The sequence below is a fragment of the Streptomyces sp. NPDC005648 genome (assembly GCF_040605395.1).
Lineage (GTDB): Bacteria > Actinomycetota > Actinomycetes > Streptomycetales > Streptomycetaceae > Streptomyces.
Genome location: NZ_JBEXCS010000002.1, coordinates 114,673 through 172,343, shown reverse-complemented (window position 1 = coordinate 172,343; position 57,671 = coordinate 114,673). Strand labels below are relative to the sequence as shown.

Genomic DNA, 57,671 nt, shown 5'->3' with positions numbered 1-57,671 from the left:
GCAGGCCTTCGCCTCGCCGGCGTCCTTGACGGCGACCATCGGTGTGTACGCGATGGTGTCGCCGGCCTGGGTGATGCTGTCGCCCTCCTTGGCCTTGCCCGCGGTGACCTGCACGCTGTCCCCCTGGGCGGCCGCGGTGATACGGCCCCACGCGGCGCCGCAGGTCTTGCTGTAGCGGACCTCGACGGTGACCGTGCCGACGACGGCGGTCTTGGCGGTGGTCACGGACGCGGTGTCCTTGGTGCAGCCCATGGCCTCCGCGTCCTTGCCGGTGCAGGAGGCACCCGCGCACTTCACACCGGCCGGGAGGTCGGCGGAGCTGACCGAGGGCGACGGCGAGGCCTTCACCTCCGCGTTCTTCTTGCCGCCGTTGCCGGTCAGGTAGAACACGGCGGCTATGACGACCAGGACGCCGACGACGCCCGCGAGGAACATGGTCAGCCGCCGCCTGCCGTTGCCGGAGGTGCCGGTGCCGCCCGGCCGGGGCGGCTGCGGGGGTTCGCCGTACGGGCCCGGTGTCTGCGGGCCCGGTGTCTGCGGGCTCCAGCCGGACCCCTCGGACCCGGGCTCCGACGGCTGGGCCGCGCCCGGTGCCGGCGTCCCGACCACGGGCGGGCGCCCGCCGCGCGAGGGCCCCTGATATCCGGCCAGCCCCCAGGAGTTGGCGTCGGACGAACTCCCCGCGGAGACGGACGACGACGAGTTCCCCGAGGAACCGGACGGCTTCGAGGAGCCCTCCGACTCACCGGCGCCCGGCGACTGCAGTATGTCCGGCGCCCGCCCGACGTCCGACGGAGTCGGCTGGGGCGGCACCGTCGGCGCCACTCCCGCCGGTCCCGCGATCCCCGGCGTCGCCGTCGCGCTGCCGGCCCTGCGGGCCGTGTTGCTCGCCTTGGCGTTGCTGTTCTTGGCGCCCGCGGGGGCCGGCCCGAACTCTCCGAGCGCGGCCCGCGCCTGGGAGATCCGGATGGCCTCCATGGTCATGTCGTGGCGCATCTCCGAACGGCTCCAGGCTCGTTCGGCCAGCTCCCACATGGTCGTCAGATGGATCGGGTTGGTACCGGTCACCTCGGCCAGCGCGACGATCGCGCCCTTGGGCGCGAGCAGCCGGCCGTTCAGATAACGCTCCCAGGACGTCTTGCTGTAGCCCGTGCGGTCGGCCACCGACGCGATGCTCAGACCGCTGCGGTCCACGAGCCGCCGCAGCTGGCTCGCGAACTCCCTGATCTGCGGATCGAGTTCGTCCGGCAAGGCCCTCCAACGAGGCATTGCTTCCCCCCTCTTCCCCCCGGTTGGTGCTGTTTGCGCTCCCGTGCGCAGAGCTTGGAGCCCCGAGCTGAGCCCCTTCTGGCTACCCAGTGGGATGCGCCTATTCAGGATCTCAGTTCCCGGGGTGGGGGCGCACGGTTGCATCCGGTGTCCCACCGGGAGCCCCCACCCCTCCGCCCCGGCCGGACCCGCTCACGCTATCCCCTAGATCGAACAACCCCGTGTCAAGTTCGCTAACTTGTCGATACATCACCACGAGAGACACACACGGACAACCCCACCGGTCACGGACGTATCCACCCCACGCAAGGGCATCTCACCCCACGAGGCGGCATCTCACGCCACGCAGGGGCATCTCACGCCAGAACGACGGCGCCGACGACCGTGATCAGAAGCATCAGCAGAAGCAGGAGTACGGCGTAGAGCAGCAGCCGTCCGCCTGGCCGGCGGTCACCGCGCTTCTCCTCGGGGGTGTCCCACCAGGGCAGGGTCGGATCGTCCTCGTACTCGCCGCCCCCTCCGCTCTCCTCCGCCGGTCTCGCCGGGCGGGGCCAGGCCTGGACGGCCAGCTCCCAGCGCACCGCGAAGCGTTCGGCCTCCGGGCCGTCGATGCCCGCTATCCGGCACAGGGCGGATACGGCCTGCCGGGGCGGGGGCTGGGTGGCGTTGAGATAGCGGTGCCAGGAGGACTTGCTGTACGCGGTGCGGGCGCCGAGCGCGACGAGGCTGAGCCCCGTACGGTCCTTGAGGAGCCGCAGCTGCTCCACGAAGTGCCGTACCTCCGACGGCAGATCGTCCGGCAGCGGCTGCCAGCCGCCCATCGCACACCTCCAGCGTTCACCCGGTCCGATCAGGGGACGATGCCGGCCGGCCGATGGTTCCCGCGTTGCGGAACGGTCACCTCCGTGCCACAGCGCTCTGACAGCCGTTGAACAGCCACTTCACCGTGCAGGAAGGTGGTTGCGGCGACGGCCCGTCCTTGCTCGGGGGAGAGGACGGGCCGTCGCCGCGCGAGGTTCCGTCACCGGCCTCAGCTGCTGCTCACCGTGTAGTGCAGCGTGTCCTTCAGGAACGGGATCTGCAGCCAGGGGTGGGGCTGCATCATCATCGCCAGCAATACGATCGCCAGGCCGAGGCCGCCGTAGGTGACGATGTCCGTGAAGCGGGAGCGCACGGCGAGCATGCCGACGTCGGGCAGCACCCAGCGGATGACCGCTCCGGCCACCAGGGCGAACCCGATCAGCAGGGTGCCGATCCGGACGACGTCCAACGCGGTCAGCAACAGGCCGAGGGCGACCAGGGCCAGCACGAGGAGGATCGGCCACTGCCGGGCGGGCGCCGGCGCGTCCCCGGGGGCGGCCCGTCCACCGCCCTCCGGACGCGCGGTGTCCCGGGTGAACAACGGAAACCGCCGGGTCGTACGCCGCGGAACGCCCTCGGCGTCCGGCGCGCTGATCGCATCCCGCACGGTCTGCTCAGCCTGCGCCTCGGGATCGGACACACCACCCCCAGAGCCCGCCACCTCCCGCCGAACACCGTTCCCCTCACGCCCGGAGACAGCCGCCTCCCGCCGGACGCCGTTCACCTCGTGGCCGGAGACGGGGGCCTCTCGCCGGAGGCCGTTCACCTCACCTCCGGGCACTGGCGCGTCCCGCCGAACACCGTTCACCTCGCGCTCCGGCTCCTTCCCCGCCTGCCCGGCCGTCTCCGTCTCGCGGCCGGAATCCCGCACCGCCGCACTCGCCGGGGCCCTGGTCCGGCGCCCCGGGTCCGGCGCGTCGCTCCCGGCCGCCCCGGTCGGATGTTGGGCGGCCTCGGTCGCGTGCCCGGCCACCCCGGTCGGGCGTTCGGGGTTCCGCGCATCGTTCCCGGTCGCCGCCGTGGGATGCCCGGTGGAGTCGGGGTCCCGGTGGGAGTCCCTGTGGGAGGGCGGTGCCGGGTGTTCGGGGTCCCTCGCCTCAGGCGACACTGCGCTCGGCCGCCTCGACCACGTTGACGAGCAACTGGGCGCGGGTCATCGGGCCCACGCCGCCGGGGTTCGGCGAGATCCAGCCGGCCACCTCGGCGACGCCGGGGTGGACGTCGCCGACGATCTTGCCCTCGGCGCTGCGGGAGACACCGACGTCGAGGACGGCGGCGCCCGGCTTCACGTCCTCGGGCCGGATCAGATGGGCGGAGCCGGCAGCGGCGACGATGATGTCCGCGCGCTTGAGGTGGGCCGAGAGGTCGCGCGTGCCGGTGTGGCACTGGGTCACGGTCGCGTTCTCGCTGCGGCGGGTGAGAAGCAGGGGCATCGGACGGCCGATGGTGACGCCCCGGCCGACGACCACGACCTCCGCGCCCCTGATCTCGACGCCGTAGCGGCGGAGGAGGGTGAGGACGCCGTTCGGGGTGCAGGGCAGCGGGGCCGGCTCGTTCAGGACGAGGCGCCCGAGGTTCATCGGGTGGAGGCCGTCCGCGTCCTTGTCCGGGTCCATCAGCTCCAGGATGCGGTTCTCGTCGATGCCCTTGGGCAGCGGCAGCTGGACGATGTAACCGGTGCACGCGGGGTCGTCGTTGAGCTCCCGGACGACCGCCTCGATCTCCTCCTGCGTCGCCGTCTCCGGCAGCTCGCGCTGGATGGAGGCGATACCGACCTCCGCGCAGTCCCGGTGCTTCCCGGCGACGTACTTCTGGCTGCCGGGGTCGGTCCCGACGAGGATCGTGCCGAGGCCGGGCGTGACGCCCTTCTCCTTCAGCGCCGCCACGCGGGCGGTCAGATCGGACTTGATCGCGGCTGCGGTGGCCTTGCCATCGAGAATCTGGGCGGTCATGACTCCATCCTCGCGGATGACCGCCCCCCGGTTCCAATCCGGGTGCCACCCGCCGTTCGGACCGCCGTGCCGACCGCCGTACCACCCGTCGCATACGGCCATGATCAGCCACATTGCACTTGCACAACACATGCGAATTGCCACTGGACAAGCCGCTTGGGGGTGAAGAACGATGAACGGCGCAGTATCGCGGTTCGTGTTCGGGGGGCAAACCGCTCACATCGTGTGATTCCTCCGCGCCATCCGCTTCGTCCCCGCATGTCGCAACGGAGGAATACCGGCCATGAGTTTCGGCTCGCCCAACAACCCCTACGGCCAGCAGCCGCCGCAGAATCCTCAGCAGCCGCCTCAGGGCTACGGCTACCCGCAGCAGCCCGGAGGCCAGCCCGGTCAGCCCGGTTACGGCTACCCGCAGCAGCCCCCGCAGGGCGTTCCGCCGCAGCAGGGTTACGGCTATCCCCAGCAGCCGGGCTACCCGCAGCAGCCCGGTCAGCCCGGTTACGGCTACCCGCCGGGCGGCGGCTACCCCGGCGGCCCGGTGCCGAACGTCGCCTCGATGGGCCGCCGCTTCGGCGCCCGGGTGATCGACGGCCTGATCCTCAGCGCGGTCTACTTCGTCCTCACCTTCGCCGGCATCGCGGGCGCCGCGAACTCGATCAACGACTGCGACCCGAACTCCGCCGACTACACGACCTGCGTCAACAACGCGGGCGCGGACTTCGCGACCAAGTTCGGCGCGGTGTTCGGCGCGCTCGCGCTGCTCAGCCTCCTCTACGAGTGGCTGATGGTCGGTCTGGTCGGCGCCACCCTCGGCAAGATGGCCGTCGGCATCCGCGTGGTGAAGGCCGACACCGGCCAGAAGCCCGGACTGGGCTCGGCGTTCATCCGCTGGATCATCCCCCAGGTCGGCGCCATCTTCTGCGGTATCGGCGCGCTGCTGGTCTACCTGTCCCCGTTCTGGGACAAGTCCGGTCGCCAGCAGGGCTGGCACGACAAGGCCGCCAGCACGATGGTCATCTCGAACTGACCTCGTCGCACCGTCGCACACCGGGGCCGGCACACACCGAGCCCCACACGCCAAGGGCCGTGTCCCCTCCTTCCGAGAGGGACACGGCCCTGGACGACGGCGACCGCGCGCACCCCTTTCCCGCTCCCCGAGTTCGGCCACGCGAGCTGAGGCCCCTGCTAACCTCGCGCCTGGAAAAGGCAGTTGAGGCACCGCACGATTCGGGGGAAGGCATGGCGGACCAGCGACCGGGACCGCCGGTACCCCCGGCGTCCGGTGAAGTCGCGTTGCGGCAGACCGGGGCGGCTCCGCTCAGGTCCACCGATCCGACGCTCATCGGCCCCTACATACCCCTCGGCCTGCTCGGCAGCGGCGGAATGGGCAAGGTGTACCTCGCCCGGCGCGCCGACGGGCAGCCCGGTCTCGCCGCGGTGAAGGTCATCAGGCCCGAGTACGCCGAGGACGCCGACTTCCGGCGGCGCTTCGACCGGGAGGCCACCGTGCACGCCCGGATCGGGGCGCCGTACACACCGGAATTGTGGGGCACCGGCTTCGAGCCGGAGAGCGACCTGCTGTGGATGGCCACGGAGTACCTGCCCGGCCTCAACCTGTCGGACGCCGTGAAGGAGTGTGGCGTACTGGCGCGGGAGGGGGCGTGGCGGCTGGTGGACGGCCTCGGCCGGGCGCTGACCGCGCTGGCCGACTCGGGGATCGTGCACCGGGACTTCAAGCCGTCCAACGTGATCCTGACCGCTCGGGGCGCGCACGTCATCGACTTCGGTATCGCGCAGGCCGCCGACGCGAGCGCGATCACCAGCACCGGACATCGCGTGGGCACCCCCGCCTTCATGTCGCCGGAGTACCTGAGAGAGGGGCGCTGCGACACCGCGTCGGACGTGTTCTCGTTCGCCAGCACCGTCGCCCACGCGGTCACGGGCCACGCCCCGTTCGGCGACGGCACCGGCATGGACGTACTGCACCGGGTCGCGTCCGAGGAGCCCAGCGCCGAGATCATCGGCGAGGTCGAGGCGGCCGACCCGGAGCTGGCCGCGCTGCTGAGGGCGTGTCTCGCCAAGGACCCGGCCGCGCGGCCGACCCCGCAGGACCTGGTCGACCGGGCGGCGGCGCAGCCCCGCGCGACCGCGTGGCAGGAGCCCCTGCACTCCCAGCTCCTGTCCCGGCGTCACGCCTACGACGCCCTGCTCCGCGTCTGCGCGCAGCAGCCGACGGCGCCCGCACGGGTCGCACCCACCCCCACGGTGCGGGTGACGTTCCCCTCCCCCGCCCCCGGCTTCGGCCCGCCGATACCGCTCCCGACGCAGCCGACGACTCCCGAACCGGCCAGGAGGGGCAGGAAGGGCAGGAAGTCGTACGTCGCCCTGGTCGCGGGGCTCGCCGTGGCCGCCGTGGCGCTGACGGCCTTTCTGCTCACCCGCCCGGACTCCACGACGTCCACCGCGGGCTCCGCCTCCCCCACCGCGACGGTCGCGAGCGAGGCGGGCAACGCCCCGTCTCCCCACGCCTCGGTATCCGACTCGTCGTCGCCCAGGGGCGGCACCACGGGTCTGGTCGGCACGGGTACGACGGCCGGCAAGGACCAGGGCGCCGGCAGCACGCCCACGCCCACGACGCGCCCCGCCACCACCCCCACCACCGGGGCCCCCGGCAGGAGCACGCCCACCCCCGCTCCGACGAAGACGGCGACCACACCGGCCCAACCCCCGTGGATCACCCAGTGCACCTACTACTCGGGCACCGAACAGACCGAACTCGGCGACAAGAACCAACGCGTGGTCCAGGTGCAGTGCATGCTCACCCAACGCGGCTACAGCGTCGGCAGTTCGGGCGTGGACGGCCAGTTCGGCAAGGACACGGACGCGGCGGTACGCAAGTTCCAGACCGACAAGGGCCTGGAGGTCGACGGCCAGGTGGGCCCCAACACCTGGGCGGCACTACGCAGTTCGACGTAGTGCCGCCCGAGGGTCGGTGTGGGGTGGGGCTCAGTGGAAGAAGTGCCGCGTCCCCGTGAAGTACATCGTCACGCCCGCCTTCTTCGCGGCCTCCACGACGAGTTCGTCGCGGACCGAACCGCCCGGCTGGACGACCGCCTTGACCCCGGCCTCCAGAAGGACCTCCAGGCCGTCCGGGAAGGGGAAGAAGGCGTCCGAGGCGGCGTACGAGCCCTGCGCGCGCTCGGCACCGGCCCGCTCGACGGCGAGCTTCGCGGAGTCGACGCGGTTGACCTGGCCCATGCCGACGCCGACCGAGGCGCCGTCCTTGGCGAGCAGGATGGCGTTGGACTTAACGGCGCGGCAGGCCTTCCAGGCGAAGGCCAGCTCGGCGAGTTCGGCGGGCGAGAGGGCCTCGCCGGTCGCCAGGGTCCAGTTGGCCGGGTCGTCGCCCTCGGCCTGCAGCCGGTCGGTGACCTGGAGGAGGGCACCGCCGTCGACCGGCTTCAGCTCGACGGGGTTCGAGGGAGCCCCCGCGGCCTTCAGGACCCGGATGTTCTTCTTCTTGGCGAGGGCCTCGACGGCCCCCTCCTCGTAGTCCGGAGCGACGATGACCTCGGTGAAGATCTCGGCGACCTGCTCCGCCATCTCCTTCGACACCGGGCGGTTGACGGCGATGACCCCGCCGAACGCCGACAGCGGGTCGCAGGCGTGCGCCTTGCGGTGTGCCTCGGCGACGTCCGAACCGACCGCGATGCCGCAGGGGTTGGCGTGCTTGATGATCGCGACGCAGGGCTCTTCGTGGTCGTACGCGGCCCGGCGCGCGGCGTCCGTGTCCGTGTAGTTGTTGTACGACATCTCCTTGCCGTGCAGCTGCTCGGCCTGCGCGAGCCCGCCCGTGCCGGAGACGTAGAGGGCCGCCGGCTGGTGCGGGTTCTCGCCGTAGCGCAGGGTGTGCGCGCGCTCCCAGGTGCCGCCGAGGAAGTCGGGGAACTGGGAGTCGTCCACGGGGGCGTACGAGGAAGCGAACCAGCTGGCCACCGCCACGTCGTACGCGGCCGTGTGCTGGAAGGCCTCCGCGGCCAGGCGCTTGCGGGTGGCGAGGTCGAAGCCGCCGTCACGGACGGCCGCGAGGACGTCGGGGTACCGGGCGGGGCTGGTGACGATCGCGACCGAGGGGTGGTTCTTGGCGGCGGCGCGCACCATGGACGGCCCGCCGATGTCGATCTGCTCGACGCATTCGTCGGGGCTCGCGCCGGAGGCGACGGTCTCGCGGAACGGGTAGAGGTTCACGACGACGAGGTCGAACGGCTCGACACCGAGCTCCGCGAGCTGCTCGCGGTGGCTGTCGAGCCGCAGGTCGGCGAGGATGCCGGCGTGCACACGCGGGTGCAGCGTCTTGACCCGGCCGTCCAGGCACTCGGGGAAGCCGGTGAGCTCCTCGACCTTGGTGACGGGGACGCCGGCGGCGGCGATACGGCCGGCGGTCGACCCGGTCGAGACGAGCTCCACGCCCGCCCCGTGCAGGCCGCGCGCGAGGTCTTCGAGGCCGGTCTTGTCGTAGACGCTGATGAGCGCCCGGCGAAGGGGCCGCTTGTTCTCGGCGGTCACTGGATAACTACCTTTCGTCCCTCAATGCGATGGCCGTTGCGGGCGATGCGCCCCACGACCTCGACGAGCAGCCTTCGCTCGACTTCCTTGATGCGCTCGTGCAGAGCGCTCTCGTCGTCCTCGTCCCGGACCTCCACCACGCCCTGAGCGATGATCGGTCCGGTGTCGACGCCGTCGTCGACGAAGTGGACGGTGCAGCCGGTGACCTTGGCGCCGTACGCGAGCGCGTCGCGCACACCGTGGGCTCCCGGGAAACTGGGCAGGAGTGCGGGGTGGGTGTTGACGAACCGCCCGCCGAAGCGCGCGAGGAACTCCTTCCCCACGATCTTCATGAACCCCGCGGAGACCACGAGGTCGGGCTCATGGGCGGCGACGGCCTCGGCGAGGGCCGCGTCCCACTCCTCGCGCGTGCCGTAGTCCTTCACCTTGCGTACGAAGGTGGGCAGTCCGGCGCGCTCGGCCCGCGCGAGCCCCTCGATGCCCTCCCGGTCCGCGCCGACGGCCACGATCTCCGCGCCGTAGGCCTCGGCGCCGATGCTCGCGATCTCGTCGAGAAGCGCCTGCAGATTGGTGCCGGATCCGGAGACCAGCACGACGAGGCGCTTGACCACGGGCTTGGCGGCCACGGTGGGGGCCCTTTCTCGGGGGAGCGTTCTTCGAGCGGCCGACGCCTCGTACGTCCTCTCGCACCCCACGTCCTTCGCACCTCCGCGCTTGTACATTCGTACGAATGCATCGCGCCCCGGGATACGGGGAAGTCTACGAAGCGGCCGACCGTCAGCAACGATACCGGCACACCGGGCGGCCCCCTCGGGACGGGGGCGTGGCCGGAAGGTAGCGTCTGGGAGGGGCTGGTTCGGGAACGTGCTTGTCGTGCGGTGCGTTCACCGGGTGACAGCCCATGCAGAACCGCCGTACCCACCGCCTTCGGGAGCTCCCGCAGCAGCCGAAGTCCCGAAACACGTTCCACGAAGCCAAGCCACGTTCACCAAGGGGAAGACGCTCTCTTGATGTCGGACCGCAGTCTGCGACTCCTTACGCTCCCCCCGCTCCCGGCCCAGGGAGGGGAGCGCGGCGCCGCGCTGCTGCGTGAGCGCCCGGCCTCACCGCCCGACGCGGACCACAAGGACGAGGGTGCGCGGGGCGGCTCCGCGCCCTCCCCCCAGGACGACAACCCGTTCGCCCCGCCGCCGGAGGGCACGCCCGACCGCCCCTGGCAGCCGCGCCGCCCCGCGAAGGGCGAAGACGGCTCGGACGGTTCCGGCTCCGAGGGCGGCTCCCCGTGGGGCAACCAGTGGAGCGACCGCCAGCCCGGCCGCTCCTCCGGTGGGTTCGGCGAGCGCCCCCGTGGCCCGGTGCCCGGTCAGGACGGCCCCGGCGGACCGCCCTCCGGCTCCGGCATGCGCTGGGACCCCACCGACCCCGTCCAGCGACGCGCCCGCTACTCCCTGCTCTGCGGCATGTGGGCCTTCTTCTTCGCCCTGTTCAGCTGGCCCTACGTCGCCCTCCTGCTCGGCGCCCTCGCGCTGTACTGGGGCGTGAGCGCCCTGCGGGCCAAGCCCCGCACCCCCGACCCGACGTCCGCCCCCACCCCGCCCCAGGACCAGTCCGGTCGCCCCCAGACCACCGCGGCGGTGAGCGGTCTGGTCACGGCCTCCCTCGCTCTCGCCCTGGTCGCCACGACCTTCGCGGCCCAGCTGGTCTACCGCGACTACTACACCTGCACGAACGACGCCCTCACCAACGAGGCGAAACAGTCCTGCGCGACCCTCCTGCCGAAGGAGCTGCGGGGTCTGCTGGGCCAGAACAACTGAGGGACTGGGTCCGGGAACTGGCAGGTTTTCAGCGAGCCCGTCCGGCGTTCACGGGCGGTCCGGCCGCTCCGGTGTGTCCGCCGACGCCTCCTCCGTGTCGGACGACGCCTCCTCCGTGTAGGACGATGCCTCCTTCAGCGCCGCCCAGCGAGCCTCGCGGGACGCGTCGTCACCCCACGCCGAAGGCACCGCCTCCGGAAAGGGCTCGGTCGGCAGGAAGTCGTACGGCTCGAACGTCCTGTCGTGCTGCTCCCGCAACGGCCCGTACACATCGTCGTCCTGGTCGTAGGGCACAGGAACGGCCGCCGCGCCGGCTGCCGGCTTCGCCTCCCCCACCTCCTCGGCCCCACCCCCTCGCCGCATCCCGAGCCGGGCCCCCACCGCCCTCACGGCCCGCAACGGCCCCCGCCCCCGACGCCCCCCGCTCCCCACCAGCTCCGCCCCGGACGCCTCTCCGCGTGACGCCTCTCCGCCGGGCACCTCTCCACCGGGCACCTCTCCGGTGGACACCCCCACCCCCGGCATCTCCCACTCCCGCGCCTTCTTCCCGGCCCCGCCCCGCTCCCGGCCCTGCCACTCCCGCACCCCCATCGCGACAGGCAACGCGGTCGCCGCGATCCACAGCACCGCCGCGCCCCCCACCTCCCACCACACCGGCCCGAACCGAGCCAGCGCCGCGACACCCAGCCGCCCACCCGCCAACGCGGCCGACACAGCGACCCCCGCCGCACAGAACACCCCCGCCAGCAAGGCGACCCCGGCGGTCGTCCCCCGAGACCACCCACCGCCCGCGGCCCCAGGCAGAGCACTCCCACCGCCCCCGCTGCGCCCCACGAACCACCCCACGGTCACCCCGGCCACCACCGGCACCACCCCGACGGCCCAGTTGGCCCATCCCCCGCTCCCGGCCTCCGGTACAGCCGCCAGCAGGGGAAACGGTGGCAGGAGGGGTGCCGGCGCCGAGGACAGGGGGGCCACCACATGCCCGGCGCCCAGCACGAACCCGGGCCCCAGCGCATACGACGCCCCCCACACCGCCGCGTTGGGCACCAGCGCCACACACAGCATCAGCACCGCGAACCGCCCCGACCACCCCTCCGTGAGCTGCAGAAAGGACCCGCGCGCGGCCCCGCCGTGCCACAGCAGAGACGCCCCGACCAATGACGCCCCGCCCCCGACGAGCACCGCGACCCCCGCCCCTGCGGCCCGCGCGGCAACCGCGATCCGGCTGCGTGACTCCCTCCCGAGGGCCACTCGTCGCGCACCCGCGGGCAGCAGCACCAGCACCCCGTCGAGGGCCTCGCGCGGACGCCCGTACGCCGTCCAGACCCCCATCCCCGCCGCGCCCATGACCAGCAACGGCAGACACACCCCGGTCCACCCCCAGTCGGGCCGCAGCTCACCCCCGGACGCGTACAGCGCCACCCCGGTACCGACACCGAGGTAGCCGAGGACGACACCCGTCCACGCGGTCCACCCGGACGCGCCGGCGCCCCCGCACTCTCCCTCACCCGCTACGTCGCCTTCCTCCCCCGCCGCGTCCCGCGCCGCCCGATGCACCAGCCACACCGGCACCATCAGCAGCAGCAACGGCGTCACCCCCACCGGCGCGGGACGGCCGGACAACGTGTCGGCGCGCACCAGCTCGGCCCCGTGCGCGAGCAGCCACAGCGCGGCCGCGACATGCAGCCCGCCGCCGGGCCCGCTGTCGGGGTACGGCGAACTGATCCACAGCACCATCACCAGCACGGCGAACGACCCGAGCCCCAGCCCGGCGGCCACCGCACCACCCAGAAGGCTGGCAGCCAGTCCGGGCGAACGGTCGCGCAGACGGATGAGCAGGGACGACAACGGCGGTCGACGAGCGGTCATCTGGATCACGACCGTCATGCTCCCAACGACACGCGCTTTCTCGTCGTAACAGGCGAACCCCCGTAGTGTCGCCCAATATACGGTTATGTACTTTTTCGTACGAAGGGGCGCCCAGTGACGCAGCCTCAGGAACGCGAGCTGTCGGCACCCCTGACGCCCGCTCAGGCCTTCGACGCGCTCTACGCGTTCTGCGCCCCCGCCCTCGTACGGCAGACCTATCTGCTCACCGGCCGCCGCGAACTCGCCCGCGAGTCGGTCGAGCGGGCGTTCCAACTCGCGTGGCAGCGCTGGCCCGAGGTGGCGGTCGACCGCGACCCGGCGGGCTGGGTGCGGGCGACGGCGTACGACTGCGCCCTCTCCCCCTGGCACCGCTTCCGCCCCCGCTACCGGCACCCCGAACCCCCGCCGGCCGACGCCCGCGACCGCGCCCTGCTCACCGCACTCCTCAGACTCCCGCCGCCGTACCGCCGCACGGTCGTCCTCTACGACGGTGTGGGCCTCGATCTGCCCGAGACGGCGGCGGAGACGGAGGCCAGCACCCCGGCGGCGGCGGGCCGTCTGCTGCACGCGCGCGAGGCGATTCTCGCGCGCGTCCCGGAGCTGGCCGACCCGGCCGAACTGCATCACCGGCTGGCGGCGCTCGCCTCGATGGAGCGTCTGCGCGCGGCGAGACCGCCGGCCGTGCGGGTGGGGGGCGAGCGCAGGACACGGTTCTGGACGCGGGCCGCCATCGCCTGCACCGTCGCACTCATCGGGACGACCGCCGTCGCCGTGCGGACGGCCCCGACGCACTATGAGCCGCCGGTGGCGCCCGGGATGGCGATCCAGGACATCCCGCCGCGGGCGGTGCAGGGGCCGCTGTCGGAGGAGGCGGCGGCGCTCAGGGCGAAGCTGCGGCAGGAGGCCCAGCAGGGACCGGAGCGGCTTGTGCCGCAGGTGCCGTAGCCGCCGTGACCGCCGTGGAAAAACGTTGGTGGCCCGCCCCCCTACTGGGGAGCGGGCCACCAACTACCAGCTATTCAGCCGCTGTTGCTATGGCTGTTGCTGTTGCTGTTCAGCCGGCCAGGATCTCGCGGGCCAGCTTCGCCGTCTCGGTCGGGGTCTTGCCGACCTTGACGCCGGCGGCCTCGAGGGCCTCCTTCTTGGCGGCGGCCGTACCGGAGGAGCCGGAGACGATGGCGCCGGCGTGGCCCATGGTCTTGCCCTCGGGCGCGGTGAAGCCCGCAACGTAGCCGACGACCGGCTTCTTCACGTTCTCCTTGATGAAGGCCGCGGCCCGCTCCTCGGCGTCGCCACCGATCTCACCGATCATGACGATGAGGTCGGTGTCGGGGTCCGCCTCGAAGGCGGCCAGCGCGTCGATGTGCGTCGTACCGATGACCGGGTCACCGCCGATGCCGACCGCCGACGAGAAGCCGATGTCACGGAGCTCGTACATCATCTGGTACGTCAGCGTGCCGGACTTCGAGACCAGGCCGATACGGCCCGGCTTGGTGATGTCGCCCGGGATGATGCCGGCGTTCGACTGGCCCGGGGTGATGAGACCGGGGCAGTTCGGGCCGATGATGCGGGTCTTGTTGCCCTTGGAGACCGCGTAGGCGTAGAAGGCGGCGGAGTCGTGCACCGCGATGCCCTCGGTGATGACGACGGCGAGGGGGATCTCGGCGTCGATCGCCTCGACCACGGCGGCCTTGGCGAAGGCCGGCGGTACGAAGAGGACGGATACGTTCGCGCCCGTCTTCTCGATCGCCTCGGCCACGGTCCCGAAGACCGGGATCTCGGTGCCGTCGACGTCGACGGTGGTGCCCGCCTTGCGCGGGTTGACGCCGCCGACGATGTTGGTGCCGTCGGCGAGCATGAGCTTGGTGTGCTTCATGCCCGTGGAGCCGGTCATGCCCTGGACGATGACCTTGGAGTCCTTGTTGAGGAAGATAGCCATGGCTGGTGTTCCCTCGTCCTTACTTCGCAGCCGCGAGCTCGGCGGCCTTGTCGGCCGCGCCGTCCATGGTGTCCACACGCTGGACCAGCGGGTGGTTGGCGTCGGTGAGGATCTGGCGACCCAGTTCGGCGTTGTTGCCGTCGAGACGGACGACGAGCGGCTTGGTGACGTCCTCGCCGCGGTCCTCCAGGAGCTTCAGCGCCTGCACGATGCCGTTGGCGACCTCGTCGCACGCGGTGATGCCGCCGAAGACGTTCACGAACACGGACTTGACGTCCGGGTCGCCGAGGATGATCTCCAGGCCGTTCGCCATGACCTGCGCGGAGGCGCCGCCGCCGATGTCGAGGAAGTTGGCGGGCTTGACGCCACCGTGCGCCTCACCGGCGTACGCGACGACGTCCAGGGTGCTCATGACGAGACCCGCGCCGTTGCCGATGATGCCGACCTCGCCGTCGAGCTTGACGTAGTTGAGGTTCTTGGCCTTGGCGGCGGCCTCGAGCGGGTTGGCCGACTCCTTGTCCTGGAGGGCCTCGTGCTCCGGCTGACGGAACTCGGCGTTCTCGTCCAGGGAGACCTTGCCGTCCAGGGCGATGACGTCACCGGAGGCGACCTTGGCCAGCGGGTTGACCTCGACCAGGAGGGCGTCCTCCTTGATGAAGGTGTCCCACAGCTTGACCAGGACGTTCACGACCTTGTCGGCGACCTCGGCCGGGAACTTCGCGGCCTCCACGATCTCGCGGGCCTTGGCCTCGGTGACACCCTCGTTGGCGTCGATCGGCGTCTTGGCGACGGCCTCGGGGCGGGTCTCCGCCACCTCCTCGATCTCCATGCCGCCCTCGACGGACGCGATGGAGAGGAAGGTGCGGTTGGCACGGTCGAGGAGGTAGGAGACGTAGTACTCCTCCACGATCTCCGGGGCGGTCTCGGCGATCATCACCTTGTGGACCGTGTGGCCCTTGATGTCCATGCCGAGGATGTCCGTCGCGCGGGCGACGGCCTCGTCCGGGGTGGCGGCGAGCTTCACGCCACCGGCCTTGCCACGGCCGCCGACCTTCACCTGGGCCTTGACGACAGACTTGCCACCGAGGCGCTCGGTGGCTGCGCGGGCCGCCTCAGGCGTGTCGATGACTTCACCGGCCAGCACCGGTACATCGTGCTTGGCGAAGAGGTCCCTCGCCTGGTACTCGAACAGGTCCACGCGCTTCCGTCCCTATCAGTGATCTCGCGGTTCGTTGGATGCGTGGGCGTGCCGCGAAGGGCAACGTGACGTCCGCCGGTCACTAGGGAGGCGCACACGGTGTCCGAGCGCGCGGCATGTCCGTCTCGCAGGTTATCGCTGCTTGCGTAGGGCCCCTAAATCGAGGGTCACACCTGAGCGGTGATACCTGTCACATGATGCCGCACTCACTGGCACGGGGTGCCGGGTGTGAGGGGTCCGCCGGATCGACGGCGGTTCGGCAGGCTGTCTGCGGGGGCCCGGGAGCCGGAATGGAGCCGGGGAGAAGGCGGGGTTGGAGGCGCGAAGAGGAGACGGCGCGAAGACGTGGCGGAGACGCGGAGGGGACAGGGGAAGGAGAGGGGGAGGAGGCGGGGAGACCCGGAAAGGAGTGCCCGAAGCGGCGGGGAATCGGCCAGGGTGGGCTGGAAGGCCGAGAAGCCGAGAAGCCGAGAGGCCGAGAGGGCCTCACCGGACTGGGGTTGGCCCGGTGAGGCCCCTTGCACGGCCCCGAAGCCCCTCGAAAGGGCCACGCCACGGGGCCTGGCCGGGTGGGTCCCCACCCCAATGGGGACCACCCGGCCCGTTCCGCGGGACATCAGCCGGACGGACCGACGGCTTTCGGCCGTCCGGGTCCTCCGTCCTCACGGAGCAGTCAGTGGGTCTGGTCGGTCAGCGGGTCTGATCGACCAGCGGGTGCCGTTGGCCCGTCGGCCGTCGCGTGGCCTGTCGGCTCCGGCGAGGGCGGTCTTACGGCACGTGTACGGCGCAGGAAGGGCAGGGAGCGCAGGGAACGCACGTGTCCGGACGGGCGGGCGGACAGACCTGATGCGCCCCGCCCGACAGGTCTACGGCGGGGGGGTGCCTGTCCTAGGCGGGAGAAACCGGAATGTCCCGGTGCCTCTCCCGGGTCGCGTCCGCGTCACCGGGTACGGCGGCACCGAGCAGCAGGCTCAGCGGCACTCGTCGGCCAAGGGTGACGGCGTGCGCGTCACCGTGCCGGGACGTGCCGTTGTCGACGGCCGAACGGTTGCTCAGCGCGCCGTTCGGGTCCCCGCCGGGCGCTTGCCGCGCCGGGGCGTACCCGGCGTCGGCGGCCCGCCGCCCGTCGATGTGTGCCGAGGCGTGACCGGCGGAGCGGGCCTCACCTGACTGCGGGCCGTAGGTCACACCGGCCGCCGCACTGTCGCTGGCCGTCCCGGAACGCTTCTCGGTGGAGGTGGAGCTCAACCCCGCTCCCACCGACCGCCCCGGCGCGTCCGGCGGCGTCACCGGCGCGGGCAAGGTCTGCACCGGCACCGTGGGCAGACCGGGCAAGGTCGGAACCGACGGCCCGCCCGGCAACTCCGGCAGGGTCGGCAACGACGACAGCGGCGGTATCTGCGCGACCGCCTCGGCCAGCTCGTCCGTCACCGTCTCCACCAGCCCCCCGACCGGCCGCAGAACCCCGTCGTCCACGGACTGGGCGACCTGCCCGACCAGCGGACCAAGAACGGGATCAACGGCGCCCGGGGAGGAGAGGACCCCGGTGACCGGGTGGAGCGCGCGGTGTCGCGTCGGGCCGGCGGGGGCACCGGGGACGGGGACGCCTGGGACGGGAGTACGGGAGGCCGGGGGTGCGGGCTTGGGCTCAGCCGGGGTCGCCGCCTCCGGCTTGGCGGGGGCGGCCGGCACCAGCTCGGCCGGGACGGCCGGCTCCAAATCGGCGGGCTTGGCCATGCGCGTCGGCTTGGCCCCGACCGGGGTACGCGGCCCACGATTGACCGAAGCCTCAGGACCTGGCACGGCCAGAGCCCCAGAACCTGCCTTGGCCGGACCCTCAGGAGCCACCGTGCCCAGAGCCCCAGAACCTGCCTTGGCCGGACCCTCAGGAGCCACCGTGCCCGGAGCCCCGGGACCTGCCTTGGCCGGACCCTCGGGGCCCGGCTGGGCCGAAGCCTCGGGGCCCCACTGGGCCGACTGCGCGGGCCCCGCCTGGGCCGGAAGTTCTGCCTGGGCTCCGGCAGCCGAGACGGCCGGAGGCCTCGCGAGCCCGCCCGCCGCCGCCTTCACCAACGACCCGGCGCCGTCCACCGACGCCGAGCCCGGTGTCACCGCCGCGACCACCGGCGAGGACGCCACCGGCGCCCCCTCCGCCGCACGCGCCTGCTCCCCGCAGAGGAACCCGAGGGCGAACAGGCCACCCACGAGCACCGCGACCTGCAGCGCACGCCGACCTGCCGCCGTGCGCATCACGCGCAACGCGGCAGCGGGCAAGGCTGCGGGCCAGGTCAAGAGGGTTGGTTCCTCTCGTGCGGCGAAACGGTTCGGGCGAACTGCGCGTCACAAGCCAGGAGTCGGCACAACGCGGTCAGGGCGAGCGGAGCGACAACACACCGCCGATGAGGCATCGATCCTCGCACGCCCCTCCGGCGGTTGCGCAAGCCCTCCGTTACCGATGGGTAGTCATGTCCGTTTTTACTCGCCCGAGTCGGACGACGCCGCATCGACAAATCGTCAGCGGATCCACCCCGTTTGACTTCCGGTCAGGCCGTATCCGGTATCGGCAGCGGCCGCTTCTCGATCGCCGCCGCCATCACCTCCGGGAACAGATCGGGCGTACAGGCGAAGGCCGGCGCCCCCAGCGCGGCGAGCGCGGCCGCGTGCTCCCGGTCGTACGCGGGCGCCCCTTCGTCCGACAGCGCGAGCAGCGCCACGAACTGCACCCCGGACGCCTTCATGGCCGCGACCCGCTTGAGCATCTCGTCGCGAATACCGCCCTCATAGAGGTCGCTGATCAGCACGACCACGGTTTCGGCGGGCCGGGTGATCTGCGACTGGCAGTACGCGAGCGCCCGGTTGATGTCCGTACCGCCGCCGAGCTGGGTGCCGAAGAGCACGTCGACCGGGTCGTCGAGCTGGTCGGTGAGGTCGACGACCGCGGTGTCGAAGACGACGAGCCGGGTGTCGATCGACCGCATGGACGCGAGCACCGCCCCGAACACGGAGGCGTAGACGACGGACGCCGCCATCGACCCCGACTGGTCGATGCAGAGCACGACCTCCTTCTTCACCGACTGGGACGCCCGCCCGTAGCCGATCAGCCGCTCCGGCACGATCGTCCGGTACTCCGGCAGGTAGTGCTTGAGATTGGCCGCGATGGTGCGGTTCCAGTCGATGTCGTGATGGCGCGGCCGGTTGATACGGGCGCTGCGGTCGAGGGCGCCGGTGAGCGTCGCCCGGGTACGGGTGGCGAGCCGCTTCTCCAGATCCTCGACGACCTTGCGGACCACCGCCCGCGCGGTCTCCTTCGTCGTCTCCGGCATCGCCTTGTTGAGGGAGAGCAGTGTGCCGACGAGGTGTACGTCGGCCTCCACCGCCTCCAGCATCTCCGGTTCCAGGAGCAGCGTGGACAGCCCGAGCCGGTCGATCGCGTCCCGCTGCATGACCTGGACGACGGAGGAGGGGAAGTACGTCCGGATGTCCCCGAGCCAGCGCGCCACGGACGGCGCCGACGCCCCCAGCCCGGCCGAACGGTCCTTCCCCTGCCGCCCCTGCCGCTCCGCCTTCCCGTACAGCGCGGCCAACGCCCCGTCCATCGCGGCGTCCTGCCCCGACAGCGCGCACCCGGTGCCGTCGGCGGCATCACCCCCGAGCACCAGCCGCCAGCGCCGCAGCCGCTCCCGCCCGGAGTCCGCCAGACCATCCGCATCGACCGCATCGCCCGTATCGGCCACATCTGCCCTATCCGCCGGCATGGTTTCGGCTGTCATCGGCACACCTCCACCCGGGGCAGCTCCCCCGCCCGTGGCCGCTCCCCCACACGAGGCCGCTCCCACAGCGGAACCACCAGGACGGCCGTCGTCGGACGACCCGCCGCTGTGACGTCTGCCTGCTGACGATCGGCCAGCACGACACGTGCCGCGGCACCTCCGCGCGCCGAACGTCCGCGCCCCAGCCGTCGGTCGTACCGGAGCGGCTGCTCGTGTCGGCGCCCCTTGTCGACCGCGTTCATCCCCATCACGCCGCCCCTCCGGCTCGTGTCCCTCGTTCGCCTGCCCGTTCGCCCATCGGTCCTCAACTCGCCACCCCCACAAGGTTGTTGTCGACACCCTTGGCCGCCGTGTCCACTGCGCCGAGGACGCCCGGCCCCTCCAGCCCGAGCAGCAGCCGCACCACCGGCAGCACCGCGTCCGCCCTCGCGTCGTCCAGCTCGGCCGCGAACCCCGGTATGCCGGAGCCGACCGCCACCCCGCTCCGCCGCTGCCCCGGACCCCGCCGGACCAATTCGCCAAGCGTGCGCCGCACTCCGGGCTCGTACGCCGAGAACGTCCGCCGCAGCAGCGGCAGTACGTCGGTGAACGCCTCCGCCGGCACCCCGGTCAGCCAGGCGTCGACCAGCCCGAGCAGCCGCTCGTCGTGCAGGAGCAGCATCCCGCCGCCCGAGCCCCCGCCGACGAACCCCTCGATCCAGGCGGCCGCGTCCCCCGGTGGAGTCCCCGGCGACAGCACCAGCCCCATGAGCCGCGCGGCCTCGTCCTGTCCCAACTCCCCGTCGTCCAGCAGCAACCGCACCGCCCGCCCACGAACCACTCCGGGCACAGTGTCCCGCACGGACAGGGTGCGCAGCACGGAGTGCCAACGGCCCCGCAGACCACGCCGGTCCTCTACGGCACCCCCCGCCGAGCGGTCGGCCTGCGGGATCGCCGAACGGTCCGCGGGTACCGCCCCCGTCACGCCCGCAGGTGTCTCGGACGCGGATCGGGGCGGCCGGTGCGACGCCGGTTCGGTCGCTTCGTCCAGGAGCCCCACCGCGCCGTGCACCGCGTCCACATGGCGTCGCATCTCGTCGGCCGCGTCCGCGTCCAGGGCGGCGCAAGCCGGGGGGAGGCCGACGAAGATCCGCTCGGCGAGGCCCGCGGCGACCTCGGCCAGCGCGCCGGTGTCCGTACCGCGTACGTCGCCGTAGCGGAGGGAGCGGACCAGGGCCGGCAGGGCCTGGGCGAGGTGGCCGACGTCGGTGTCCAGCGCGGCCCGGTCGGCGAGGACCTGCATCACCACGGGCAACGCTTCCGGCAGTTCGGCCAGCAGGCAGCGCTCGGCGAGAGCGGTGACGTCGGCGAGCCCCTGCGCGGCGACGGCGTCCGCCTCCGCCCTGGCCGTCGCGGCGGCGAGCACGGTCGTGCCCCAGACCCCGGCCTCCGCGATCCGCACCGCGAGCTCCGGTTCCCATCGCAGCCGCCATGTCTCCCGGAACGTGCCGGTACTCCCCCGCGAGGTCACCGGCTCGCCCCACTCGATGCCGAGCAGCCGCAGCCGGTGCAGCAGCCTGCTGCGCCCGGCGTCGGTCTCCTTGCGCAGGTCCAGCTCCAGCTCCCGCTCCAGTGCCTCCGGCCGGAGCCTGAGCCGGCGCTGGATCCGGTCCAGGTCCCGCTGCAACGGCACCGCCGGTGCCGACCGGGGCACCTCTCCCAGCACGTCCCCCACCACCAGCCGGTCTTGCACCAGCGCCAGCGGCACGTCCGAGCCCTCGCACATCACCGCGCGTACGGCGTCGGTCGTCTCACCGAGCCCCGGCAGTGGACGGCCGCGCATCGCGGCGAGCGTCTCGGCCAGCCGCACCGCCTCGATGACGTGTGCGGAGGAGACGAGCCGGTCCTCGTCCCTCAGCAGACCGGCGACCTTGGTCATCCACCGCTCGACCGGCCGGTCCGGCGCGCCGAACAGATGCCCGTACCAGCCCGGCGAGTCGATCCCGGCCCCGTAGCCGCTGGCCCGGGCCAGTCGTCGGTGCGTCCACGGCACCCAGGTCAGCTCCGCCTTCACCTTGGCCAGGCCCTTCAGCAGCGCCCGGTCGGCGGCGACGGTCGTCCTGTGCCGCAGCGCCGGAACATGCCAGGCACCGCAGACCACGGCGACCGCGTCCCCGAACTCCCGCTGCGCGGTGCGAACCTGGAGCCGCATATGGGCCTCCCGGACGAGATCCCGCTGGTGCCCTCCGCTCCCGTACGCCTCCCGCAGGGCCCCCATGGCCTCCTCGAGCACCCCGAACGGCGCGAACGCGTCCCCGTCCCCCGCGCCCCGGTGCTCGACGACGTCCTCCCACCACCGCTCGGGATCGTCGTAGCCGGCGGTCTCGGCGAGCACGGCGAGGGGGTCGACACGGACGTCCGCCTCCGCCGCGACGGCCGTGTCGGTCACCTCGCCCTCCGGCCCCTGGGCCCCGTCCCTCCCCCAGGCCAGGGTGTGTGTCGCCGGCAGGTCGATGAAGCGGGCCGGGACCTCGTGTTCCAGGGCCCAGCGGATCGCCACCCATTCCGGGGAGAACTCGGCGAGCGGCCAGAACGCCGAGCGGCCGGGCTCGTCCACGGCGTGGGCAAGGAGCGCGACCGGCGGCCGCATCTCCTCCTCGGCGGCCAGCGGGATCAGCGCGTCCGCCTCGGGCGGCCCCTCGATCAGCACGACCTCGGGCCGGGCCGCGTCCAATGCCGCCCGCACGGCCTTGGCCGACCCCGGCCCGTGATGCCGCACCCCGAGCAGCAGCGGCCCACCGTCGAAGACCCGACTCCCGCCCCGCTCAAGCCCCGTCACACCAACCTCCGCACCGTCATACCAACCTCCGCACCGTCACACCCGCCACCCACCGCCGACCGGACTGGCTCCCGCCCGCCCCACCGCTGCCCCCCGCCCCGTTGTTGCCGCCGGTCCCCTTGCTGCCGCCCGCGCGGCTGCCCCAGCCCAGATCGGTCATGCGCCGACCTCCCGGCAGGCCCGGTAGAAGTCCGTCCAGCCGTCGCGCTCCCGGACCACCGCCTCCAGGTACTCCTGCCAGACGACCCGGTCGGCCGCCGGGTCGCGGACGACGGCGCCGAGGATGCCGGCGGCGACGTCCCCGGCCCGCAGCACACCGTCGCCGAAGTGGGCCGCGAGAGCCAGGCCGTTGGTGACCACGGAGATCGCCTCGGCCGTCGACAGCGTGCCGCTCGGCGACTTGAGCTTGGTACGGCCGTCCGCGGTGAGCCCGTCGCGCAGTTCGCGGAAGACAGTGACGACACGGCGGATCTCGTCGACGCCGTCGGGCACGGCCGGCAGGTCGAGCGAGCGGCCGAGCTGGTCGACGCGCCGCGAGACGATGTCGACCTCGGCCTCCACGCTCTCCGGCAGCGGCAGCACCACCGTGTTGAAACGGCGGCGCAGGGCGCTGGAGAGGTCGTTGACCCCTCGGTCGCGGTCGTTGGCCGTGGCGATCAGGTTGAAGCCGCGGACCGCCTGGACCTCCTGCCCCAACTCCGGTATCGGCAGCGTCTTCTCGGACAGGATGGTGATGAGGGTGTCCTGCACGTCGGCGGGGATACGGGTGAGCTCCTCCACCCGCGCCGTCATCCCCTCCGCCATCGCCCGCATGACGGGGCTGGGCACCAGGGCGTTCCGGCTCGGGCCGTGCGCCAGCAGCTGGGCGTAGTTCCAGCCGTAGCGGATCGCCTCCTCCGGCGTGCCCGCCGTACCCTGCACGAGCAGTGTCGAGTCACCGCTGACCGCCGCGGCCAGATGCTCGGACACCCAGGTCTTGGCGGTACCGGGCACGCCGAGCAGCAGCAGCGCCCGGTCCGTGGCGAGGGTGGTGACGGCGACCTCGACGATGCGGCGCGGCCCCACGTACTTCGGCGTGATCACCGTCCCGTCCGGCAGGGTCCCGCCGAGCAGATAAGTGGCCACCGCCCACGGCGACAGTTTCCAGCGGGCCGGGCGCGGCCGGTCGTCCTGCGCGGCCAGCGCGGCGAGTTCACCGGCGAAGGCGTCCTCGGCATGCGGCCGCAACGCCTCGGCGGGCTCCTGCGCGAGCGCTTCGACAGACGACGGTTCAACGGACACAGACATGGCTGAGGCCCCCTCCAGCTCGGCCGGTTCGGATCTGGCACCAACGTTGCACTACGCCACTGACAATGCGATGTGACCTGCGAAAACTCCGTCGCGAGGCCTTTCGCCCGGCCGCCGTCCGGACCGATTGTCAGTGGGGGGATCTACCGTCGGAGACATGACTCAGCAGGGGGTGCGCTGGAGCGCGGACCAGGTGCTGGCGCTGGCGCCTGACGCCGCGTCACGCAAAGCGGGCAGCAAACTCGGGGCGGCGGGGCCGTGGTCCGGGACGGGCAGTTCCGACGAGGGGACGGTGTGGGGGCTGTGCAAGGGCAGTGGCAGCAAGCCGTATCAGACGGTCGTGGACATCGCGGACGTGGCGGGCCCGGCATACAAGTGCAGTTGTCCGAGCCGCAAGTTCCCGTGCAAACACGCGCTCGGGTTGCTGTTGCTGTGGGCGGGCGAGGACGGGGCGGTGCCGGCGGGCCAGGCGCCGGACTGGGCGGAGCAGTGGATGGAGGGGAGGAGGAAGCGGACCGCGGAGAAGCGGGCTGCCACGGCTTCCCCGTCGGCCTCCGCCGATCCGGAAGGGGCCCGGCGGCGTGCCGAGCGCCGGGCCGAGCGGGTCACCGCCGGTGCGACCGAGTTGGAGCAGCGCCTGACGGACCTGCTGCGGGGCGGTCTCGCGGGCGCGGAACAGTCGGGGTACGGGCTGTGGGAGGAGACGGCCGCCCGCATGGTGGACGCCCAGGCGCCCGGACTGGCCGCGCGGGTGCGGGAGTTGGGGGCGATCCCGTCGTCCGGGCCCGGCTGGCCGGTGCGGCTGCTGGAGGAGTGCGCGCTGCTCCACCTGCTCGACCAGGCCTGGTTGCGCCGCGAGGAGCTGCCGGACGGCCTGGCGGCGACGGTCCGCTCCCGTATCGGCCTGTCCGGCACGGCGGACGGCCCACCGCAGCGTGACCAGTGGCTGGTTCTGGCTCAGTACGACACGTCGGACATCCGCCTGACGACCCGCCGGATCTGGCTCCACGGGGCCGCCTCGGAGCGCACGGTGCTGCTCCTCTCCTACGGCGCGGCCGGCCGCGCCCCGGAGCTCGCCCTCCCCGTGGGTCTGGCCCTGGACGCGGAGGTCTCGGCCTACCCCGGTGCCGGTCAGCTGCGGGCTTCCCTCGGCGAACAGTTCGCGCCGCCGGCGCCCGCGACGACCCGCCCCCGGGGAATGACGACATCACAGGCCGCCGCCCGTTACGGCACCGCCCTGCGGGACGACCCCTGGCTGGACTCGATCCCCGTGACGCTCGACCGGGTCGTTCCGACTCCGGACGGCGACTCCTGGCAACTCGTGGACGCCGATGAGGACTTCGCACTGCCGCTCACCCCGTCCGCCCGCTCCCGCCCGGGACTGTGGCGCCTGGTCGCCCTCTCGGGCGGCGCCCCCGTCAAGGTCTTCGGCGAGTGCGGCCACCGCGGTTTCACCCCGCTGACGGCCTGGCCGGAGGGTCCGGGCGAGGCGGTGCAGCTGTGCTGAGCCCCACCGCCGAGACGTGCCCTCGCGCCCCTTCGGTGAAGGCACCGCACGCTCCCTCCACGCCCCAGGCCATGAGCCTGCGCCCACCTCCCGGCGCCCCATGGAAAGGAACCGCATGAACACCAGGACATCCACACCTGTGGAAACTCCCGCGCCGGACGCCTGGGAGGAACTCGTCACGACGGCGCTGCTCGGCACCGAGCGCCGTACTCCGCCGGGTGGTACGTCGGGCCGGGAGGCGCCGGTGGCGTTGCTGGACGCGGCAGCCGTGCAGACCGTACGGCGGCGGGCCGGGCTGCGTCCCGCACCGGCGGCTCGGCGGCCGGAACCGGCGGCAGAGGACCCGCGCCCGCCGCTGCCCGCCGCTGCGGCCCGTCGGCTGGCGCTGCTGCTCGCGGACCGGCCCGGTACGGGCGGCGGCGGCCGCAGGGGCACGGCGCCGGATCTGATGGAGCTGCTGCCCCAGTGGCTCGCGACGGCGAACGCCCGCGGTTTCGCGGCACCGCCGCAGACACTGCCCGCGCTGCTGGACGCCGCGCGGGGGCGCACGGACCTGCGGCCGGCGGCGCTGACGTTCGCGGGGCCGCGCGCGGTGTGGCTCGCCCGGCTCAACCCGGACTGGCGGTTCGCCCTGCGCGCCACACCGGGCGGGGGCGCGACTCTGCCGCGGCCGGAGGACGAGGAGCGGACCCGCCGGCTCTGGCAGGAGGGCCTGTTCGCGGAACGGGTCGCCCTCCTCTCCGCCCTGCGAACCCGGGAACCCACGGCCGCGCGTGAGCTGCTCATGACCACGTGGTCGACGGAGCGGGCCGAGGACCGTCTGATGTTCCTCGACTCGCTGCGCACGGGCCTCGGTCCTCAGGACGAGCCGTTCCTGGAACAGGCCCTGTCCGACCGCAGCCGCAACGTGCGGGCGACGGCGGCGGAGTTGCTCTCCGCGCTGCCGGAGTCGGCGCTCGCCGCCCGGATGGCGGCCAGAGCAGGCGCCTGCGTGTCCGTGGACGACACCCGTCCCACTCCGACGATCACCGTCGAGGCACCGCACGCGTGCGACTCGGACATGGAGCGCGACGGTGTCGTCTCCAAGGCTCCGGCCGGGCGGGGTGAACGGGCGTGGTGGTTCGGTCAGCTGGTCGAGGCGACGCCGCTCGGTACCTGGTCCGGGCGGCTCGGCGGGCGTACCCCCGAGCAGATCGTGGCCCTGCCGGTCACGGACGACTGGCAGAGCGAACTGCACGCGGCGTGGTGCCGGGCCGCCGTACGACAGCGGGACCCCGAGTGGGCCCGCGCCCTGCTCGGCACGCCCTCGGTCCCGGAGGCGGGTGGCCCCCGAGCGGTGTCCCTGGCCGAACGCGCCAAGCTCCTCGGCACGCTGGACGTGGCCGAACGGGCCGACTGGGTGGCCGGGTTCATAGCGGCGCACGGGCTGTCGGAGGCGTTTCAGCTGCTCGGGGTGTGCGCGGTGCCCTGGGCCGCGCCGCTCGGCCGGGCCGTGGTCGACGCGCTCAACATCGCACGGGACGCGGGGAGTTATCCATGGAGCTTCAGCGGAGTGATGGGCCTGGCCGAACGCTGCCTGGACCCCTCGGAGGCAGGCCACCTCGACGGCCTGCTCGCCGTCCCGGACGAACCGGAGGACGCGTCACCCGGGGCGGGCGGCTACTGGGCGGAGGCATTCCAACGCCTGGTCACGACGTTGCGGTTGCGGGCTGCGATGGTGGCGGAACTGGAGGCGTAGTACAGCACCTCTCCAGCCCGGTCCGGGCACAGGATCTCTCAGACCCGGTCCAGGCACGGCCACCCGCACCCGCACCCGCACCCGCACCGAACAACGGCCCGAGCGCCACGGGCCTACGCTCCCGCCGGCTGCCTCACGTTCGCCCGGACCCAGTCCACGATCGACTGAGTGGTCGCCCCCGGCGTGAAGATCTCCGCGACGCCCTGCTCCTTCAGCGGAGGGATGTCCGCCTCGGGAATGATCCCGCCGCCGAACACCAGGATGTCCTCCGCGTCGCGCTGCTTCAGCAGCTCGATCACCGCGGCGAACAGCGTGTTGTGGGCGCCGGAGAGGATGGACAGCCCGATCGCGTCGGCGTCCTCCTGGATCGCCGTGTCGACGATCTGCTCGGGCGTCTGGTGGAGCCCGGTGTAGATGACCTCCATACCGGCGTCACGCAGCGCCCGCGCGATCACCTTGGCCCCGCGATCGTGGCCGTCGAGCCCCGGCTTGGCCACCACCACGCGGATCGGACCGGCTGCCACACCCATCACTGCCTCCATGAAGCGACTGCGTCCATCCTCACCGACAAGTACACCGACACGTACTTGGGTACCCGGACCGGCCCGGGAAGTGAACGAACGTTATCGCCAGCATCCCGCAACCGGCAGTTTCGTGGTGCGCACCGAGGGGGAAATCACACGGTGGGACACGTTCGCAGCGCACCGTTCCGAGTCACTGCGGCACAAGGGCCGCAGCGGGAGCAGGCGCGACGGGAGCCGCAACGAGGTCGCCGTACCACCGCGCCGCAGGCCGCGCGCCGTGGCGGTGCGGTGCGTCGGCGTCGCCGGATGGGCGCCGTAGACCCCTTGGGCGCGACTTCCCACGAGGGCACACGGGGGACGGAGCCGTCCTCCTGCGTGCCGACAGGAGGTCGGCCATGAAGGTCACCTGGGCAGTGCAGCCCTTTCTCCCGCTCTGCCGACGGCTGCTCCCCAGCAGGCTGGCGGGACTCTCCGTGGCCCTGGTGAAGGCGACCGCCCTGGAGCTCGCGATCCTCGCCGGACACCTCCTCCTCTATCCCTCCGGTATCTCCCCGGAGCGCCGGGCGCCGTCAGCGCTGCCCTCGCCCGACGGCGCGGCCCAGCTGCCGACCGAGGCGAAACCGCCGGTCGTCCTCCTGCACGGCTTCATCGACAACCGCTCGGTCTTCGTGCTGCTGCGCCGCAGTCTCGCCCAGCACGGCAGGCAGCAGGTGGAGTCGCTCAACTACTCACCGCTGACCTGCGACATCCGTACCGCCGCCGAGCTGCTCGGCCGGCACATAGAGGAGATCTGCGAGCGCACCGGCAGCAGGCAGGTCGACGTCGTCGGACACAGCCTCGGCGGACTGATAGCCCGCTACTACGTGCAACGCCTCGGCGGCGACCTCCGCGTCCGCACGCTGGTCACGCTGGGCACCCCGCACTCCGGCACCCGGGTGGTACCGCTGGCCAACGCGCATCCCATCGTCCGGCAGATGCGCCCCGGCTCGGAGCTGCTGGAGGAGCTGACGCGGCCGGCGCCCGGCTGCCGTACGCACTTCGTGAGTTTCTGGAGCGATCTCGACCATCTGATGGACCCGCTGGAGACGGCCTGCATCGACCACCCCGACCTGATGGCGCAGAACGTGAGGGTGAGCGGGATCGGACATCTCGCCCTGCCCGTGCACCCCGCCGTCGCCACCGGGATACGTCAGGCGCTCGACGCCCCGCCGACAGGAGCGGAAGCCGCCCCGCGAGCCGGCGGTCTGACCGTGGCCTGACGGAGCCGCACAGCCGCCGTACGGCGCCCTGACAGCCATATGGCATCGAACACTCATCGAACACCAGGCCAAACCCGCGCCCGCACTCCCCCGAAACACGGCCGAATGCCCGTTTCCTGCGCGCCCGAAACCAGTTGAAGATTGTCGCGCCCGCGTACCGCCGGGTACAGTCACCGCACTGCTCTGGCAGCCCCTGTTGTCGAGGCGAAAGAGAAGTTGGTGAACGACCGTCACCCGTCGGGGAGCATGACCACCCCGGCTCCGGCTTCCGACGCCGCCTCGGCGCACTATGCGTCGTACGGCACGCAGGAGGCCCAGTACGGCGACTTCACCACGTACGGCGGCTACGAGACCGGTGCGTTCGCGACCGGCGCGCACACCACGTCGACTTTCGCCGCCGACCCCCTGTTCGGCACCCTCCCCGAAGACGCCACCGGCTCGTACGACAGCGGCCAGTGGACGACCGGCGGCCAACAGACCCTGAACTACGACGCGTACGCGGCCCAGCACCACGCCGCCTACGACACCGGCGTCTACCAGACGTCCGCCTGGGGCACCGACCACCAGCAGCTCTCCGCCATCCCCCAGCAGTCCACCGGGCACGACACGTCAGGGCACTGGGACGCGAGCGCCTGGCTCCAGCCCGACCAGTCCAGCGGTGTGGCCGACCAGACCCAGCACTGGGAATGGGGCACGCAGACCTTCGAGACCGGCACGTACGACGCCACGCAGTGGAACTCGGACGGCGAGGCGCCGGCGGGAGGCGAACCGTTCGACCACCAGGCCACCTCCGTCTTCGAACAGGTCGAGCAGGGCGAGCAGGGCACACACCACTCCCTGGACGCGTACGAAGAACAGGCCGAGGGTGACGGCGAGCCGGCCGTCACCGGTGAGTTCCCCGCCGTGACGCCCCTGCTGGACGAGCAGGAAGAGGTGACGCCGGCGCCGGCCTCACGGGCCGGCACCCGCACCGCCTCCCGCTCCCGGCGCCGTACGCCCGCCAAGCGCTCCGCGCTGCTCACCATCGCCGTTCCGTCGGCCTGTGTCATGGGGGTCGCCGGTATCGCGGCCGCGTCCGTCGGCACCTTCTCCTCCGACGGCACCTCGACGACCGCCTCGGACGCGCAGGCGGTGAAACCGTCCGCCGCCAACAACAAGCTGGACACCCAGCTCGAGAGCCTCTCCGCGGGCGCCGACGACTTCGCGGACCGGGCCAGCCGGACACAGGAGCGCATCGACCTCAAGGCCCAGCAGGAGTCCGAGCAGAAGAAGGCGGCGGCGGAGGCGGCCCGCAAGGAGCGGCTGCGCCCCAAGTACGTCCTGCCGGTCACCCAGAAGGGGCTCAGCGCCTACTTCGGCCAGGCCGGCGTCAACTGGATGTCCGTGCACACCGGCATCGACTTCCCGGTCTCGTACGGCACGACGGTGATGGCCGCGACCGACGGCACCGTGCGGACCCAGTGGAACAGCGCCTACGGCAACATGATGATCGTGACCGCGAAGGACGGCACGGAGACGTGGTACTGCCACCTCTCCAGCTACCGCGTCGTCTCCGGTACGACGGTGAAGGCCGGCACGCCGATCGCGTACTCCGGCAACTCGGGCAACTCGACCGGCCCGCACCTGCACTTCGAGGTCCGGCCGAACGGCGGGGCGGCCATAGACCCGCTGCCGTGGCTGCGCAGCCACGGCCTTGACCCGACGTGAGCCCCACAACTTCCTTGTGAGCCCCCGCACTTCCTTGTGAGCCCCGCGCTGTTCGGCCTTCCTTGTGAGCCCCCGCTGTTCGGCGGGGGCTCATCCCGTCAGAGCTTCTCCACCGGCGCGTACCGCAGCAGCAGCCGCTTCGGCTTGGCGTCGCCGAAGTCGATCGTCGCCTCCGCGTTCCCGCCCGTACCCTTCACCGCGACCACCGTGCCGAGGCCGAACTGGTCGTGGGTGACCCGGTCGCCGACGGCCAGCGAGACCACCGGCTTGTCGGAGGCGCGGCTCGTCGCGAAGCCCGACGCGCCCGATGCCGAGGAACGCGAGCGGGAGGACGACAGGGAGGCCGCCACGCCCGACGCGGGGCCGGAGGAGACCGGGGCGGTGGCGCCCGTCCGTTTCCAGTCGACGTGCTGGGCCGGGATCTCCTCCAGGAAGCGGGAGGGCGGGTTGTACGACGGCTGGCCCCAGGCGCTGCGCAGCGAGGACCGGGTGAGATACAGCCGCTCACGCGCGCGCGTGATGCCGACGTACGCGAGCCTGCGCTCCTCCTCCAGCTCCTTGGTCTGGCCGAGGGCACGCATGTGCGGGAAGACGCCGTCCTCCATGCCGGTGAGGAAGACCACCGGGAACTCGAGGCCCTTGGCGGTGTGCAGGGTCATCAGGGTGATGACTCCGGAGCCGTCCTCCTCCTCGTCCGGGATCTGGTCGGAGTCGGCGACGAGCGCGACCCGCTCCAGGAAGTCGGCGAGCCCGGCGGACTGCTCACCCTCCCCGGTCTCCTGCTCGAACTCCAGGGCGACGGCGGCGAGTTCCTGGAGGTTCTCGATCCGGGTCTCGTCCTGCGGGTCGGTGGAGGCCTGCAACTCGGCCAGGTAACCGGTCCGTTCGAGCACCGCCTCCAGGACGGTCGCGGGGCCCGCGCCGGACTCGACGACCGTGCGGAGGTCCTCCATCAGCGTGTTGAACTTCTTGACGGCGTTGGTGGAGCGCGCGGCCATGCCGTACGCCTCGTCGACGCGGCGCAGCGCCTGCGCGAAGCTGATCTTCTCGCGCTGGGAGAGGGCGTCGATCATCGCCTCCGCGCGGTCGCCGATGCCGCGCTTGGGCACGTTGAGGATGCGGCGCAGCGGCACCGAGTCCTCGGGGTTGGCGAGCACCCGCAGATAGGCCAGGACGTCCCTGACCTCCTTGCGCTCGTAGAAGCGGACCCCGCCGACGACCTTGTAGGGCAGGCCGACGCGGATGAAGACCTCTTCGAAGACACGGGACTGGGCGTTCGTACGGTAGAAGACGGCGACGTCGCCGGCCTTGGCGTCACCCGAGTCCGTCAGTCGGTCTATCTCCTCGGCGACGAACTGGGCCTCGTCGTGCTCGGTGTCGGCGACGTAGCCGGTGATGCGCGCGCCCGCGCCCGCGTTGGTCCAGAGGTTCTTGGGGCGGCGGGACTCGTTGCGCTCGATGACCGCGTTGGCGGCGGAGAGGATCGTCTGGGTGGAGCGGTAGTTCTGCTCCAGGAGGATCGTCGTCGCGTCCGGGTAGTCCTCCTCGAACTGGAGGATGTTGCGGATCGTCGCGCCGCGGAAGGCGTAGATCGACTGGTCGGCGTCACCGACGACACAGAGCTCGGCGGGCGGGACGTCGTACTCGTTCGGGGGGACGTCGACGGGGTGCTCGCTAGTCCCCACCAGCTCGCGCACGAGGGCGTACTGGGCGTGGTTGGTGTCCTGGTACTCGTCGACCAGGACGTGTCGGAAACGGCGGCGGTAGTGCTCGGCGACGTCCGGGAAGGCGCGCAGCAGATTGACCGTCGTCATGATCAGGTCGTCGAAGTCGAGGGCGTTCGCCTCACGCAGCCGCGACTGGTACATGGCGTAGGCCTGGGCGAGGGTCTTCTCGAAGCCGTCGGTGGCCTGGGCCGCGAAGTCCTCCTCGTCGATCAGCTCGTTCTTCAGGTTGCTGATCTTGGCGCTGAAGGACTTCGGGGGGTAGCGCTTGGGGTCGAGGTCCAGGTCGCGGCAGACCAGGGCCATCAGACGCTTGGAGTCGGCGGCGTCGTAGATCGAGAAGGACGACGTGAACCCGAGTTTCTTGCTCTCGCGGCGCAGGATGCGCACGCACGCGCTGTGGAAGGTCATCACCCACATCGCGTTCGCCCGCGGGCCGACGAGCTGCTCGACGCGCTCCTTCATCTCGCCGGCGGCCTTGTTGGTGAAGGTGATCGCGAGGATCTGGCCCGGGTGCACATTCCGCTCGGCGAGCAGGTGGGCGATGCGGTGGGTGAGGACGCGGGTCTTGCCGGAGCCGGCGCCGGCCACGATGAGCAGGGGGCTGCCCGCGTGGACGACGGCCGCGCGCTGGTTCTCGTTCAGCCCCTCCAGGAGGGCGGCCGCGTCGAGCACCGGGCGGGGCGCGCCGTCGCGGTAGTAGGCGTCCCGGTCCGGCGGCACGTCGAACTTCCCGCCGAACAGATCATCCGGAACGGGCTCCGGCACATGATCGTCCTCGGGCGGTGGCGGGGGCTCCTCCTCGCGCCCGCGTGGGGCCTGGAGGTCCGCCAGGAAGCTGTCGTCAAAGAGGCTGCTCATCGCTCTCCGAGTCTAGGCCGCCCCACTGACAGCCCGCCGCCGCCCTGAGAACATCCACCGAATCACCCTTGGCGACAGCGCTGTCACACCGTGCGATCGAAGGGCACGCCCTGACCGAAGGTCACGAAAACGTATCGGGCATATCGAACATCAACCTTCACATGAGCCACACGAGTTGGCTACCGTTCTGAGCAGGCCGTACGCCCCCCACCGGCGAACCCCGCCGGGCCGTACGCCCTCCGCCGAGTCCGGAGCGCCGCCGCGCGGCCGGAGCCGGGGACCCACACCGACCTTGGGGTGAATCGGCCCAACCGCCCTTCCGGGCACGGGCCGTAGGGCAACCCTTCCGAACCACCCGCCCGAACCCGACAGCTGACTCGGTAGGCGGAACATGGAAGGAGTCGCCTCCTTTGGCGTCGCACCGCAAGTCGCGCCCCGCGGGTACGCGCGTAGCAGGCATACGCACCCCCGCTCTCGCCACGGCCGCCCTCACCTCCGTGGCCCTGCTGTCCCAGACGGCCGACGCCACCCCCTCGGCGGACGGCAGTCCGAGCCTGGAGGAAGTCGAGAAGAAGGTCGACGACCTCTACCGGCAGGCCGAGTCGGCCACCGAGAACTACAACGCGGCGAAGGAGAAGACGACCAAGCAGCGCAAGCGCGTCGACAGCCTCCTCGACGACGTCGCCAAGCGCGCCCAGAAGCTCAACGAGCAGCGGCAGCGGCTCGGTTCCCTCGCCGCCGCGCAGTACCGGACCGGTGCCGCCGCGCCGGACACGGCGACCTTCCTGCTCGCCGACTCCCCGCAGGACTATTTCGATCAGACGCAGCTGATGGGGCGGCTGACCTCCCGTCAGAAGAGCGAGGTCGACGACTACTTCGCCGAGCAGTCCGCCACGATGACGAAGCGCGAGGAGGCCTCCGAGAGCCTGCGGACGCTCACCGAGTCGCAGAGCGATCTGCAGACCGCCAAGGCCGCGGTGCAGAAGAAGCTCACCGACGCGCGCGAGCTGCTGTCGAAGCTGGACGCCGAGGAGAAGGCACGGCTCGCCGAGATCGAGAAGCGGAAGCAGGAGGCGGCCGACCGCAAGGCCGCGGAGCTGGCCAAGGAGCAGGCGGCCGAGCAGCGCGCCGAGGAGGCCGCGGCCCAGGAGAGCGGCTCGTCGTCCGACACGAGCGCCTCCGACAGCTCCGGCATCTCCGGCGCCACGTACTCCACCGAAGCCGCCAAGGCTCTCGCCTTCGCCCGCGCGCAGATCGGCAAGCCGTACGTCTGGGGCGCCGCCGGCCCCGGCTCCTACGACTGCTCCGGCCTCACCCAGGCCGCCTGGAAGGCCGCCGGCGCCACCCTCCCGCGCACCACCTACGACCAGGTGAACGCCGGCACGACCGTCTCCCTCGCCGACGCCCGGCCCGGCGACCTGATCTTCTTCTACGACGACATCAGCCACGTCGGCCTCTACATCGGCAACGGCATGATGATCCACGCCCCGAAGCCGGGCGCGTACGTCCGCGAGGAGTCGATCTACTACGGTGGCGAGTCCATCATCCACAGCGTGGTACGGCCTGCCTGAGCAGCGGTTCGCCCTGGAGCGGTACGGCACGCGCGCGTGGGGTGCGCAGTCGGGCGCGCTTGGAGCTGGCAAGCGGGCGCGTGCAGCTTGCAAGCGGGCGCGCGTGGAGTGTGGGGGCAGGCAGACATGGTCGTGCGCCCCTCCTTCCCCCCTGCGCTCGCGCGTATTTCTTCGCGCCCGTGCGCGTGCCCCCCTCCCACCCCGTCCCGCGCTCCTTAGCATCGGCGCATGTCCGGCCTCTCCCAGCTCGCCCATGTTTCTCCGCTCCGTCCTCTACGTGACTGGTGGGCCGAGCGGCCGCCGGCGGCCGGGGCCGCCGTGATGGCGAGCGGCATCGTGTCGGTCGGACTGAATCTGGCGGGGTACGAGGTCGCGTCACGCGTCGCGCTCGGATTGGCCTGCGCGTCCTGGGTGGGGTTGGCGGCTGACTTCGTCGCGCGGTGGGTGTGGCAGCGGGAGAGGTGGCGGCAGGAGGCGATGACACCGGGGTCGCTCACCGCCGTCGCGGCGACCGCCGTGCTCGGGACCCGTATCTCCGCGCTCGGCTGGAACACCCTCGCCGCGGCCCTGCTCACGCTGGCGGCCGCGCTGTGGCCGGTGCTGCTCGTGGGCGTCGTACGGCACTGGCAGCGGCGCATGTCGGGAGCGGTGTTCCTGTGTTGTGTGGCCACACAGGGGCTTGTCGTGCTCGGGGCCGCACTCGCCGCGGCAGAGGCGGCGGCATGGCTCGCGCACACCGCGCTCGTACTGTTCTGGCTCGGTCTCGTTCTCTACGGCTTCGCGCTGGCCAGGTTCGACCCGCGCCAGGTCGTCGAAGGCGCCGGGGACCACTGGGTGGCCGGCGGCGCGCTCGCGATCTCGGCGCTCGCGGGGTCGAAGCTGGTGGCCGCGGACAGCGCCCGGCTGTACCTGTGGAGCGGCGACGACCGCGCCGTACTGCGGACCGTGACCGTCGCGCTCGTGGTGCTGGACCTGACCTGGTACGCCGTCCTGCTGGCCGCCGAGGCGGTACGGCCACGGCTCGGCTACGACGTCCGCCGCTGGGCCACCGTGTTCCCGATGGGGATGACCGCGGCGGCAATGCTGTCCGTCGCCGCCGCCCTCGGCATCCCGGGGCTGAAGGGGCCGGGTCAGGTGCTGCTGTGGATCGCGGTGGCGGCGTGGCTGGCGGTGGCCGCGGGGGCCGTGGCAGCGGCCAGGGCGAACCTCAGGTCCACAGCACAGCGATGAAGATGTTCGCCGTGGTGAGCGCGCCGACCACCCCGAACATGCTCTTGTCCACGCTCTCCTCGTCCCGCTTCACATAGACCAGTCCGAGGATCACGATCAGCAGGGCCAGCTTGAGGCCGATCTTGATGTTGTTGACGTGATGGTCGTCGGCCTGGTTGAGGCCGACCAGGATCGCGCCGGTGACCAGCATGGTCAGCGCCCCATGCAGCATCCCGGGGACGAAACGGGCCGTGCCCTGGCCCATCGCCTTCATCTGCGTGAGGAAGCCGCCGAGGAGCGCGGCGATGCCGACGATGTGCAGGCCGACGAAGAGATGGATGAGTACGTCCATGAGGCCGGAGCTTAGACAGAGGCCTCTGGTGCCTCCGACACCGGCCCACGCCAACCGCTCCCGGAAGCACCGCTCCCGGAAGCACGGTTCCCGGAGGAACTCCGCACGGCACACGGTTCTTGCATATATGCGGCCCATAGCAGTCCATCACCCCCACGCGCCCCGAAACCGTCACTTCGGTCAGCGCACCACGCGAACCCGACGGCCCGGAGCCTGGATCACGGTCGTATACGGTCACCCGGCGGTCTGCTCGCGGCACTTCCGTACATGGCGTTACCAAGCCGACACAGCCAGGTTTAGCGTCCTCCACCAGGTGACCGGCTCCCCACCGCCGCCCGGGCCAGGGGCGGCAGTCGGCCACCACCGCCGAGAAGGTCCGGCGGTGGCCCGCTCCCCCTGTGCGGGCCGCCGCCGGACGCGTAAGCCGCCTCGCACGGGGCGGTCGTACGAAAGGACGTGCAGTCCACGTGGCAGCGCACCGCAAGCCTGGTCGGCGAACAGCACTCGGGGGCAGCACCGCCCGTACCGCCTTCACGATCGCCCTGGCGGGCGCCGCGACCGCCACGGCCTTCGACGGGACCGGACAGGCCGAGCCGAACCTCACCCCGGCTCAGGTCAAGGCACGGGTGGACAAGCTGTACCAGGAGGCGGAGGTCGCCACCGAGAAGTACGACGGCGCGAAGGAGAAGGCCGACGCCGCCGAGCGCCGGCTGTCGACCCTCCGCGACGAGGCGGCGCGCAAGACGGACGCGCTCAACTCGGCGCGGGACGCGCTGGGTTCGACGGCCGCCGCGCAGTACCGCGGCGGCGGCCTCGACCCGGCGCTGCAGCTCGTTCTCTCCAGCGACCCCGAGAAGTACCTGGACAGCGCCGAGTTCGTCGACCGGATCGGCACCCGGCAGGCGGCGGCGGTCGCGGACGTACGCCAACAGCTGCGCGCCATCGAGCAGTTGCGCGGCGCCGCGCGCATCGAGCTCGCCGCGCTGAAGGCCCGCCAGGCGGAGTTGGAGCGGGAGAAGAAGACGATCACCGGAAAGCTGGCCGCGGCACGGCAGTTGCTGTCCCAGCTGTCCCCCGAGGAGCGCGGACGGCTCGGGGTGGACGGCTCGGGCACCGGCCGCGCCTCACGCTCCGGCTCCGACGGGCGGGTCGGACTGGAAGCCCCCGGCCCGGCCACGGCCGCGGCGCCCGATTCCCGTGCCGCCGCGGCCGTCTCCTACGCCTACTCCAAGCTCGGCAGCCCCTATGTGTGGGGCGCCACCGGCCCGAGCGCCTTCGACTGCTCGGGCCTCGTCCAGGCCGCGTACCACTCCGCCGGCATCTCCCTGCCGCGCACGACGTACGCGCAGATCGACGCCGGCCACCGGGTCTCGCGCTCCGAACTACTCCCGGGCGACCTGGTGTTCTTCTACTCCGGCATCAGCCATGTCGGCATCTACATCGGCAACGGTCAGATGATCCACGCCCCGAACCCGTCGGCCCCGGTGCGGATCGCGCCGATCGACGAGATGCCGTTCGCCGGGGCGACACGGGTGGTGTGAGCCGGCCTCGCGAGGCGGCTACACCAGCCGGCGGGCCGTCGCCCACCGGGTGAGCTCGTGGCGGTTCGACAGCTGCAACTTCCGCAGCACCGCCGAGACATGGGACTCGACCGTCTTCACGGAGATGAACAGCTGCTTGGCGATCTCCTTGTACGCGTATCCCCGGGCGATCAGCCGCAGCACCTCGCGCTCGCGCTGGGTGAGCCGATCCAGGTCCTCGTCGACCGGTGGGGCGTCGGTGGAGGCGAAGGCGTCCAGGACGAACCCGGCCAGACGCGGGGAGAAGACGGCGTCGCCCTCCTGGACCCGGAAGATGGAGTTGACCAGGTCCGTACCGGTGATCGTCTTGGTGACATAGCCGCGGGCGCCGCCGCGGATCACACCGATCACGTCCTCCGCCGCGTCCGACACGGACAGGGCGAGAAAGCGGACCGGCTGCTCGGCGTCGGCCATCAACGCGGCGCAACGGCGCAGCACTTCGACCCCGCCGCCACCCGGGAGGTGCACGTCGAGAAGGACGACCTCGGGGCGGGTCGCGGTGATCACCGTGACCGCCTGGTCGACGTCCGCGGCCTCGCCGACGACCTCGACACCGGTCTCGTCGGTCCGGCCGATCTCGGCCTGTACGCCCGTGCGGAACATGCGGTGGTCGTCGACGAGGACCACGCGCACATGCCGCTCACCCGCGCTCGTGCCGGTCGACTCCACGGGCTCGTTCGCCTCGGTCGGGTCACTCATGACGTCTTCTCCGCCCTCTCCATCTCCAGCTCGACCTCCGTGCCGCCGTCGGGCACCGCGCGCAGCCGCGCCGTGCCGCCGTGGCGCTCCATGCGGCCGATGATCGATTCTCTGACGCCCATGCGGTCGGCGGGTATCGAGTCGAGGTCGAAGCCGGGGCCTCGGTCCCGCACCGACACGAAGACCGTCCTCCCCTCCACTTCGGCGTAGACCTGCACCGCACCGCCCTCGCCACCGTACTTGGCGGCGTTGACCATCGCCTCGCGCGCGGCCTGCATCTGTGCGCCGAGCTTCTCGTCGAGCGGGCAATCACCGACTATGACGACCTCTATGGGGACGCCGTGCTTGTCCTCGACCTCCGCGGCGTTGCGCCGCACCGCGTCGGCGAGGTCGGTGGGTTCGTCGGCCTCGTCCTTCCCGGTGCCCTCGGGCTTGTAGAGCCAGGTGCGCAGATCGCGCTCCTGGGCGCGGGCGAGGCGGCGGACCTCGTTCGCGTTCTCCGCGTTGCGCTGGATCAGGGTGAGGGTGTGCAGCACGGAGTCGTGGACATGGGCGGCGACCTCGGCGCGCTCCTGGGCGCGGATGCGCATCAGCCGCTCCTCGGAGAGGTCCTGGGTCATACGGACGAGGTACGGCCCGGCGAGCAGCGTTATCCCGACGAGGACCGCGAGGGCCGCCTGGAGGACGGAGCCGAGGTGGGCGGCGGAGCCCTGGAGCACGAAGACGCCGGAGACACCGGCGGTGACGAGGAGGACACCGCCAGCGGCGCGCAGCAGAGTCAGCGTGCGCCGGCGGCTGCCGACCTCCACCCAGCGGGCGCGGCGGGCGTTGTCCGCCTGGCGCCAGACGAGGGCGACGCCCGCGCCGACGAGAACGACGGGCCAGAGGTAGGCCTTGGCGCCGCCGCTCAGATTGACGTTGCCCACGAAGATCAAGGCCACCACGACCATGAGCAGCAGGGCGACGATCTGGCCCCGGTCCGGTCTGCGGGCCACCAGCCTGCGGCGGCCGTCGGGCGAGGTCTCGGTGCTGACCAGTGCCGGCGGCTTCTGTCCTCCCACACCACCGACGCCGAGCGGCACGAAGAACCAGAACGCGGCATACAGCAGCGCGCCCAGGCCGTCCGCCATGAACAGGCCGACGAAGACCAGCCGGACCCAGATGACGGGCAGCCCCAGATGCCCGGCGAGCCCCCGCGCCACACCACCCAGCCAGCGTCCGTCGCTGCTGCGGTAGAGCTTGCGCGGCGGCCGCGGTTCGACGAGGGGCGCTGCAGCGGCTTCCGGCATGCCACCGATACTCACACGGTCGGCGGACCAGGGCATCAGGGTCGACCCCCGAGACTCCCCTGATCTTCGACGGCGCGTTCCGTCGAACGCTTCCCCTGCCCCGGCTCAGGGCCGATATCAGGGTCCGGCCAGGGTCGTTCCGACTCCCGCCGGGGCGGCCCGGCCGTCACCATGGACACATGACAGATCACGAACGCGCCGCGACGGGTCCGGGACCCGGCTCCGGCCCACGCCCCGCACAGGGCGCCGGGCCGCAGGACGCCGCGCCCGCCGCGGATCGCGCCGGGGCCGGGAGGGCGTCCGGTGCGACGGCGGACGCCGGCGCCCGGGCCGACGCCGGCTCGCGCACACACGCGCACCCGCACGCGGGCGCGGGTGCGCACGGGCAGGCGGGCGCGCGGGAAGAAAGGGGTCGGGAGGAGAGGGGTGAGGGGGCCGCCGCGGGCATGCGGGCCGACGGCCGCACCGGCACCGCGACCGGCGTGCAGGATCCGCCCTCGGCCGCGGAGGCCGGCGCCGACACGGCCGACGCGCCCCGCAAGTTCCGCCGGGACCGGCGGTACAAGGTGCTGGCCGGGGTCTGCTCCGGACTCGGGCGGCAGTGCGACATGGACCCGGTGATCTTCCGGATCACCCTCGTCGTGCTCTCCGCGACCGGCGGCATCGGTCTGATCTTCTACGGCTTCGTCTGGCTCCTGGTGCCCTTCGAGGACGACGAGGAGAACGAGGTCCGCAAGCTGCTCACCGGCCGGGTCGACGGTCAGGCGCTGACCGCGGTGCTGTTCGCGCTGGTCGGCTGCGGGGTGTTCCTGACGATGTTGGAGAACGGCAGCGTGCTGGCCTTCGCCGTCGTCCTCTCCCTGCTCCTCGCCGGCGCCGGATACTGGTCCCGCCGGCGCGGCGCCCCCGACCCCGACCCGCTGGCCGCCCAGGCCGTGGCCGACGCCCCGCCGGAGGCCCAGGCACCGCCGGTCCCCGCCTCCTACCCCTCCTGGTGGCGCGAGCCGATCATCAAGGACGGCACCCATGTCGGCGGCACCGGCTATCTGTGGGGCCCCCACGACTCCCGCGACCGGGACATCGCCGCCGCGGTCAACATCAGCCTGGGCAACTCGTGGATCAACCGCGTGGACGTCCGGGCCCAGCAGCACCGCCCGGCCCCGAGACCGCGCGGCCCCCGCTGGATCGGCGGCTGGATCTTCCTGCTCGCCCTGCTCGGGGGCGGCGCGGGCACGGCCGCCACGTGGAACGACCACACGCTCGGGACCAGCCTGCAGACCGGTCTGGCCTGTGCGCTGATCGTCTTCGGACTGGGCATCGCGGTCAGCTCGTTCCTGGGGCGTACGGGGGCGGGGTCGATCTTCCTGGCCGTCGTCACGGCGGGACTGCTCGCCTCGTCGGCCGCCCTGCCGAAGGACATCAGCACGCACTGGATACGCACGACCTGGCAGCCGGCCGCGGTCGCGAGCGTGCAGGAGAAGTACGACCTGGGCAGCGGCGTCGGCACCCTGGATCTGAGCCGGCTGGACCTGAGGAAGGGGCAGACGGTGAGCACGGGAGCAGAGGTCGGCGCGGGCCGGCTCGTGGTGATCGTGCCGAAGGACGTGACCGTGCGGCTGAGCATCGACGTGGGCGTGGGCGACATCCAGTTGCCGGGCGACAACAAGAAGGACGTGGACGTGGAGCCGGGCAAGCACAAGGACGTCACCCTGACGCCGGTCGGCGGTGGCGGCAACGCCGGCACGCTCGACCTCGATCTCCAGGTCGGCCTCGGACAGGCGGAGGTGGACCGTGCTGCGTCATGAGTTCCAGCCCGGAAGGCTGGTCGCCGGCGGCTTCCTCGCCCTCGCGGGTGTCATCTACGTCGGGGACGCAGGCGGGGCATGGGAGACACCGTGGTTCGCGGTGATCCCCGTTGTCCTCATCGGGCTGTGCCTGGCCGGTGCGGTGGGCTTGGTGAGCCGGGGCATACGCCGACGCCGGTCGGGGGCGACACGGAAGGAGACGTCGCCGAGGGAGGCCCACGTGGACGTGCCGGGCTGAGCGTCGGGGAGGGTGCCGGTGACCTTCGGACCGCGGGTTGGCCTGGGAGCAGGTCTGGCCTGGGAGCAGCTCTGGCCTCGGACCCGCCAACCAGAACCCCCCGACCTGCCCTGCCGACCGGCCCCGGCCCCCGGCCCCCAGTCGGGACCTACCGGTAACCGCCCGCCCGTCGGCTTCGGCGTGTGCGGAGTGCTGCGTCCAGGGAGAGCATGGGGGCGCCCGCGAGGACGAGGGGGAGCCAGGCCATCAGGTAGGCGAGGTCATTGCCGTAGTAGTACGGGCTGTTGGCCCAGCTGACCGTCATCCAGAGGCTGAAGGAGATCAGTGCGCCGCCGAGGGCGGCGAGGCGGGCGAGCAGGCCGATCAGGGTGCCGATGCCGACGGCGAGTTCACCGAAGGCGATGGCGTAGCCGAAGCCGACGGGGTTCTTCAGGGACAGGTCGACCAGGGCCGGGATGGCCGAGGAGTTGCGGACGGCGTGCATCGTCTCGCCGATCGAGCCCGGGCCGGAGGCCTTCATGAAGGAGCTGCTGGTGATCTTGTCCAGGCCCGCGTAGATGAAGGTGACGCCGAGGAAGACGCGGAGCGGAAGAAGGGCGTAGCGGGCGAGACTGTCGCGCCAGCCACGGTCGTTGTCGAGATGGGGGGTGTACGTGTCCGTGCGCATGCCGTGAGTCATCGCTGTCGCCTCTCGCCCGCCGTGCCGGGACCCCTTGACTGACCATACGTACGAGAGGGAGGGACCGCTCAATGTGTTTCGTGCCGTTTTCCGCCAGGACGCCCGGGACGGGAGCGAGACGGCCGAACCCTCCGGTGGAGACCTCTCCCCATTAATCCATCACGTCAATCGCATAGCGGTTCGTCTCGACACCCGCCGCTGTCACCACCTGCACTTCCACCCGTCCCGGCTCCACATCCGCCGGCACCGGCACGGTCAGGACGGCGTCGGTCGGATTGCTGAAGCCGCCTGTCACCGGAACGAGAGGAACATGGACGTTCACCGCCCCGATCCGCACGACCATCCGGGAGAGCCGGTCCGCGCCGTGCGCGCCGGGTGGGACGAAGCCCGCGCCACGGATCTCGATGTCGTCGCCGGTGCGGATGGGCGCGTCGAGGTCGCCGGCCTCGCGGGCGCGGACCACGGAGAGGATGACCGGTCGACCGCCCTCGGCGTACTTGCCGGCCAGGTAGGTCGCCGCCGAGACCAGGACCACCACGGCGAGTCCCCAGGGCAGGTCGGGCAGTTGGTCGGGGCGGCGGGCCAGGCGAACGGCCGAGAAGAGCAGGGCGACGGCGCTGATCACGAGGTACTGGATGTCGGCGAAGGCGCCCCGGCCGGAGTCGTCGGTCAGCAGGTCGGCCGCCCTGGGCCGGTCCGCGCGTACCTTCTGCAGCCGTTGGCCGAGGACGCGCAGTCCGACCACGCGCCGGACCAGCACGGCGATGCCGCAGACCACGGCGAGGACGGTCACCACGCCCGCGCCCCGGGCGAGTTCGAGGCCGGAGATCAGGGCGTCGCGTTCGGCGTGGTCGGAGGCGGCGGCCAGGCGGCCGACCAGGACGAGGACGGCGTAGGCGACGAAGAGGACCCAGGCGGTGGCGACCGTGCGGGAGGTGGAGAGGCGGTTGTCCTCGCCGATCACCGGGGCGAGCGCGCCGCCGCGGGCTCGGTGGAACCAGGAGGCGGCCGTCAGCGCGCCGCCGGTCAGCAGGGCGGCCAGGAGTCCTGCGGTGCGCGCGGAGGTCCAGCCGGCGCCGATGGCCGTCAGCGCCTGCACCAGGAGCAGTACGACGACCAGGGCCCACACGGTGATCGCCGTACGGCGCCACAGTCGGGCCAGCCAGGCCTGGCCCTCGGCGCGACCGCGCTCGGCGACGAGATCCGCGGACTGGGTGAGTTCCTCGGAGACCCACTGACGGGACGCCTGGGCGGAGTGCGCCACCGCCGCCGGTACACCTTGTCCGGCCGCGAACCCGTCGCGCAGAAGCAGGAACTCGGCGACCGCCCGCCGATGTCCCTCGCGTGCCCCGTGCGGGCAGTCGCCGCAGGTGCAGCCACCCCCGTGCGCCCCACCGGGCGCACCTGTCTCCGCGCCCCCTCTCGCCTCCTGCACCGCCACGCCCGACGCCCGCCTTCCCCAGAACCCGTAGAACCCGTTGAACCCATGGAACCCACCGACTACCGACGGTCCGCCACCGGCCACCGGCCACCAACCGGCGCCCCTGCCCGGCAGTCGTCCGTCGCCTCGCAACTCCCTCGTGATGACAGCGAATTGTGCCCTACGCCACCCCACCGTCGTCCGCCAGGTCTGGTCAGCGCGGGTGAAGAGGGGGCCGCCGTGTTGACCCGGCTGCGAGAATTTCCCCATGGCCGAGATCATCCAGCGGGACGGGACCTGGGCCTTCGACGGCACCACGGTCAGGATCACGCCGGGCCTGCACCGCTCCGTGCCGCTGTTCCGGCAGACGTACGGGGAGGTCGCCGTCCCTCTCGAAGCCGTCGCCGGGGTGGTCTTCGAGCCCGAGCGCAAGCGGGGGCGGCTGCGGATACGGCTGCGGGAGGGTGCCGATCCGCTGCTCCAGGCGACCGGCGGAAGACTGCCCGATCCGGCGGATCCCTACCGGCTGGTGGTGGACGTGGACCGGGCGGGGGTGGCCGAGTATGTCGCCGAGGAGATCCGGCGGGCGTTGCTGCTGGACCAGATTCCCAAGGAGCCGACGAAGGCGTACCTGCTGCCGGGACCTCCCGTGCCGGTCTCGGTCCGGTCCTCGGACGGCACCGTCTCCTTCGACGGCAGCCAGGTGCGGATCGACTGGGCGGACACCTCGGACCGGGTCAAGCGGGCGACCGGGCCGCGGATCATCGCCGTAGGGGATCTGATGCAGGTGGAGTGGCTGCCCAACTCCGGTTACGAGGACGGGTTCCTGCGGTTCGTGACACGGGAGGGGGTGTTCTCCAAGCTGCCGCCGGAGAAGGACCCCTACGCCCTGGACCTGTGGGGCAGCGCGCGGCGCGATCTGCTGACCGCGCTGGTCGCCACCGCGGTCACCGCGCGGCTGCCGCATCCGTCCACCCGCAACGGCGGCGAGCTCGCCGGCCGCCGCCCGGCCGGCGCCGTCGCGCCGCCGACCGACCACCACGACGTACTGCTCCGCAGACTGCGGGAGTTGGGCGAGCTGCACCGGGACGGCGTGCTCACGGACGAGGAGTTCGCGATGACCAAGGCGGCGGTACTGCGCGGATTCTGAGCCCCTCCGTGACCACACCCCGGGGCTCAGGACAGCAGGTCCGGTTCGCTGCGGCTGATGTCCTGCCACATGGGCTGGTAGTTGATCCATGCCACCAGGTCGCCGCCGAGCTGTTCACGGGTCGCGACCGCGAGCTTGTGGTCGATGAGGAGGGGGCGGCCGGCGGCCTTGGCGGTGAGCTGGACCTGGGCGGAGCGTTCCATGGACAGGAACCACCAGGCCGCCGCGTCCACCGAGTCGCCGACGGTCAGCAGTCCGTGGTTGCGCAGGACGAGCGCCTTGCGGCTGCCGAGCGCGGTGGCGATACGGCGGCCCTCCTCGGCGTCGACGGCGACACCGGTGTAGGCGTCGTAGAGGGCGTGGTCCTCGTAGAAGGCGCAGCTCTCCTGGGTGAGGGGGTCCAGGAGGTCGCCGAGGGCGGAGAGGGCGCGGCCGTGCACCGAGTGGCAGTGGGCGACGGCGACGACGTCCGGGCGGGCGGCGTGGACCTGGACATGGACGGTGAAGGCGGCCTGGTTGACGTGGTAGCGGCCCTCGATGACCTGACCGTCGGAGTTGGCGAGCACCAGGTCGCTCACGGTGACGTGCTTGAAGGGCATCCCGAAGGGGTTCACCCAGAAGCAGTCGGAGTACTCGGGATCGCGTGCCGTTATGTGCCCCGAGACACCGTCCTCGAAGCCCAGCCGGCCGAAGATGCGCAGGGCGCCCGCGAGCCGTTCCTTGCGGTGGCGGCGCTCCTCGTCGACCGAGTCGTGCATCGGCGGCATGGCGAACTGCAGCCGGTCGGTGGGCAGAGGCATCGGCGGAGTCGGCCCGTGCATGTGTTCCTCCAGCACTGGGTTGGCTGTACGAGGCGGAAGTTACCGTCGGTCAGCACAAGAGAACAGAGGTGTTTTGTAAAGATGACGCGCGCAGTCGATACACGACAGCAGATGTCCGGTTTCGGCATGAGACTCGACGTATGGCATGGAACTGGGCGGCCTTCGGCGCCGCCGAACCCGAACTGGCGAAGACGGTCGAGGAGCGCTTCGGCGCCTTCGTCCATCATGTGCTCGCCACGCTCCGTAAGGACGGCTCCCCGCGCACCACGGGTCTGGAGGTGCGCTTTCTGGGCGGTGAGCTGTGGCTCGGCATGATGCCGGACTCGCTCAAGGCGCTCGACCTGCGGCGCGACCCCCGGTTCGCGCTGCAGGCGAACCCCGGGGAGGGGCAGGGCATGGGCGGAGGAGACGTGCGGATCGCCGGGCGGGCCTTCGAGGTCGAGGACCCGGCCGCGAAGGCGGCATACAGCGAAGAGGTGGAACCGCCGGAGCCGTTCCACCTCTTCCGCACCGAGCTGACGGAGGTCGTGCGGACCTACGTCGAGGACGACACATACCTGGTCGTCCAGGTCTGGAAGCCCGGTGAACCCCTGCGGACGATCAAGCGCACCTGATCGTCCGTGTGCCGGGGCCTACTCCCACTCGATCGTGCCCGGCGGCTTCGAGGTGACGTCCAGGACGACCCGGTTTACGTCCCGCACCTCGTTGGTGATCCGCGTCGAGATCTTCGCGAGGACGTCGTACGGCAGCCGGGACCAGTCGGCCGTCATGGCGTCCTCGGAGGAGACCGGGCGCAGGACGATCGGGTGGCCGTAGGTGCGGCCGTCGCCCTGGACGCCGACGCTGCGGACGTCCGCGAGCAGGACCACCGGGCACTGCCAGATGTCCCGGTCGAGGCCGGCCGCGGTCAGCTCCTCGCGGGCGATGGCGTCGGCCTCGCGGAGCAGGTCGAGGCGGTCCTTGGTGACCTCGCCGACGATCCGGATGCCGAGGCCGGGCCCCGGGAAGGGCTGGCGCTGGACGATCTCCTCCGGCAGGCCCAGCTCCTGGCCGACCATCCGGACCTCGTCCTTGAACAGCTTCCGGAGGGGCTCGATCAGCTGGAACTCGAGGTCCTCAGGAAGGCCGCCCACGTTGTGGTGCGACTTGATGTTCGCGGTGCCGGTGCCGCCACCGGACTCGACCACGTCCGGGTAGAGGGTGCCCTGGACGAGGAACTCCACCGCCGGACCCTCGTCCGCGATGATCTCCGCCTGCGCCTGCTCGAAGACACGGATGAACTCGCGGCCGATGATCTTCCGCTTCTGCTCCGGGTCGGAGACACCGGCGAGGGCGTCGAGGAAGCGCGCCTCCGCGTCCACGACCTTCAGCTGTACGCCGGTCGCGGCCACGAAGTCCTTCTCGACCTGCTCGGTCTCGCCCTTGCGCATCAGGCCGTGGTCGACGTACACGCAGGTCAGCTGGGAGCCGATGGCCTTCTGCACGAGGGCGGCGGCCACCGCGGAGTCGACGCCGCCGGACAGACCGCAGATGGCGCGCTTGTCGCCCACCTGCTCACGGATCGCGGCGACCTGCTCCTCGATCACGTTGCCGGTGGTCCAGGAGGGGGTCAGGCCCGCGCCCCGGTACAGGAAGTGCTCCAGGACCTGCTGGCCGTGCGTGGAGTGCATGACCTCGGGGTGGTACTGGACGCCGTAGAGCTTCTTCTCGTCGTTCTCGAAGGCGGCGACCGGGACGACATCGGTGGAGGCCGTGACGGTGAAGCCCTCGGGGGCGGCGGAGCAGGCGTCGCCGTGCGACATCCACACGTGCTGCTCGGCGGGGGTGCCCTCGAAGAGGGTGGAGGACGACTTCGAGACATGCAGATCCGTACGGCCGTACTCGCGGGCGCCGGTGTTGTCGACGGTGCCGCCGAGGGAGCGCGCCATCAGCTGGAAGCCGTAGCACATGCCGAAGACGGGGACGCCGGCCTGGAAGATCTCGCGGTCGAGGCTCGGGGCGCCCTCCTCGTAGACGGACGAGGGGCCGCCGGAGAGGATGATCGCCGCCGGGTTCTTCGCGAGCATCTCCGCCACCGGCATGGTGCTCGGCACGATCTCGCTGTAGACCCGGGCCTCGCGGACGCGACGGGCGATGAGCTGGGCGTACTGCGCGCCGAAGTCGACGACCAGGACGGTGTCGGTGGCGGCTGGGGTCGCTGATGACACGGGGTGCCTTCCGGCGGTGGGGCGGGGGCTGTGGTACCGAGTCTAACTGGGTTGGGGTGGGTGACCTCGCCGCCTCCGGGGGCTGCCGCCCCCAGGCCCCCGCTTCGGCCCTGACGGGCCTCGTCCTCAGACGCCGGACGGGCTGATGTATAGTCCCCGGCATGCTTCAGCACTCGACGTTTACCTATGGCACCGGGCCCACCGGCTGCCATGGTCGTGCTGCTTGAGACACTGACAAGCGACTTCCCCAGGCGCCCCGGGCCGACAAGGTCCGGGGCGCCTGGTGTTTCCCGGATCCTGTCGCCTCGGGGCACCCCTTCACCGAGGAGCCCTCCATGACCACCACACCGGAAGCGACCACATCCGAAGCGACCATCGCGGACGCCCGGGAGCGCATCGACACCCTCGACGACCGGATCATCGGTCTGATCCAGGAACGGGTGGCCGTCTCCGCCGTCGTGCAGCAGACCCGTATCGCCTCCGGCGGCCGGCGGGTGCACCTGTCCCGCGAGATGGAGATCCTCGGCCGCTACCGCGAGGCGCTGGGCAGGCCGGGTACGCCGCTCGCGATGACGCTGCTCGAACTGTGCCGCGGTCGTATCTGAGTTCGGCCGCCTTCTCACCCGTACGGCGCGTGACCGTCCCGTGGACCGTCTCGTTGGTGGGGTGTCCGTGCCAGCCAGGGGCGGGCCCGAAAGAACCACGCGTGGCTTGCTGGAGCGATGAGACGTACGGGTCGTGCCGTGCGTCGTGGGACCTCGTTCCAGGGTTGTGACCGGACGGCAGGGGACAGCAGCCCGGTCACCCAGGTAAACGGTCGGCTCCGGGGACGCTCGGGGCCGACCGGCGGAAAATGCAAAAACGCACAACTCCGGGTCAAACGGTTGCGGAGGCCGCGCCCGTCCAGCACGATGCGTAGAAAGCCCCCGGTCCCCCAAGTCCCTGCGCAGACAACCGCATTGCCGGCCTTCCGTAGTGCCAGAGGTCCAGACCGGGCGCCACAGGAAGCACTCGAGACAAGCGGCGCAACCCCCCGGCGCCGCTACCAGGCACCGGCGCTGCCCTGACGTCGGTGCTGACGGAGAAGGGCCCCGCGGCCAAGTCCCGCGGGGCCCTTCGCATGCCGATCAACCGGTCGGACACCCGTGGATCGAGGGGTCGGACCATCGAGGGGTCAGACCCGGGACACCGTCCCGCAGCCCTCCGTACGGCCGTCGTCGATGCCCTTGCTGCGGTCGTAGGGGTCCGTCGTCGGTCCCGTCGGGGGCGCGCTGGTCGGGGCGTCGCTGTCGAACTGCGGGTGCAGATAGCCGTCGTAGATGTCGCAGGCGCTGTTGCCGACCTCCTGGTCGTAGCGGCGGACGGCGATCTTGCCCCGGGTGACGGTGTACTTGGCCGGGTCGGACATCTCGACGTCGAGGACGCGGCGCACGATGGTGCGGGTGACCTCCTTCGAACCGTCGGCCTTCTGCACCGGGTAGACGAAGGTGTAGTCGGCGTGGATGGCGACGGAGGCCTGTTCGCCGGCCTTGAACGTCATGCGGCCGCGGGTCTTGATCACATCGCCGACCAGCTTGACCTCGGAGGGGTCGAAGCGGCTGAACATCCCCAGCGGATCATGCTTCTTGTCCGGTTTGCGCAACGAGGTGTTCAGCCGGTCCAGCAGGTCCTTCTGCTGAGGCTCGATCACGCTCAGGGCGGTGGTGGGGCGTTCGCCGCGCAGGGTGGCCGCGTTGAGGTTCGCGTCGGTGAGGAGCGTACGGGTCAGCTCCAGGGCCTGCTCGACCTGTGCCTTGCTGAGGCTGCCGACGGGGGTCGCCTTCGGCAGGACGATGCCGGCCTCGCCGTCGGCCCAGCGCAGTGCGGGGGACCCGGCGAACGGGTGGGCCGGCGTGGGGGTTTCGGGGTCGGCGGAGGAGGGCGGGGCCGTGGGAGCGGCGGTCTCGACGGGGAGGGGGGAGGCCGCGGCCGGGTCCGACGTGCCGGTGCCGAAGGGGTCGCCGGGCAGCAGCGACGGCTTCATCGCCACGACGGCCACCGCGCCGGCGACGAGCACGCCCAGCACCGACCACACCCTGCGGCGCCGGGCCGTGCGCCCGTTCATCTCCTGCCAGGCCGGGCCGGTGCGCCAGCCCTCCGGCTCCTTGCCCCGGGCGTCCTGCTGCCGCAGCCGTTCGGTGACCATACGGGCGCGCGCGGAGGGCTCCTTGGGCGGCGCGGTGCCGTGGTTCTCGAGGAACTTCTCCCATACGTCGTCGGGTATGGACGGTTCCTCGCCGGAACCGGGTCTCGGCTCTTGGGACGGTTTGTCGGCCACGGCGCCGGCACCTCTCTGCATGACTCGAACTGTGTGACTCGAACTGTGTGACGTCTGTCGAGCAGCAGAGCGTACGTGATGCAGGCAACATAAAGAATCTGTGAGGGCCCGTACAACCATTCACTCGCTTCACTGATCCAACCAGGCGAACCAAGGGCCACACCCCGCGCCCCACACGCGGAGCCCTCCACACTGGACTCCCTTGAGGTTTTGATGAAGCTTCGCCGTGCCATGGGTGTCGCAGCCGCGACCGCGGTCCTCGCCCCCCTCGCGCTGCTGTCGGCGCCGACCGCCTTCGCCGACGACCCGACCACGACGTCGGCCGGTCCCTCGGACACTCCTGGCGGCACGGCGTCCGTGTCCCCGACGGACACGGTCTCCTCGTCACCCACGGACACCGGCGTGCCGACCGGCACCGCGCCCGCGCCGACCGACTCGACGTCGGCCACCACGACGCCGAGCGGCACCCCGAGCGGGTCGACCAGCCCCGAGCCCTCCGAGTCCACCGACCCGAGCGAGGACCCGACCGACCCGGACGTGCCCTTCTGCGAGGACGTCGACAAGGATTACGCGGGCGCCAAGGTCTCCGCGGCCATCAAGGGTCTTCCGGGCAAGATCGTCGCGGGCGACGGGTTCCACCCGTTCAAGCTGACCGTCACCAACGACGCGAAGACCACCGTCGAGGGCGTCGCCTTCTACGCCGAGGTGGAGAACTACGAGCTCGACGAGGCGAAGTTCCTGAGCCCGTACGTCGACCTGGAGTTCAAGAACCCCGAGTCCGGTTCCTGGGACCGCATCGGCTCCGACGACTGGGCCGGTGACTACTTCTTCTACGTCGACAAGCTGAAGGCCGGCCAGAGCGAGACCGTCGATCTGCGGGTGGGCATCAGCTCCAAGGCCCCGGCCGGTGACGCCTACTCCTTCGGCTCGGGCGCCTACCTCGACAACGTCGACGGACAGGACTGCATCGCCGAGGGCTGGGCGCAGTACGACTTCGAGGTGCTGAAGGCCGGTTCGGCCAACCCCGCCCCGGGCTCCGCCACCCCGAGCGACAACGGCGGCAAGGAGTCGGTGAAGAAGCCGCAGGGCGAGATCTCCGACCTGCCGACCGGCAACCTCGCCGAGACCGGCTCCAGTTCCGCGCTCCCCGTGATCGGTCTCGTCGGCGGTGTCGCCGTCGTCGCCGGTGCGGGTGCGGTGTTCGCGGTGCGGCGGCGCAGGAGCGGCGCGAACGCGTAGCGCCCCGCGGCCGTAAGGCTCGTAGGAGAGGCAGCGCGCAAGGAGGTGAAGGACCCGCACTCGGAGGGGGGTGCGGGTCCTTCTCCGTGTGCGGCGCTACTTCTTCGGCGGCACCGTCGGCATCCCCAGGAACGGCAGCCTCAGTGCGCCGAAGGCCTCCGCGGGGACGGCCGGGGTCTTCGGCTCCACGGGGGCGAGGCGTTCGTACGACGATCCCTGCGCCGGGCGTGGGTCCTCCTCGCCCTTGTTGGGCCAGAAGGACATCGCCCGTTCGGCCTGGGCGGTGATCGTGAGGGACGGGTTCACGCCCAGGTTGGCCGAGACGGCGGCGCCGTCGACGACCGAGATGCCGGGGTGGCCGTAGAGACGGTGGTACGGGTCGATGACGCCGGTGTCGCGGGAGGCGCCGATGGGGCAGCCGCCGAGGAAGTGGGCGGTGAGGGGGGTGCCCATGAGCTCGCCGACGTTGGAGCCGGCGAAGCCGTTGATGTCGGCGGCGATGGCCGACGCGCTCTCCGAAGCGGCCTTGATCTGCTTGGGGTTGGGGGCGCCGTGGCCCTGGCGGGCGGTCAGCAGGCCCTTGCCCACGCCGTCGGGTTTCAGGTACGTCGTCAGGGAGTTGTCCAGCGACTGCATCACCAGGCCGATGATGGTCCGCTCCGACCAGCGGTGGTTGGAGAGGGAGCGGCCGACGAGGAGGGGGTGGCGGGCGGCGTTCGCCAGCCAGGCCAGGACCCTCGACGAGCCTTCCGCGTACGGCACCTGGAGGATCGACAGGCCGCCCATCGAGTTGGAGCCCTTGCCGTAGCGGACCGGCTCGATGTGGGTGTTCTCGTCCGGGTGGATCGAGGATGTGATGGCCACTCCGCGGGTGAAGTCGACCTTCGCCGCGCCGGTGGCCCTGCGGTAGCGCCGGTTGTCGGTCTGGGCGCCGACCAGGGCCTCGGAGTTGGTGCGGGTGAGCTCGCCCAACCGGTCGGAGATGTGCGGGAGTTGACCGCCCGCCTTCATACGGTGCAGCAGGGTCTGGGTGCCGTAGGTGCCGGCGGCGAGGACGACCTTGCGGGCCTTGAAGACGCGGCCCTTCGACGACTTGCGGCGGTCGTCGGTGGGGAGGGTGGCGATGGCGTAGCCGCCCTGGGAGTCGTCCGTGACGGAGACGACCGTCGTCATCGGGTGGACCACCGCGCCCGCCTTCTCGGCGAGGTGGAGGTAGTTCTCGTTGAGGGTGTTCTTGGCGCCGTGACGGCAGCCGGTCATGCACTCGCCGCACTCCGTGCAGGCCTTGCGGGCCGGGCCCGCGCCGCCGAAGTAGGGGTCGGCGACCTCGGTGCCCGGCGCCGCCCTCACCTTGCCCTCGGCGTCCTTGCCGTCGCCGAAGAAGACGCCGACCGGGGCCATGTGGAAGGTGTCGCCGACGCCCATCTTCTCGGCCGCCGACTTCAGATGGACGTCGGACGGGGTCATCGTCGGGTTGAGCCGTACGCCGAGCATGCGCCGGGCCTGGTCGTAGTACGGCTTCAACTCCTCCTGCCAGTCCGTGATGTCACGCCACTGGGGGTCGTCGAAGAACGGCTTCGGCGGTACGTAGAGGGTGTTGGCGTAGTTGAGGGAGCCGCCGCCGACTCCCGCTCCGGCCAGGACCATGACGTTGCCCAGCAGATGGATGCGCTGGATGCCGAACATGCCGAGTCTGGGGGCCCAGAGGTAGTTCTTGAGGTCCCAGGAGTTCTTCGGGAGCGTGTCGCGGGTGAAGCGGCGGCCGGCCTCCAGGACACCTACACGGTAGCCCTTCTCCGTCAGGCGCAGGGCGGTGACGCTGCCGCCGAAGCCCGAGCCGACGACGATGACGTCGTAGTCGTAGGTGTCCTGTGGCACATGCTCTCCTCGTTGAGAACGGGTGTTTCTACTTGAACCGGAGCGCCTTCATCGCCTTCAGGCTCCGGCTCATGAACGCCGCGTACTTCTCGTCGTCCATCCCGAGTGAGGGCGCCATCGGCAGCAACCGCTGCTGTGCGACCGTCTGGGCCTCCGTGTACTTGAGGATGCCCTCCGAGCCGTGGCGGCGGCCCAGGCCCGAGTCCTTCATGCCGCCCATGGGGGACTGGACGCTGCCGTAGGCGGGGGCGTAGCCCTCGTTGACGTTGACCGTGCCGGTGCGCAGACGGGCGGCGACCGCGCGACCACGGCTGCCGTTCTTCGTCCAGACCGAGGAATTGAGGCCGTACGCCGTGGAGTTGGCCTGCTCGATCGCCTCGTCCTCGGTCTTGAAACGGTAGATGGAGACGACGGGACCGAAGGTCTCCTCCGCGCAGACCGCCATCGGTTCCGTGACACCGTCGAGGATGGTCGGCTCGAAGAAGTAGGGGCCGATGTCCGGGCGGGCGACTCCGCCGGCGACCAGCTTCGCGCCCTTCTCGACCGCCTCCTCGACATGCCGGGTGACCGTCTCCAGCTGGCGCTCCCCCACCAGGGAGCCCATGTCGGCGCCGTAGGCGAGGGACTTGCCGAGCCGCATCGACCGGGTGCGGGCGGCGAATCGCTCCAGGAAGGCGTCGGCGATCGACTCGTGGACGTACAACCGCTCGATGGAGATGCAGAGTTGGCCGGCGGAAGAGAAACAGGCGCGGACCGCTCCGGCCGCCGCCTTCTCGATGTCGGCGTCCTCCAGGACCAGCATGGCGTTCTTGCCGCCGAGTTCGAGGGAGACACCGACCAGCCGGGCGGCGGCGCCCTGGGCGACCTCGCGGCCGGTGCGGGTGGAGCCGGTGAAGGAGACGTAGTCGGCGTGCCGGACGACCTCGGGGCCGACGACCGGGCCGTCACCGAGGACGACCTGGAAGACATCGGCGGGCAGGCCGGCCTCGATGAGGAGGTCGCGGGCCCACAGGGCGGTGAGGCAGGTCTCGGTGTCCGGCTTCATCACGACCGCGTTGCCCGCGACGAAGGCGGGGAGCGCGTCGCCGACCGACAGCTCCAGGGGGTAGTTCCAGGGGGCGATCTGGCCGACGACGCCCCGCGGGTGGCGGAGTTCGGTGACCTTGGTGAGGGTCGGGACGGCGCCCGTGTGGCCCTTCGGCTTCAGATAGGAGGGGGCCTTGCGGCCGTAGTGGCGGGCCGCGACGGCGACGGCCTGGACCTCCTCGTGGGCGTGGAGGCGGGCCTTGCCGGTCTCCAGCTGGATGAGGTCGAGGACCTCGGCCTGGCGTTCCAGGATCAGGTCGTGGAAGCGGAGCAGGACCGCCGCCCGCTGCCGGACCGGCTTCCGCGCCCACACGGCCTGCGCCCTGCGGGCCGCGTCGTAGGCCTTCGCCACGTCCTCGGGCGTCGACTCCGGCAGGTCGGCCAGCTTCTCGCCGGTGAACGGCGTGTGGTTGGCGGTACGGCCGGAGCCCACCACACCCTTGGTCAGCTGGGCGACCAGCTCGGGGGTGACCACGTCCGCGGCGGTACGGGCGCCCTCCGGGGCGGGGGCGAGGGGGTTGGTGCCGGTCTTGGCCTGGGCATGCGCTTCCGTCATGAGGCGCAGGGTATGCCGGAGCGGAGCCTTTGGGTACCCGTCGGTAACGCGGCTTCACCGACCGCACACACGCCGCCAGTGGTCACTGGCAGGGTTTGCGCTGATCAGGGGGTGGGGGCGGGCGGCACGGGGACGGTTCGGCCTTCTCCGAATGGCTTTCAGCGCTTTCCGATCACCAGGCGTTCCCGCGCGCCCTTGAAGAGAGCGGTGCCCTGCTTCTCGTCCGGGGTGCCCTTGGGCATGTCGACGCGCAGTTCGTACATCCGGTCGTCGTCGGTGCGGATGAACAGCGCCATGGCGCGGCTGCGGGTGTCGTCCGGGCCGTAGGTGGTGTCGGCGAGGACGGCCTCGTAGCCGTGGAAGCGGGTGGCGGTGTACTGGCTGCCGCCCGCGCCCCGCTCCGCCAGCGCCTCGGCGGACTGTCTCGCCCTGGCCATGGGCGTGGCCGGGGCCTTGTCCCACTCCGTGAACTGGACCTCGAAGGGCCCGCCCGTGTAGAGCGCGGCGCGGGGCTGGTCCTGGGCGTCGCCGCGGCCCTGGGTCCGCGTATATCCCTGCGGCAGCGAGAGGACGGCGTCCATCGCCTTCTCCGAATGCTCGGTCCAGGCACCCACGACGGGCCTCGCGCTCTCCACGCGTCCCGGTGCCTCGGCGAGCGTGGCGGTCTGCCCGGCGACCGCGCTGTCCTCGGTGTCGCCGAAGTAGGAGGCGGCGAACCAGGTGCCGCCGACGAGCAGGACGGCGGCCGCGGCGAGGGCGGCGCGACGGCGGAGGACGGCGCGGCGGGGAGCGGGACGCCCCGGGGCCGGGTGGGGCACGCCGGTGGTGACGGGTTCGGCCGACGGCTGCGGCTCCGGCCCTGGTTCCGGCTCCGATTTCCGTACGGCGTCGGGGTCCGCCGAGTCCGGCGCCGCCGGCGCGGTACCCAGCCGCACGGTTCCCACGTCGTCCCCGAACTCCCCGAGACGTAAGCCTTCCTGAGCCTCCGTCACACTCGTTCCGGCGGCGAGCTCCGGCACCGGCCGCCCTTCGGCCACCGCCTCCAGTACGGCCCCCACCTCCTCCGCACCGGGCCGCCGTTCGGGATCCTTGACCAGCAGGGCGGCGATCAGCGGCCCGAGGGCACCCGCCTGCCGGGGCCTCGGCGGATCGGCGGCGATGACCGCGGCGAGCGTGGACTCCAACGTCGTACGGCGAAACGGCGATGCCCCTTCCACGGCCGCGTACAGCAGCACGCCCAGGGACCACAGGTCGGAGGACGGCCCGGCGCCCCGCCCCGACATCCGCTCCGGTGCCACGAATTCGAGGGAGCCGACGAACTCCCCGCTCATGGTGAGGGATTCCTCGCCCTGGACGTGGGCGATGCCGAAGTCGGTGAGGACGACGCGGTCATGGGCGCCCAGCAGGACGTTGGCGGGCTTGACGTCCCGGTGGACGATCCCGACGGCGTGCGCGGCGCGCAGGGCGCCGAGGACGGCATGGCCGATGCGGGCGGCTTCCCGGGCGGGCAGCGGACCGCGCCGGAGCACCTCGTGCAGGGACTCGCCGCGGATCAACTCCATGACGATCCACGGGAGTCCGTCCTCCTCCACCACCACGTCATGGATGGAGACGGCCGCCGGGTGGTCGACGCGGGCCGCGGCGCGGGCCTCGCGGTAGAGGCGGTGGGCGGCCCGCTGCCGGTGCTCGTCCTCCGGATCGCCGGGCAGCCGGGGCTCCTTGACCGCGACGTCCCGGTCCACGAGTTCATCGTGGGCCTGCCACACGGTGCCCATACCGCCGGAGCCGACGCGCTCGCTCAGCCGGTAGCGCCCGCCGAGCAACCGACCCACGCGCGTATGTTCGCCGCCAGCACTCATGCCCCATGACTACCGTGCGGGGCGTCGCCTTGTCGACGCGGGGCGGGTGTCACAAGGGTTACGGCGTCCAGTGCGCGAAGGCGTACGCCGGTCCGTGCCGCCGTATCTCCACCACCCCCGAGCCGCCGAAGTGTGCGGGCACCACCAACTCGCCTTCCTCCACGGCCCGTTCCAGCACCCGCTGCCGGCTCGCGGCGGCCTGCGCGGGGGCCAGGCAGAAGCAGCTGCTGTGCCCGGGGTGCAGGATCTGGACGGGGCTGTGCAGCAGGTCGCCGACGAAGACGGCGTGCTCACCGCGGGAGGTGACGCGGAGGACGGACGAGCCGGGGGTGTGTCCCGGGGCCGCTTCGAGTGTGAGGTTCTCGTCGATCCGGTACTCCCCGTCCCACAGCACGGCCTGACCCGACTTGTGCACGGGCGCGATGCTGTCCTCGTAGGTGAACCGGTCGTCGGGGCGCAGGCCGCCGCCGTACTCGCCGTCGGGGCCGAAGTGGTGGTCGTCGGGGGCGGGCAGGAGGTAGGTGGCGTCGGGGAAGGTGGGCACCCAGGCGCCGTCGGCGTCAAGGGTGTTCCAGCCGACGTGATCGCCGTGGATGTGGGTGTTGACGACCACGTCCACGTCCTGGGGCCGCACGCCCGCCCGCGCCGCCAGTCGCGCGGGCAGCCCCTCGCCCTGCTGCCGGTGGAAGGCCGGATTGCCGGGCCGCTCCCGCCCGTGTCCGACCCCGGTGTCCACCAGGACGGTCCGTCCGCCGCTGCGCAGCACCCAGGTCTGCAGGGCGACCACGGCGTGGTCGGTGCCGGGATCCCAGTGGTCGGGGGCGAGCGCCTCCCGGTTGTCGTGCCACACCTCGGCGCCGAGCCCCGGGACGAGATCGAGGGCGGGGGCGAACGGGGCCTGCCACTCGACGACCCGGCGGACCTCGACATCACCGATCTGGAAAGCCTGTGCGTTGTCATCAGCCATGCCCACCACGCTAGAAGCGCGATGGTGAGCATTCCAATGCCCTTCTCGCTCAGTCCGATACGCTTGCGTCTCATGGATGTGGT

General features: G+C 71.8%; 46 protein-coding genes and 1 riboswitch (2 of these 47 only partly in view). Of the genes, 18 read left to right on the top strand and 28 right to left on the bottom strand.

Going from position 1 to position 57,671, the window contains the following annotated elements; translation table 11 throughout:
• The 4 genes from ABZT17_RS02115 to ABZT17_RS02100 all read right to left on the bottom strand — a co-directional run.
• Positions 1 to 1,269: the 5' portion of a DUF2690 domain-containing protein gene (locus ABZT17_RS02115; RefSeq protein WP_356342527.1), read on the bottom strand. 39 nt of this gene lie to the left of the window's left edge; only the first 1,269 of its 1,308 coding nucleotides appear in the window; the start codon lies at positions 1,267 to 1,269; its stop codon lies beyond the left edge, outside the window.
• Positions 1,270 to 1,625: 356 nt separating this feature from the next.
• Positions 1,626 to 2,090: a helix-turn-helix transcriptional regulator gene (locus tag ABZT17_RS02110; RefSeq protein WP_356342524.1), complete on the bottom strand. Its 465-nt coding sequence runs from the start codon at positions 2,088 to 2,090 to the stop codon at positions 1,626 to 1,628.
• A gap of 209 nt (positions 2,091 to 2,299) precedes the next feature.
• Positions 2,300 to 2,770: a DUF3017 domain-containing protein gene (locus ABZT17_RS02105; protein ID WP_356342522.1), complete on the bottom strand. Its 471-nt coding sequence runs from the start codon at positions 2,768 to 2,770 to the stop codon at positions 2,300 to 2,302.
• A 457-nt stretch (positions 2,771 to 3,227) separates the two neighbouring features.
• Positions 3,228 to 4,082: a bifunctional methylenetetrahydrofolate dehydrogenase/methenyltetrahydrofolate cyclohydrolase gene (locus ABZT17_RS02100; RefSeq protein ID WP_356342520.1), complete on the bottom strand. Its 855-nt coding sequence runs from the start codon at positions 4,080 to 4,082 to the stop codon at positions 3,228 to 3,230.
• A gap of 283 nt (positions 4,083 to 4,365) precedes the next feature.
• Between ABZT17_RS02100 and ABZT17_RS02095 the strand changes: the two genes are divergently transcribed.
• Positions 4,366 to 5,109, top strand: coding sequence for an RDD family protein (locus ABZT17_RS02095; protein WP_356342517.1), 744 nt, complete (start codon positions 4,366 to 4,368; stop codon positions 5,107 to 5,109).
• Positions 5,110 to 5,321: 212 nt separating this feature from the next.
• Positions 5,322 to 7,058, top strand: coding sequence for a serine/threonine-protein kinase (locus tag ABZT17_RS02090; RefSeq protein WP_356342515.1), 1,737 nt, complete (start codon positions 5,322 to 5,324; stop codon positions 7,056 to 7,058).
• A 30-nt stretch (positions 7,059 to 7,088) separates the two neighbouring features.
• Here ABZT17_RS02090 and purH read toward each other — a convergent pair whose 3' ends face one another.
• Together purH and purN are read right to left on the bottom strand one after the other, a co-directional pair.
• Positions 7,089 to 8,648 carry a bifunctional phosphoribosylaminoimidazolecarboxamide formyltransferase/IMP cyclohydrolase gene (purH, locus tag ABZT17_RS02085; protein WP_356342512.1) on the bottom strand — a complete coding sequence of 520 codons (1,560 nt, stop codon included), beginning with the start codon at positions 8,646 to 8,648 and terminating at the stop codon, positions 7,089 to 7,091.
• Entirely contained in the window at positions 8,645 to 9,274 is a 630-nt protein-coding gene (gene purN, locus ABZT17_RS02080) for a phosphoribosylglycinamide formyltransferase (protein ID WP_356342510.1), read from the bottom strand. The genes purH and purN overlap by 4 nt, the downstream gene beginning before the upstream one ends.
• Positions 9,275 to 9,658: 384 nt before the next feature.
• On the opposite strand from purN, the gene ABZT17_RS02075 reads away from it, so the two are divergent.
• Positions 9,659 to 10,462, top strand: a complete 804-nt coding sequence (locus tag ABZT17_RS02075) for a hypothetical protein (RefSeq protein WP_356342507.1) — start codon at positions 9,659 to 9,661, stop codon at positions 10,460 to 10,462.
• A 48-nt stretch (positions 10,463 to 10,510) separates the two neighbouring features.
• Here ABZT17_RS02075 and ABZT17_RS02070 read toward each other — a convergent pair whose 3' ends face one another.
• Positions 10,511 to 12,352 carry a DUF6350 family protein gene (locus ABZT17_RS02070; protein WP_356342504.1) on the bottom strand — a complete coding sequence of 614 codons (1,842 nt, stop codon included), beginning with the start codon at positions 12,350 to 12,352 and terminating at the stop codon, positions 10,511 to 10,513.
• Between the two features lie 96 nt (positions 12,353 to 12,448).
• On the opposite strand from ABZT17_RS02070, the gene ABZT17_RS02065 reads away from it, so the two are divergent.
• Positions 12,449 to 13,279, top strand: a complete 831-nt coding sequence (locus ABZT17_RS02065) for an RNA polymerase subunit sigma-70 (protein WP_356342502.1) — start codon at positions 12,449 to 12,451, stop codon at positions 13,277 to 13,279.
• 109 nt (positions 13,280 to 13,388) lie between these two features.
• Here the strand turns inward: ABZT17_RS02065 and sucD are convergent, their stop codons facing one another.
• The 7 genes from sucD to ABZT17_RS02030 all read right to left on the bottom strand — a co-directional run bounded on the left by sucD (position 13,389) and on the right by ABZT17_RS02030 (position 23,346).
• A complete protein-coding gene (gene sucD, locus ABZT17_RS02060; RefSeq protein WP_356342499.1) occupies positions 13,389 to 14,273 on the bottom strand; it encodes a succinate--CoA ligase subunit alpha in 885 nt (294 codons plus the stop codon).
• A gap of 19 nt (positions 14,274 to 14,292) precedes the next feature.
• Positions 14,293 to 15,471, bottom strand: a complete 1,179-nt coding sequence (gene sucC, locus ABZT17_RS02055) for an ADP-forming succinate--CoA ligase subunit beta (RefSeq protein WP_356342497.1) — start codon at positions 15,469 to 15,471, stop codon at positions 14,293 to 14,295.
• A gap of 888 nt (positions 15,472 to 16,359) precedes the next feature.
• Positions 16,360 to 17,208: a hypothetical protein gene (locus ABZT17_RS02050; RefSeq protein WP_356342495.1), complete on the bottom strand. Its 849-nt coding sequence runs from the start codon at positions 17,206 to 17,208 to the stop codon at positions 16,360 to 16,362.
• Between the two features lie 806 nt (positions 17,209 to 18,014).
• A complete protein-coding gene (locus tag ABZT17_RS02045; RefSeq protein ID WP_356342658.1) occupies positions 18,015 to 19,226 on the bottom strand; it encodes a VWA domain-containing protein in 1,212 nt (403 codons plus the stop codon).
• A 319-nt stretch (positions 19,227 to 19,545) separates the two neighbouring features.
• The gene (locus ABZT17_RS02040) at positions 19,546 to 22,059 is read right to left on the bottom strand and encodes a DUF5682 family protein (protein WP_356342492.1); all 2,514 of its coding nucleotides are present in this window, start codon (positions 22,057 to 22,059) and stop codon (positions 19,546 to 19,548) included.
• 16 nt (positions 22,060 to 22,075) lie between these two features.
• A complete protein-coding gene (locus ABZT17_RS02035) occupies positions 22,076 to 22,219 on the bottom strand; it encodes a hypothetical protein (RefSeq protein WP_356342490.1) in 144 nt (47 codons plus the stop codon).
• Positions 22,216 to 23,346, bottom strand: a complete 1,131-nt coding sequence (locus ABZT17_RS02030) for an AAA family ATPase (protein WP_356342488.1) — start codon at positions 23,344 to 23,346, stop codon at positions 22,216 to 22,218. Before ABZT17_RS02030 ends, ABZT17_RS02035 begins: the two co-directional genes overlap by 4 nt.
• 157 nt (positions 23,347 to 23,503) lie before the next feature.
• Here ABZT17_RS02030 and ABZT17_RS02025 point away from each other — a divergent pair, with 157 nt between their 5' ends.
• Positions 23,504 to 24,853 carry an SWIM zinc finger family protein gene (locus tag ABZT17_RS02025; RefSeq protein ID WP_356342485.1) on the top strand — a complete coding sequence of 450 codons (1,350 nt, stop codon included), beginning with the start codon at positions 23,504 to 23,506 and terminating at the stop codon, positions 24,851 to 24,853.
• A gap of 115 nt (positions 24,854 to 24,968) precedes the next feature.
• Positions 24,969 to 26,591: a DUF5691 domain-containing protein gene (locus ABZT17_RS02020; RefSeq protein WP_356342483.1), complete on the top strand. Its 1,623-nt coding sequence runs from the start codon at positions 24,969 to 24,971 to the stop codon at positions 26,589 to 26,591.
• 113 nt (positions 26,592 to 26,704) lie between these two features.
• On the opposite strand, the gene ABZT17_RS02015 is transcribed toward ABZT17_RS02020, so the two are convergent.
• Positions 26,705 to 27,121 (bottom strand): cobalamin B12-binding domain-containing protein, encoded by a 417-nt coding sequence (locus tag ABZT17_RS02015; RefSeq protein WP_356342481.1) that lies wholly within the window; start codon positions 27,119 to 27,121, stop codon positions 26,705 to 26,707.
• 389 nt (positions 27,122 to 27,510) lie between these two features.
• Here ABZT17_RS02015 and ABZT17_RS02010 point away from each other — a divergent pair, with 389 nt between their 5' ends.
• Entirely contained in the window at positions 27,511 to 28,374 is an 864-nt protein-coding gene (locus tag ABZT17_RS02010; protein ID WP_356342479.1) for an alpha/beta fold hydrolase, read from the top strand.
• Positions 28,375 to 28,593: 219 nt separating this feature from the next.
• The gene (locus ABZT17_RS02005) at positions 28,594 to 30,081 is read left to right on the top strand and encodes a M23 family metallopeptidase (RefSeq protein WP_356342477.1); all 1,488 of its coding nucleotides are present in this window, start codon (positions 28,594 to 28,596) and stop codon (positions 30,079 to 30,081) included.
• A 98-nt stretch (positions 30,082 to 30,179) separates the two neighbouring features.
• Here ABZT17_RS02005 and pcrA read toward each other — a convergent pair whose 3' ends face one another.
• Positions 30,180 to 32,666, bottom strand: a complete 2,487-nt coding sequence (gene pcrA / locus ABZT17_RS02000; RefSeq protein WP_356342474.1) for a DNA helicase PcrA — start codon at positions 32,664 to 32,666, stop codon at positions 30,180 to 30,182.
• 230 nt (positions 32,667 to 32,896) lie between these two features.
• A riboswitch (cyclic di-AMP (ydaO/yuaA leader) is annotated at positions 32,897 to 33,068 on the top strand.
• A gap of 8 nt (positions 33,069 to 33,076) precedes the next feature.
• On the opposite strand from pcrA, the gene ABZT17_RS01995 reads away from it, so the two are divergent.
• Complete coding sequence (locus ABZT17_RS01995; protein ID WP_356342472.1) at positions 33,077 to 34,237, top strand: NlpC/P60 family protein; 1,161 nt, start codon at positions 33,077 to 33,079, stop codon at positions 34,235 to 34,237.
• Between the two features lie 228 nt (positions 34,238 to 34,465).
• Complete coding sequence (locus tag ABZT17_RS01990) at positions 34,466 to 35,467, top strand: tellurite resistance/C4-dicarboxylate transporter family protein (protein WP_356342470.1); 1,002 nt, start codon at positions 34,466 to 34,468, stop codon at positions 35,465 to 35,467.
• Here ABZT17_RS01990 and ABZT17_RS01985 read toward each other — a convergent pair.
• Positions 35,445 to 35,798 (bottom strand): hypothetical protein, encoded by a 354-nt coding sequence (locus tag ABZT17_RS01985; RefSeq protein WP_356342467.1) that lies wholly within the window; start codon positions 35,796 to 35,798, stop codon positions 35,445 to 35,447. The genes ABZT17_RS01990 and ABZT17_RS01985 overlap by 23 nt on opposite strands.
• A 467-nt stretch (positions 35,799 to 36,265) precedes the next feature.
• On the opposite strand from ABZT17_RS01985, the gene ABZT17_RS01980 reads away from it, so the two are divergent.
• Entirely contained in the window at positions 36,266 to 37,339 is a 1,074-nt protein-coding gene (locus ABZT17_RS01980; RefSeq protein ID WP_356342465.1) for an NlpC/P60 family protein, read from the top strand.
• Positions 37,340 to 37,357: 18 nt separating this feature from the next.
• On the opposite strand, the gene ABZT17_RS01975 is transcribed toward ABZT17_RS01980, so the two are convergent.
• Together ABZT17_RS01975 and ABZT17_RS01970 are read right to left on the bottom strand one after the other, a co-directional pair.
• Positions 37,358 to 38,077 (bottom strand): response regulator transcription factor, encoded by a 720-nt coding sequence (locus ABZT17_RS01975; RefSeq protein ID WP_356342462.1) that lies wholly within the window; start codon positions 38,075 to 38,077, stop codon positions 37,358 to 37,360.
• A complete protein-coding gene (locus ABZT17_RS01970; RefSeq protein WP_356342460.1) occupies positions 38,074 to 39,366 on the bottom strand; it encodes a PspC domain-containing protein in 1,293 nt (430 codons plus the stop codon). Before ABZT17_RS01970 ends, ABZT17_RS01975 begins: the two co-directional genes overlap by 4 nt.
• Positions 39,367 to 39,545: 179 nt before the next feature.
• On the opposite strand from ABZT17_RS01970, the gene ABZT17_RS01965 reads away from it, so the two are divergent.
• Positions 39,546 to 41,171 (top strand): PspC domain-containing protein, encoded by a 1,626-nt coding sequence (locus ABZT17_RS01965; protein WP_356342457.1) that lies wholly within the window; start codon positions 39,546 to 39,548, stop codon positions 41,169 to 41,171.
• Positions 41,158 to 41,409: a hypothetical protein gene (locus ABZT17_RS01960; protein WP_356342454.1), complete on the top strand. Its 252-nt coding sequence runs from the start codon at positions 41,158 to 41,160 to the stop codon at positions 41,407 to 41,409. Before ABZT17_RS01965 ends, ABZT17_RS01960 begins: the two co-directional genes overlap by 14 nt.
• A 148-nt stretch (positions 41,410 to 41,557) precedes the next feature.
• Here the strand turns inward: ABZT17_RS01960 and ABZT17_RS01955 are convergent, their stop codons facing one another.
• Entirely contained in the window at positions 41,558 to 42,088 is a 531-nt protein-coding gene (locus ABZT17_RS01955; protein ID WP_356342452.1) for a TQO small subunit DoxD, read from the bottom strand.
• A 151-nt stretch (positions 42,089 to 42,239) separates the two neighbouring features.
• Entirely contained in the window at positions 42,240 to 43,529 is a 1,290-nt protein-coding gene (locus ABZT17_RS01950) for a hypothetical protein (RefSeq protein WP_356342450.1), read from the bottom strand.
• 247 nt (positions 43,530 to 43,776) lie between these two features.
• Between ABZT17_RS01950 and ABZT17_RS01945 the strand changes: the two genes are divergently transcribed.
• Positions 43,777 to 44,658, top strand: a complete 882-nt coding sequence (locus ABZT17_RS01945; RefSeq protein ID WP_356342448.1) for a DUF4429 domain-containing protein — start codon at positions 43,777 to 43,779, stop codon at positions 44,656 to 44,658.
• A gap of 26 nt (positions 44,659 to 44,684) precedes the next feature.
• On the opposite strand, the gene ABZT17_RS01940 is transcribed toward ABZT17_RS01945, so the two are convergent.
• Entirely contained in the window at positions 44,685 to 45,479 is a 795-nt protein-coding gene (locus tag ABZT17_RS01940) for a class II aldolase/adducin family protein (protein WP_356342444.1), read from the bottom strand.
• 140 nt (positions 45,480 to 45,619) lie between these two features.
• On the opposite strand from ABZT17_RS01940, the gene ABZT17_RS01935 reads away from it, so the two are divergent.
• The gene (locus ABZT17_RS01935) at positions 45,620 to 46,093 is read left to right on the top strand and encodes a pyridoxamine 5'-phosphate oxidase family protein (protein ID WP_356342442.1); all 474 of its coding nucleotides are present in this window, start codon (positions 45,620 to 45,622) and stop codon (positions 46,091 to 46,093) included.
• An 18-nt stretch (positions 46,094 to 46,111) separates the two neighbouring features.
• On the opposite strand, the gene guaA is transcribed toward ABZT17_RS01935, so the two are convergent.
• On the bottom strand, positions 46,112 to 47,686 hold the full coding sequence (gene guaA, locus ABZT17_RS01930) for a glutamine-hydrolyzing GMP synthase (protein WP_356342440.1): 1,575 nt from the start codon (positions 47,684 to 47,686) through the stop codon (positions 46,112 to 46,114).
• A gap of 335 nt (positions 47,687 to 48,021) precedes the next feature.
• On the opposite strand from guaA, the gene ABZT17_RS01925 reads away from it, so the two are divergent.
• Positions 48,022 to 48,291 carry a chorismate mutase gene (locus tag ABZT17_RS01925; RefSeq protein ID WP_356342437.1) on the top strand — a complete coding sequence of 90 codons (270 nt, stop codon included), beginning with the start codon at positions 48,022 to 48,024 and terminating at the stop codon, positions 48,289 to 48,291.
• 569 nt (positions 48,292 to 48,860) lie between these two features.
• Here the strand turns inward: ABZT17_RS01925 and ABZT17_RS01920 are convergent.
• Positions 48,861 to 50,024, bottom strand: a complete 1,164-nt coding sequence (locus ABZT17_RS01920; protein WP_356342435.1) for a hypothetical protein — start codon at positions 50,022 to 50,024, stop codon at positions 48,861 to 48,863.
• A 210-nt stretch (positions 50,025 to 50,234) separates the two neighbouring features.
• Between ABZT17_RS01920 and ABZT17_RS01915 the strand changes: the two genes are divergently transcribed.
• Positions 50,235 to 51,242 (top strand): LAETG motif-containing sortase-dependent surface protein, encoded by a 1,008-nt coding sequence (locus ABZT17_RS01915; protein ID WP_356342433.1) that lies wholly within the window; start codon positions 50,235 to 50,237, stop codon positions 51,240 to 51,242.
• A gap of 96 nt (positions 51,243 to 51,338) precedes the next feature.
• Here ABZT17_RS01915 and ABZT17_RS01910 read toward each other — a convergent pair whose 3' ends face one another.
• The 4 genes from ABZT17_RS01910 to ABZT17_RS01895 form a co-directional block, all read right to left on the bottom strand.
• Positions 51,339 to 53,120, bottom strand: coding sequence for a GMC family oxidoreductase (locus ABZT17_RS01910; RefSeq protein ID WP_356342431.1), 1,782 nt, complete (start codon positions 53,118 to 53,120; stop codon positions 51,339 to 51,341).
• Between the two features lie 28 nt (positions 53,121 to 53,148).
• Complete coding sequence (locus tag ABZT17_RS01905; RefSeq protein WP_356342428.1) at positions 53,149 to 54,762, bottom strand: succinic semialdehyde dehydrogenase; 1,614 nt, start codon at positions 54,760 to 54,762, stop codon at positions 53,149 to 53,151.
• 158 nt (positions 54,763 to 54,920) lie between these two features.
• The gene (locus ABZT17_RS01900; protein WP_356342426.1) at positions 54,921 to 56,621 is read right to left on the bottom strand and encodes a serine/threonine-protein kinase; all 1,701 of its coding nucleotides are present in this window, start codon (positions 56,619 to 56,621) and stop codon (positions 54,921 to 54,923) included.
• Between the two features lie 58 nt (positions 56,622 to 56,679).
• The gene (locus tag ABZT17_RS01895; protein ID WP_356342423.1) at positions 56,680 to 57,588 is read right to left on the bottom strand and encodes an MBL fold metallo-hydrolase; all 909 of its coding nucleotides are present in this window, start codon (positions 57,586 to 57,588) and stop codon (positions 56,680 to 56,682) included.
• Positions 57,589 to 57,660: 72 nt separating this feature from the next.
• On the opposite strand from ABZT17_RS01895, the gene ABZT17_RS01890 reads away from it, so the two are divergent.
• Positions 57,661 to 57,671, top strand: the start of a protein-coding gene (locus ABZT17_RS01890; protein ID WP_356342421.1) for an AraC family transcriptional regulator. The gene runs 889 nt beyond the window's last position; 11 of the gene's 900 nt are visible here — the first part of the coding sequence; its start codon is at positions 57,661 to 57,663; the stop codon falls past the right edge of the window.

Bases quoted from the DNA above. Each gene is read 5' to 3' on its own strand.
- sucD (WP_356342499.1), bottom strand. From the start codon at position 14,273: ATGGCTATCTTCCTCAACAAGGACTCCAAGGTCATCGTCCAGGGCATG.
- ABZT17_RS01905 (WP_356342428.1), bottom strand. From the start codon at position 54,762: ATGACGGAAGCGCATGCCCAGGCCAAGACCGGCACCAACCCCCTCGCC.
- ABZT17_RS01975 (WP_356342462.1), bottom strand. From the start codon at position 38,077: ATGAGTGACCCGACCGAGGCGAACGAGCCCGTGGAGTCGACCGGCACG.
- ABZT17_RS01945 (WP_356342448.1), top strand. From the start codon at position 43,777: ATGGCCGAGATCATCCAGCGGGACGGGACCTGGGCCTTCGACGGCACC.
- ABZT17_RS02095 (WP_356342517.1), top strand. From the start codon at position 4,366: ATGAGTTTCGGCTCGCCCAACAACCCCTACGGCCAGCAGCCGCCGCAG.
- ABZT17_RS02100 (WP_356342520.1), bottom strand. From the start codon at position 4,082: ATGACCGCCCAGATTCTCGATGGCAAGGCCACCGCAGCCGCGATCAAG.
- ABZT17_RS01920 (WP_356342435.1), bottom strand. From the start codon at position 50,024: ATGCAGAGAGGTGCCGGCGCCGTGGCCGACAAACCGTCCCAAGAGCCG.
- ABZT17_RS02015 (WP_356342481.1), bottom strand. From the start codon at position 27,121: ATGGGTGTGGCAGCCGGTCCGATCCGCGTGGTGGTGGCCAAGCCGGGG.
- ABZT17_RS01965 (WP_356342457.1), top strand. From the start codon at position 39,546: ATGACAGATCACGAACGCGCCGCGACGGGTCCGGGACCCGGCTCCGGC.
- ABZT17_RS02110 (WP_356342524.1), bottom strand. From the start codon at position 2,090: ATGGGCGGCTGGCAGCCGCTGCCGGACGATCTGCCGTCGGAGGTACGG.
- ABZT17_RS01955 (WP_356342452.1), bottom strand. From the start codon at position 42,088: ATGACTCACGGCATGCGCACGGACACGTACACCCCCCATCTCGACAAC.
- ABZT17_RS01900 (WP_356342426.1), bottom strand. From the start codon at position 56,621: ATGAGTGCTGGCGGCGAACATACGCGCGTGGGTCGGTTGCTCGGCGGG.
- ABZT17_RS02030 (WP_356342488.1), bottom strand. From the start codon at position 23,346: ATGTCTGTGTCCGTTGAACCGTCGTCTGTCGAAGCGCTCGCGCAGGAG.
- pcrA (WP_356342474.1), bottom strand. From the start codon at position 32,666: ATGAGCAGCCTCTTTGACGACAGCTTCCTGGCGGACCTCCAGGCCCCA.
- ABZT17_RS01985 (WP_356342467.1), bottom strand. From the start codon at position 35,798: ATGGACGTACTCATCCATCTCTTCGTCGGCCTGCACATCGTCGGCATC.
- ABZT17_RS01970 (WP_356342460.1), bottom strand. From the start codon at position 39,366: ATGCCGGAAGCCGCTGCAGCGCCCCTCGTCGAACCGCGGCCGCCGCGC.
- ABZT17_RS01935 (WP_356342442.1), top strand. From the start codon at position 45,620: ATGGCATGGAACTGGGCGGCCTTCGGCGCCGCCGAACCCGAACTGGCG.
- ABZT17_RS02035 (WP_356342490.1), bottom strand. From the start codon at position 22,219: ATGACCGATCTGGGCTGGGGCAGCCGCGCGGGCGGCAGCAAGGGGACC.
- ABZT17_RS01895 (WP_356342423.1), bottom strand. From the start codon at position 57,588: ATGGCTGATGACAACGCACAGGCTTTCCAGATCGGTGATGTCGAGGTC.
- ABZT17_RS01925 (WP_356342437.1), top strand. From the start codon at position 48,022: ATGACCACCACACCGGAAGCGACCACATCCGAAGCGACCATCGCGGAC.
- ABZT17_RS02050 (WP_356342495.1), bottom strand. From the start codon at position 17,208: ATGGCCAAGCCCGCCGATTTGGAGCCGGCCGTCCCGGCCGAGCTGGTG.
- ABZT17_RS02025 (WP_356342485.1), top strand. From the start codon at position 23,504: ATGACTCAGCAGGGGGTGCGCTGGAGCGCGGACCAGGTGCTGGCGCTG.
- ABZT17_RS01915 (WP_356342433.1), top strand. From the start codon at position 50,235: ATGGGTGTCGCAGCCGCGACCGCGGTCCTCGCCCCCCTCGCGCTGCTG.
- ABZT17_RS02045 (WP_356342658.1), bottom strand. From the start codon at position 19,226: ATGCCGGCGGATAGGGCAGATGTGGCCGATACGGGCGATGCGGTCGAT.
- ABZT17_RS02090 (WP_356342515.1), top strand. From the start codon at position 5,322: ATGGCGGACCAGCGACCGGGACCGCCGGTACCCCCGGCGTCCGGTGAA.
- ABZT17_RS02010 (WP_356342479.1), top strand. From the start codon at position 27,511: ATGAAGGTCACCTGGGCAGTGCAGCCCTTTCTCCCGCTCTGCCGACGG.
- ABZT17_RS01940 (WP_356342444.1), bottom strand. From the start codon at position 45,479: ATGCACGGGCCGACTCCGCCGATGCCTCTGCCCACCGACCGGCTGCAG.
- ABZT17_RS02020 (WP_356342483.1), top strand. From the start codon at position 24,969: ATGAACACCAGGACATCCACACCTGTGGAAACTCCCGCGCCGGACGCC.
- ABZT17_RS01990 (WP_356342470.1), top strand. From the start codon at position 34,466: ATGTCCGGCCTCTCCCAGCTCGCCCATGTTTCTCCGCTCCGTCCTCTA.
- ABZT17_RS02075 (WP_356342507.1), top strand. From the start codon at position 9,659: ATGTCGGACCGCAGTCTGCGACTCCTTACGCTCCCCCCGCTCCCGGCC.
- ABZT17_RS02070 (WP_356342504.1), bottom strand. From the start codon at position 12,352: ATGACGGTCGTGATCCAGATGACCGCTCGTCGACCGCCGTTGTCGTCC.